This is a genomic window from Alphaproteobacteria bacterium GM7ARS4, assembly GCA_014332745.1.
Lineage (GTDB): Bacteria > Pseudomonadota > Alphaproteobacteria > GM7ARS4 > GM7ARS4 > GM7ARS4.
Genome location: JACONL010000001.1, coordinates 278,953 through 334,924, shown reverse-complemented (window position 1 = coordinate 334,924; position 55,972 = coordinate 278,953). Strand labels below are relative to the sequence as shown.

At 51.9% G+C, this 55,972-nt stretch carries 63 protein-coding genes, 5 tRNA genes and 1 pseudogene (2 of these 69 running past the window's edge); 33 read left to right on the top strand and 36 right to left on the bottom strand.

Annotated features, from left to right (window positions below):
• The 3 genes from GDA54_01640 to GDA54_01630 all read right to left on the bottom strand — a co-directional run.
• Positions 1–56, bottom strand: partial view of a hypothetical protein gene (locus tag GDA54_01640; protein MBC6497012.1) — the start only. 139 nt of this gene lie to the left of the window's left edge; 56 of the gene's 195 nt are visible here — the first part of the coding sequence; its start codon is at positions 54–56; its stop codon lies beyond the left edge, outside the window.
• Positions 57–99: 43 nt separating this feature from the next.
• Entirely contained in the window at positions 100–1,029 is a 930-nt protein-coding gene (locus tag GDA54_01635; GenBank protein ID MBC6497011.1) for a hypothetical protein, read from the bottom strand.
• A 188-nt stretch (positions 1,030–1,217) separates the two neighbouring features.
• On the bottom strand, positions 1,218–1,784 hold the full coding sequence (locus GDA54_01630; GenBank protein ID MBC6497010.1) for a hypothetical protein: 567 nt from the start codon (positions 1,782–1,784) through the stop codon (positions 1,218–1,220).
• A gap of 187 nt (positions 1,785–1,971) precedes the next feature.
• On the opposite strand from GDA54_01630, the gene GDA54_01625 reads away from it, so the two are divergent.
• The gene (locus tag GDA54_01625; protein MBC6497009.1) at positions 1,972–2,598 is read left to right on the top strand and encodes a helix-turn-helix transcriptional regulator; all 627 of its coding nucleotides are present in this window, start codon (positions 1,972–1,974) and stop codon (positions 2,596–2,598) included.
• On the opposite strand, the gene GDA54_01620 is transcribed toward GDA54_01625, so the two are convergent.
• Positions 2,579–3,577, bottom strand: a complete 999-nt coding sequence (locus GDA54_01620) for a thermonuclease family protein (protein MBC6497008.1) — start codon at positions 3,575–3,577, stop codon at positions 2,579–2,581. The two genes, GDA54_01625 and GDA54_01620, sit on opposite strands and share 20 nt — an antisense overlap.
• Complete coding sequence (gene tsaB, locus GDA54_01615) at positions 3,564–4,430, bottom strand: tRNA (adenosine(37)-N6)-threonylcarbamoyltransferase complex dimerization subunit type 1 TsaB (GenBank protein ID MBC6497007.1); 867 nt, start codon at positions 4,428–4,430, stop codon at positions 3,564–3,566. Before tsaB ends, GDA54_01620 begins: the two co-directional genes overlap by 14 nt.
• Before the next feature lie 21 nt (positions 4,431–4,451).
• Between tsaB and ddpX the strand changes: the two genes are divergently transcribed.
• Positions 4,452–5,072 carry a D-alanyl-D-alanine dipeptidase gene (gene ddpX, locus GDA54_01610; GenBank protein ID MBC6497006.1) on the top strand — a complete coding sequence of 207 codons (621 nt, stop codon included), beginning with the start codon at positions 4,452–4,454 and terminating at the stop codon, positions 5,070–5,072.
• Here the strand turns inward: ddpX and GDA54_01605 are convergent.
• Positions 5,033–5,641 (bottom strand): malonic semialdehyde reductase, encoded by a 609-nt coding sequence (locus GDA54_01605; protein MBC6497005.1) that lies wholly within the window; start codon positions 5,639–5,641, stop codon positions 5,033–5,035. The two genes, ddpX and GDA54_01605, sit on opposite strands and share 40 nt — an antisense overlap.
• Before the next feature lie 173 nt (positions 5,642–5,814).
• On the opposite strand from GDA54_01605, the gene GDA54_01600 reads away from it, so the two are divergent.
• From GDA54_01600 to GDA54_01590, 3 genes are all read left to right on the top strand, one after another.
• Positions 5,815–6,072 (top strand): accessory factor UbiK family protein, encoded by a 258-nt coding sequence (locus tag GDA54_01600; GenBank protein ID MBC6497004.1) that lies wholly within the window; start codon positions 5,815–5,817, stop codon positions 6,070–6,072.
• Between the two features lie 259 nt (positions 6,073–6,331).
• On the top strand, positions 6,332–6,787 hold the full coding sequence (locus GDA54_01595) for a YbjN domain-containing protein (protein MBC6497003.1): 456 nt from the start codon (positions 6,332–6,334) through the stop codon (positions 6,785–6,787).
• A gap of 15 nt (positions 6,788–6,802) precedes the next feature.
• The gene (locus tag GDA54_01590) at positions 6,803–7,672 is read left to right on the top strand and encodes a pyrroline-5-carboxylate reductase (GenBank protein MBC6497002.1); all 870 of its coding nucleotides are present in this window, start codon (positions 6,803–6,805) and stop codon (positions 7,670–7,672) included.
• Positions 7,673–7,674: 2 nt separating this feature from the next.
• Here GDA54_01590 and GDA54_01585 read toward each other — a convergent pair whose 3' ends face one another.
• Both GDA54_01585 and GDA54_01580 read right to left on the bottom strand, forming a co-directional pair.
• Positions 7,675–9,111, bottom strand: coding sequence for a HAMP domain-containing histidine kinase (locus GDA54_01585; GenBank protein MBC6497001.1), 1,437 nt, complete (start codon positions 9,109–9,111; stop codon positions 7,675–7,677).
• A gap of 1 nt (position 9,112) precedes the next feature.
• Positions 9,113–9,829: a response regulator transcription factor gene (locus GDA54_01580; GenBank protein ID MBC6497000.1), complete on the bottom strand. Its 717-nt coding sequence runs from the start codon at positions 9,827–9,829 to the stop codon at positions 9,113–9,115.
• A 70-nt stretch (positions 9,830–9,899) separates the two neighbouring features.
• Between GDA54_01580 and GDA54_01575 the strand changes: the two genes are divergently transcribed.
• The gene (locus GDA54_01575) at positions 9,900–10,808 is read left to right on the top strand and encodes a branched-chain amino acid aminotransferase (GenBank protein ID MBC6496999.1); all 909 of its coding nucleotides are present in this window, start codon (positions 9,900–9,902) and stop codon (positions 10,806–10,808) included.
• A 20-nt stretch (positions 10,809–10,828) separates the two neighbouring features.
• On the opposite strand, the gene GDA54_01570 is transcribed toward GDA54_01575, so the two are convergent.
• The 6 genes from GDA54_01570 to uvrC are packed head-to-tail and all read right to left on the bottom strand — an operon-like array spanning position 10,829 to position 15,939.
• Positions 10,829–11,320 (bottom strand): molybdenum cofactor biosynthesis protein MoaE, encoded by a 492-nt coding sequence (locus tag GDA54_01570; protein ID MBC6496998.1) that lies wholly within the window; start codon positions 11,318–11,320, stop codon positions 10,829–10,831.
• 14 nt (positions 11,321–11,334) lie between these two features.
• Complete coding sequence (locus tag GDA54_01565; protein ID MBC6496997.1) at positions 11,335–11,583, bottom strand: MoaD/ThiS family protein; 249 nt, start codon at positions 11,581–11,583, stop codon at positions 11,335–11,337.
• Positions 11,580–12,821: a molybdopterin molybdotransferase MoeA gene (locus GDA54_01560; protein MBC6496996.1), complete on the bottom strand. Its 1,242-nt coding sequence runs from the start codon at positions 12,819–12,821 to the stop codon at positions 11,580–11,582. The genes GDA54_01565 and GDA54_01560 overlap by 4 nt, the downstream gene beginning before the upstream one ends.
• Position 12,822: 1 nt before the next feature.
• Positions 12,823–13,326, bottom strand: coding sequence for a molybdopterin-guanine dinucleotide biosynthesis protein B (gene mobB / locus GDA54_01555; GenBank protein MBC6496995.1), 504 nt, complete (start codon positions 13,324–13,326; stop codon positions 12,823–12,825).
• Complete coding sequence (gene pgsA, locus GDA54_01550; protein MBC6496994.1) at positions 13,323–13,949, bottom strand: CDP-diacylglycerol--glycerol-3-phosphate 3-phosphatidyltransferase; 627 nt, start codon at positions 13,947–13,949, stop codon at positions 13,323–13,325. The genes mobB and pgsA overlap by 4 nt, the downstream gene beginning before the upstream one ends.
• Positions 13,950–14,007: 58 nt before the next feature.
• Positions 14,008–15,939: an excinuclease ABC subunit UvrC gene (gene uvrC / locus GDA54_01545; protein MBC6496993.1), complete on the bottom strand. Its 1,932-nt coding sequence runs from the start codon at positions 15,937–15,939 to the stop codon at positions 14,008–14,010.
• Between the two features lie 301 nt (positions 15,940–16,240).
• Here uvrC and GDA54_01540 point away from each other — a divergent pair.
• The 4 genes from GDA54_01540 to GDA54_01525 all read left to right on the top strand — a co-directional run bounded on the left by GDA54_01540 (position 16,241) and on the right by GDA54_01525 (position 19,322).
• A tRNA-Val gene (locus GDA54_01540) sits at positions 16,241–16,315 on the top strand.
• A 34-nt stretch (positions 16,316–16,349) separates the two neighbouring features.
• Entirely contained in the window at positions 16,350–17,456 is a 1,107-nt protein-coding gene (locus GDA54_01535) for an AI-2E family transporter (GenBank protein ID MBC6496992.1), read from the top strand.
• A complete protein-coding gene (locus GDA54_01530) occupies positions 17,456–18,175 on the top strand; it encodes a hypothetical protein (GenBank protein MBC6496991.1) in 720 nt (239 codons plus the stop codon). Before GDA54_01535 ends, GDA54_01530 begins: the two co-directional genes overlap by 1 nt.
• A 4-nt stretch (positions 18,176–18,179) precedes the next feature.
• Positions 18,180–19,322 carry an anhydro-N-acetylmuramic acid kinase gene (locus GDA54_01525; GenBank protein MBC6496990.1) on the top strand — a complete coding sequence of 381 codons (1,143 nt, stop codon included), beginning with the start codon at positions 18,180–18,182 and terminating at the stop codon, positions 19,320–19,322.
• Positions 19,323–19,400: 78 nt separating this feature from the next.
• Here the strand turns inward: GDA54_01525 and pqqA are convergent, their stop codons facing one another.
• From pqqA to GDA54_01510, 3 genes are all read right to left on the bottom strand, one after another.
• Positions 19,401–19,478 carry a pyrroloquinoline quinone precursor peptide PqqA gene (gene pqqA, locus GDA54_01520; GenBank protein ID MBC6496989.1) on the bottom strand — a complete coding sequence of 26 codons (78 nt, stop codon included), beginning with the start codon at positions 19,476–19,478 and terminating at the stop codon, positions 19,401–19,403.
• Positions 19,479–19,626: 148 nt separating this feature from the next.
• A complete protein-coding gene (locus GDA54_01515) occupies positions 19,627–20,646 on the bottom strand; it encodes a hypothetical protein (GenBank protein ID MBC6496988.1) in 1,020 nt (339 codons plus the stop codon).
• A gap of 114 nt (positions 20,647–20,760) precedes the next feature.
• A tRNA-Glu gene (locus GDA54_01510) sits at positions 20,761–20,833 on the bottom strand.
• Between the two features lie 119 nt (positions 20,834–20,952).
• Here GDA54_01510 and GDA54_01505 point away from each other — a divergent pair.
• Positions 20,953–21,666 (top strand): response regulator transcription factor, encoded by a 714-nt coding sequence (locus tag GDA54_01505; protein MBC6496987.1) that lies wholly within the window; start codon positions 20,953–20,955, stop codon positions 21,664–21,666.
• Between the two features lie 8 nt (positions 21,667–21,674).
• Here GDA54_01505 and GDA54_01500 read toward each other — a convergent pair.
• The 5 genes from GDA54_01500 to GDA54_01480 form a co-directional block, all read right to left on the bottom strand.
• Positions 21,675–21,748 (bottom strand) — tRNA-Arg (locus GDA54_01500).
• 20 nt (positions 21,749–21,768) lie between these two features.
• Entirely contained in the window at positions 21,769–22,065 is a 297-nt protein-coding gene (locus GDA54_01495; GenBank protein MBC6496986.1) for an ETC complex I subunit, read from the bottom strand.
• Positions 22,066–22,132: 67 nt separating this feature from the next.
• Positions 22,133–22,206, bottom strand: a tRNA-Pro gene (locus GDA54_01490).
• Position 22,207: 1 nt separating this feature from the next.
• On the bottom strand, positions 22,208–23,110 hold the full coding sequence (pyrF, locus tag GDA54_01485) for an orotidine-5'-phosphate decarboxylase (protein MBC6496985.1): 903 nt from the start codon (positions 23,108–23,110) through the stop codon (positions 22,208–22,210).
• Positions 23,111–23,169: 59 nt separating this feature from the next.
• Positions 23,170–24,081, bottom strand: a complete 912-nt coding sequence (locus GDA54_01480) for an SDR family NAD(P)-dependent oxidoreductase (GenBank protein ID MBC6496984.1) — start codon at positions 24,079–24,081, stop codon at positions 23,170–23,172.
• A 67-nt stretch (positions 24,082–24,148) separates the two neighbouring features.
• Here GDA54_01480 and GDA54_01475 point away from each other — a divergent pair, with 67 nt between their 5' ends.
• Entirely contained in the window at positions 24,149–24,961 is an 813-nt protein-coding gene (locus GDA54_01475; protein ID MBC6496983.1) for an undecaprenyl-diphosphate phosphatase, read from the top strand.
• Between the two features lie 18 nt (positions 24,962–24,979).
• On the opposite strand, the gene coaD is transcribed toward GDA54_01475, so the two are convergent.
• The gene (gene coaD / locus GDA54_01470; protein ID MBC6496982.1) at positions 24,980–25,516 is read right to left on the bottom strand and encodes a pantetheine-phosphate adenylyltransferase; all 537 of its coding nucleotides are present in this window, start codon (positions 25,514–25,516) and stop codon (positions 24,980–24,982) included.
• A complete protein-coding gene (gene gyrA / locus GDA54_01465) occupies positions 25,516–28,119 on the bottom strand; it encodes a DNA gyrase subunit A (protein ID MBC6496981.1) in 2,604 nt (867 codons plus the stop codon). Before gyrA ends, coaD begins: the two co-directional genes overlap by 1 nt.
• A 178-nt stretch (positions 28,120–28,297) precedes the next feature.
• Here gyrA and GDA54_01460 point away from each other — a divergent pair, with 178 nt between their 5' ends.
• Genes GDA54_01460 through GDA54_01440 form a run of 5 tightly spaced genes read left to right on the top strand, consistent with a single transcriptional unit; the run spans position 28,298 to position 32,506 of the window.
• Entirely contained in the window at positions 28,298–29,389 is a 1,092-nt protein-coding gene (locus GDA54_01460; GenBank protein MBC6496980.1) for an N-acetyl-gamma-glutamyl-phosphate reductase, read from the top strand.
• Positions 29,356–30,429 (top strand): site-specific DNA-methyltransferase, encoded by a 1,074-nt coding sequence (locus tag GDA54_01455; GenBank protein ID MBC6496979.1) that lies wholly within the window; start codon positions 29,356–29,358, stop codon positions 30,427–30,429. The genes GDA54_01460 and GDA54_01455 overlap by 34 nt, the downstream gene beginning before the upstream one ends.
• A gap of 52 nt (positions 30,430–30,481) precedes the next feature.
• Positions 30,482–31,027, top strand: coding sequence for a gamma carbonic anhydrase family protein (locus GDA54_01450; GenBank protein MBC6496978.1), 546 nt, complete (start codon positions 30,482–30,484; stop codon positions 31,025–31,027).
• A gap of 12 nt (positions 31,028–31,039) precedes the next feature.
• Positions 31,040–31,186 carry a hypothetical protein gene (locus GDA54_01445; GenBank protein MBC6496977.1) on the top strand — a complete coding sequence of 49 codons (147 nt, stop codon included), beginning with the start codon at positions 31,040–31,042 and terminating at the stop codon, positions 31,184–31,186.
• Between the two features lie 3 nt (positions 31,187–31,189).
• Positions 31,190–32,506 (top strand): homoserine dehydrogenase, encoded by a 1,317-nt coding sequence (locus GDA54_01440; protein ID MBC6496976.1) that lies wholly within the window; start codon positions 31,190–31,192, stop codon positions 32,504–32,506.
• Here the strand turns inward: GDA54_01440 and GDA54_01435 are convergent.
• A complete protein-coding gene (locus GDA54_01435) occupies positions 32,478–32,852 on the bottom strand; it encodes a hypothetical protein (protein ID MBC6496975.1) in 375 nt (124 codons plus the stop codon). The two genes, GDA54_01440 and GDA54_01435, sit on opposite strands and share 29 nt — an antisense overlap.
• Before the next feature lie 10 nt (positions 32,853–32,862).
• A complete protein-coding gene (locus GDA54_01430; GenBank protein ID MBC6496974.1) occupies positions 32,863–33,720 on the bottom strand; it encodes a diphosphate--fructose-6-phosphate 1-phosphotransferase in 858 nt (285 codons plus the stop codon).
• Between the two features lie 68 nt (positions 33,721–33,788).
• On the opposite strand from GDA54_01430, the gene GDA54_01425 reads away from it, so the two are divergent.
• From GDA54_01425 to GDA54_01390, 8 genes are all read left to right on the top strand, one after another.
• A complete protein-coding gene (locus tag GDA54_01425) occupies positions 33,789–35,141 on the top strand; it encodes a TldD/PmbA family protein (protein MBC6496973.1) in 1,353 nt (450 codons plus the stop codon).
• Position 35,142: 1 nt separating this feature from the next.
• Positions 35,143–35,928 (top strand): 3-deoxy-manno-octulosonate cytidylyltransferase, encoded by a 786-nt coding sequence (gene kdsB, locus GDA54_01420; protein MBC6496972.1) that lies wholly within the window; start codon positions 35,143–35,145, stop codon positions 35,926–35,928.
• The gene (locus GDA54_01415) at positions 35,925–36,818 is read left to right on the top strand and encodes a prephenate dehydratase (protein ID MBC6496971.1); all 894 of its coding nucleotides are present in this window, start codon (positions 35,925–35,927) and stop codon (positions 36,816–36,818) included. Before kdsB ends, GDA54_01415 begins: the two co-directional genes overlap by 4 nt.
• 9 nt (positions 36,819–36,827) lie before the next feature.
• Complete coding sequence (locus GDA54_01410; GenBank protein MBC6496970.1) at positions 36,828–37,073, top strand: hypothetical protein; 246 nt, start codon at positions 36,828–36,830, stop codon at positions 37,071–37,073.
• A 6-nt stretch (positions 37,074–37,079) separates the two neighbouring features.
• On the top strand, positions 37,080–38,429 hold the full coding sequence (locus GDA54_01405; protein ID MBC6496969.1) for a CCA tRNA nucleotidyltransferase: 1,350 nt from the start codon (positions 37,080–37,082) through the stop codon (positions 38,427–38,429).
• A 135-nt stretch (positions 38,430–38,564) separates the two neighbouring features.
• On the top strand, positions 38,565–39,131 hold the full coding sequence (gene petA, locus GDA54_01400) for a ubiquinol-cytochrome c reductase iron-sulfur subunit (GenBank protein MBC6496968.1): 567 nt from the start codon (positions 38,565–38,567) through the stop codon (positions 39,129–39,131).
• Positions 39,128–40,339: a cytochrome b N-terminal domain-containing protein gene (locus tag GDA54_01395; GenBank protein ID MBC6496967.1), complete on the top strand. Its 1,212-nt coding sequence runs from the start codon at positions 39,128–39,130 to the stop codon at positions 40,337–40,339. Before petA ends, GDA54_01395 begins: the two co-directional genes overlap by 4 nt.
• On the top strand, positions 40,336–41,118 hold the full coding sequence (locus GDA54_01390) for a cytochrome c1 (GenBank protein ID MBC6496966.1): 783 nt from the start codon (positions 40,336–40,338) through the stop codon (positions 41,116–41,118). The genes GDA54_01395 and GDA54_01390 overlap by 4 nt, the downstream gene beginning before the upstream one ends.
• 21 nt (positions 41,119–41,139) lie before the next feature.
• Here the strand turns inward: GDA54_01390 and GDA54_01385 are convergent, their stop codons facing one another.
• Positions 41,140–41,808 carry a TlpA family protein disulfide reductase gene (locus GDA54_01385; GenBank protein MBC6496965.1) on the bottom strand — a complete coding sequence of 223 codons (669 nt, stop codon included), beginning with the start codon at positions 41,806–41,808 and terminating at the stop codon, positions 41,140–41,142.
• 65 nt (positions 41,809–41,873) lie between these two features.
• Between GDA54_01385 and argH the strand changes: the two genes are divergently transcribed.
• Both argH and lysA read left to right on the top strand, forming a co-directional pair.
• Positions 41,874–43,304 carry an argininosuccinate lyase gene (argH, locus tag GDA54_01380; GenBank protein ID MBC6496964.1) on the top strand — a complete coding sequence of 477 codons (1,431 nt, stop codon included), beginning with the start codon at positions 41,874–41,876 and terminating at the stop codon, positions 43,302–43,304.
• 182 nt (positions 43,305–43,486) lie between these two features.
• A complete protein-coding gene (gene lysA / locus GDA54_01375) occupies positions 43,487–44,779 on the top strand; it encodes a diaminopimelate decarboxylase (GenBank protein MBC6496963.1) in 1,293 nt (430 codons plus the stop codon).
• On the opposite strand, the gene GDA54_01370 is transcribed toward lysA, so the two are convergent.
• Together GDA54_01370 and GDA54_01365 are read right to left on the bottom strand one after the other, a co-directional pair.
• Positions 44,769–45,716 (bottom strand): hypothetical protein, encoded by a 948-nt coding sequence (locus GDA54_01370; protein MBC6496962.1) that lies wholly within the window; start codon positions 45,714–45,716, stop codon positions 44,769–44,771. The two genes, lysA and GDA54_01370, sit on opposite strands and share 11 nt — an antisense overlap.
• A 9-nt stretch (positions 45,717–45,725) precedes the next feature.
• Positions 45,726–46,703, bottom strand: a complete 978-nt coding sequence (locus GDA54_01365) for a complex I NDUFA9 subunit family protein (protein MBC6496961.1) — start codon at positions 46,701–46,703, stop codon at positions 45,726–45,728.
• Positions 46,704–46,802: 99 nt separating this feature from the next.
• Between GDA54_01365 and GDA54_01360 the strand changes: the two genes are divergently transcribed.
• The 3 genes from GDA54_01360 (at position 46,803) to GDA54_01350 (ending at position 49,045) form a co-directional block, all read left to right on the top strand.
• On the top strand, positions 46,803–47,834 hold the full coding sequence (locus tag GDA54_01360) for a quinoprotein relay system zinc metallohydrolase 2 (protein MBC6496960.1): 1,032 nt from the start codon (positions 46,803–46,805) through the stop codon (positions 47,832–47,834).
• 147 nt (positions 47,835–47,981) lie between these two features.
• Positions 47,982–48,836, top strand: coding sequence for a quinoprotein dehydrogenase-associated SoxYZ-like carrier (locus GDA54_01355; protein MBC6496959.1), 855 nt, complete (start codon positions 47,982–47,984; stop codon positions 48,834–48,836).
• Between the two features lie 137 nt (positions 48,837–48,973).
• Positions 48,974–49,045, top strand: a tRNA-Thr gene (locus tag GDA54_01350).
• Positions 49,046–49,063: 18 nt separating this feature from the next.
• On the opposite strand, the gene GDA54_01345 is transcribed toward GDA54_01350, so the two are convergent.
• The gene (locus GDA54_01345; protein ID MBC6496958.1) at positions 49,064–49,267 is read right to left on the bottom strand and encodes a 30S ribosomal protein S21; all 204 of its coding nucleotides are present in this window, start codon (positions 49,265–49,267) and stop codon (positions 49,064–49,066) included.
• Between the two features lie 127 nt (positions 49,268–49,394).
• On the opposite strand from GDA54_01345, the gene def reads away from it, so the two are divergent.
• Entirely contained in the window at positions 49,395–49,979 is a 585-nt protein-coding gene (gene def / locus GDA54_01340; protein ID MBC6496957.1) for a peptide deformylase, read from the top strand.
• A 51-nt stretch (positions 49,980–50,030) separates the two neighbouring features.
• Positions 50,031–50,627 (top strand): hypothetical protein, encoded by a 597-nt coding sequence (locus GDA54_01335; GenBank protein MBC6496956.1) that lies wholly within the window; start codon positions 50,031–50,033, stop codon positions 50,625–50,627.
• Here the strand turns inward: GDA54_01335 and GDA54_01330 are convergent.
• The 6 genes from GDA54_01330 to GDA54_01305 are packed head-to-tail and all read right to left on the bottom strand — an operon-like array spanning position 50,614 to position 55,011.
• On the bottom strand, positions 50,614–51,699 hold the full coding sequence (locus GDA54_01330) for a 5-(carboxyamino)imidazole ribonucleotide synthase (GenBank protein MBC6496955.1): 1,086 nt from the start codon (positions 51,697–51,699) through the stop codon (positions 50,614–50,616). The genes GDA54_01335 and GDA54_01330 overlap by 14 nt on opposite strands.
• An 18-nt stretch (positions 51,700–51,717) precedes the next feature.
• Complete coding sequence (purE, locus tag GDA54_01325) at positions 51,718–52,209, bottom strand: 5-(carboxyamino)imidazole ribonucleotide mutase (protein ID MBC6496954.1); 492 nt, start codon at positions 52,207–52,209, stop codon at positions 51,718–51,720.
• Positions 52,199–52,894: a DNA polymerase III subunit epsilon gene (dnaQ, locus tag GDA54_01320; protein MBC6496953.1), complete on the bottom strand. Its 696-nt coding sequence runs from the start codon at positions 52,892–52,894 to the stop codon at positions 52,199–52,201. The genes purE and dnaQ overlap by 11 nt, the downstream gene beginning before the upstream one ends.
• Positions 52,887–53,546 carry a dephospho-CoA kinase gene (gene coaE, locus GDA54_01315; protein ID MBC6496952.1) on the bottom strand — a complete coding sequence of 220 codons (660 nt, stop codon included), beginning with the start codon at positions 53,544–53,546 and terminating at the stop codon, positions 52,887–52,889. The genes dnaQ and coaE overlap by 8 nt, the downstream gene beginning before the upstream one ends.
• On the bottom strand, positions 53,543–54,418 hold the full coding sequence (locus GDA54_01310; GenBank protein ID MBC6496951.1) for a shikimate dehydrogenase: 876 nt from the start codon (positions 54,416–54,418) through the stop codon (positions 53,543–53,545). Before GDA54_01310 ends, coaE begins: the two co-directional genes overlap by 4 nt.
• A complete protein-coding gene (locus tag GDA54_01305) occupies positions 54,415–55,011 on the bottom strand; it encodes a Maf-like protein (protein ID MBC6496950.1) in 597 nt (198 codons plus the stop codon). Before GDA54_01305 ends, GDA54_01310 begins: the two co-directional genes overlap by 4 nt.
• Before the next feature lie 514 nt (positions 55,012–55,525).
• On the opposite strand from GDA54_01305, the pseudogene rho reads away from it, so the two are divergent.
• Positions 55,526–55,972 (top strand): annotated as a pseudogene (rho, locus tag GDA54_01300) (transcription termination factor Rho); it runs 796 nt beyond the window's last position.

Genomic DNA, 55,972 nt, shown 5'->3' with positions numbered 1-55,972 from the left:
GACGGAGGCAACAACACCATAGGGTTGTTATCTACCCCCAATATTCTCTTTCTCACAAAACCACCCATGCTTATTCCCTCTCTTTTTATGTTCTCACCCTTAGGCAAAAGCGACAATCAATCCTTTCACCTTGTTGGACATCACCTCGCTAACCTCAAGCGTCAAGACATCGCCCACAGATAATGTCCACCCATGCTCTTCTCCTAAATCAGCTGTGTGGACATAAGGGCCGCCTCGTGTCTTCGTCGGCACGTTGATCTTGAACGTGTGCGTGTAGCGCACAGAATCGTCATGCGCCCTGACAAGCTTGACAGCCAATGTCACATGGTGTGACTCCTCCATAAAACTATGGATAAAACGCATCGATGACGCCCGTACCACCAGCTGCTGCCCCCTACTGCCCTTCGCAAGAACTGTCGCCCCCATGTCATCAAACCCTAAAGCGATCTGCCCCACAGAAGGAACAGCCTCTAAGGCGGATGCCACACGAGACGCATCACGCAACATCGTCTCTAAAGCCTCATGGGTATAGCGACTATTCTCCCAACCTCGATGGTCTTCACGCCCCATCAACAGCTTGCCCGCCTCAGGCAAAGGAAGAGCCCCGTCCGTCGCAAAGGCCTCACTCTCACTCTCTTTGGCATGGAGAGCGCGACTCTTAAAACGCTCAAGAATCTGTAGACGCCCATGGAGCATATCCAATTCCTCATTGAGCAAACGGATAGGGAAAGAACCACTCTCGTAAAACGTCCCCCGACGCCCCTTAAGAGAAAAATCTTGCACAAACAACATGTCCACCCCCGCCTCCAATGGGCTATCGAAAATAACCTCGCCGCCAAAAGAGTCTTTAGAAAAACGCACCGTATACCCGTCTTGAACAGGCTCGCCATCTTTGAACAGCTTGACATCCTCTTCACGATACACCTTAAAATAAAAAACGAACGATGTCTCACCACCTACAGTGCGATAGGTGGCATGCCCATTCTCAAGATGGTCCGCCCCAGTCTCCACATGCTCTGTCACCTTCATACCTCCAACTATGATCTTCCGTTAAGCCCGATGTCCAGAGAGATCGGGCCCGGATATACCGTCGCGATGACTGCCTATGGAGCGCTCAAGAAGAGGATTAGCCCTGTGCCAGCATGTCCTGTGATTCCAGCCGTGCGACACCTCAACCACTGAGCCTCCGCAACATCATCGTTGATAGGTATATATTCCTATTTTCTAGGATTGTCAAGTAAAAACTGATAGAGCTGCCATGGGGTGATAATCCAGCGCCTATGGATACCCAAGACGCGCTTGACAACCTCAACGCAACTGAAAAAAGACAAAGGAGCTTGAGACGCCGAGACCTCGTGAAAGGACACAGGGACATAGCGCACGCCACAACGCTCCAACGCCTTCAAGAAACACTCACGGTCGTCCATCAAACGCCATTCTATGATGAGCTGATGGGAAAGAGGGTCGATAAAAAGAACAACGCCGTCCCGTATGAGAACAATGGCGCAATGGCGAAATCCTTGCTTCAAAAAATGAAGCCACCATAGATGGGTATCATTGCTAAACAGCACATACCCCTCACCCTCCAAGACACCACAAGAGCAGGACTCTGGGGCGCGCCTCTCCAGCGCGCGCCCATCATAGACATGGGAAAGCGCATGCTGTCCTACGAGGGCACTCAAAGAAGACGCTCGACATAGAGGGAGGCTGGGAGGGAGGCTGGGTATCATGCCGACCCCTTCCACCATCTTGCCGATATTTTCCGTATGAGCCCATGAAAACATTTGTGCAAACATTTGCGAAAACATTTGTGAAAACACTTGCTTTTTCCATAACATGTTGTTAATATTCCTATATAGCCTTCTTATATCATCTATGATAGGTATATATTCTTATATTTATGGTTTTCAAGGTATATGTTCTTAACACGCGTGATACAAGAGGCACAACAGAGGGAGGAGCAAAACGCCCATGATGACACATCAAGAAGTCTGGCAAGCCATCGATGATTTGGCGAAGGCGCTCAATCTGTCGCCGTCGGCACTGGCAAAAAAGGCAGGGCTAGACCCAACGATCTTTAACAAAAGTAAACGTATCAACGCCGAAGGGAGACCGCGTTGGCCGAATACAGAGAGTATCGTCCAAATTCTGCGCGCCACAGGGTGTAACTGGCACGACTTAACGGGTTCTAGCACTTTGCCTCACGCTTCTAACCGCTCCATTCCCCTTATTGGGATGGCAAAAGCAGGCATGGAGGGATATTTTGATGACGCCGGCTACCCCATTGGCTATGGTTTAGAGGAAATCGAATTTCCCGATTTCAAAGACCCCAACGCCTATGCTTTAGAAATCAATGGAGATAGCATGGCGCCCGTCTATCGACATGGAGATATTATCCTTGTCTCGCCCAATTCCGATATACGCGCAGGCGATAGGATCGTGCTTAAGAATGCTCAAGGCGAAATTATGGCAAAAGAGTTAAGAAGACAAACGGAAAGGCATGTGTCGCTCCGTTCCCTCAACCCCGCCTATGAAAATATCGACATCCTCAAGAAAGATGTCCTGTGGACGGCGCGTATCATCTGGGCAAGCCAATAGACGCACGACATGGGGATGGCTCAAGGGGGGATGGCTCAAGGGGTGATGGCTCAAGGGGTGATGGCTCAAGGGGTGATGTCTTGGATGAGGGCGTATCAGGAGTCCCTTCGCCAATCCCCCCTGCACCAATCTTATGGTGAGAGAGTGTGCCGTATGCTGAGGCGAGTCTCTCTATCTGTTGGGGATGGCTCACCTCGATGAGAACGCCATTGACACGACGTAGCCAGCCACGGACTCGAATGGCATGCTCTTTCCATGTGAGGGGATAGAGCTTTTCCTTTTGAAAGAGGGCATGGGCTTTTTTGTTGATACGTATGGTGAAATCCGTCCGCCAATCATCGCCAAAATTGAGATAAAGCGTGTCACCCACCAATGCCGTCTCTTTGATGACGCCCTCCACAAGACGAAATGTACCGATAACGTCATCCGTCAGCGTATCAGAAGCCGACAGCACGCCATAGGATGGATACTGCCATACCCCTTTCTTATGGGTGCGCGCTTTCCCTTCTAACGACAACATCGTCTCTATCAAGGGCGGCACATTATCCGCAAAACTATAGACCCAGACGTTACCGCCTTCCAATAAGGCGGCCTCTATCCAGAGATGATCACGGGTGCGACAGACATGGGCAAGCAAACGTCCATGCCTATCCTTCTTACGTTGGTGAAAATGAAGAGAGATAGGCTGTCCTTCCACCAGAGATGTGAGCATGTCGCGGGCAGCACGCGCTCCCTCCATCTCATGGGGATGTAATTCGCTCGCATTAATGCCTAGAAGGCGCACGACCCGCCCATCCGATAACACAAGTGTATCGCCATCGATGACATGATGGACGATGCCTTCCGCTTCTTCTTCCATACCGCCTGCGTCATTGATGTCAGGGGCGTTATGCTGTTCCGCCTCACGATAGCCCCCATGAACAGCGCTATCCCCCCACAGCCAGAGGACAGCAAAGAGCACAACCCTAAGCGGATGCATAATGCCCTCGTCCATAAAAAGGTTCGACCACATGAAAGGCCTGTGGGGATGCGCGTGTGTGCTCTTGCCTCGTGTCCTCACAGAGACCATGACAAAGACAATAACGGAGCGCATGCACAGCGTGAGGCGCAACGCCATAGGCGTGCGTCATTGAGGGAACAGACGCCGCCACACATGACGGAATCACGCTCACGCCTTGTTTTTTGTCCCCTCGAGCATGGCATTCATCGTGTAACGTGCCATGTCGGACCTTGCCATGAGACACAAGGCGAGAGACAACGCCCGCCTCAGACGTATGCATGCGATACTCTTGACCATAGATGGCGTCCCCCACTGCTGGCACTATGACACGCATAGGATACACAGCGTCACCCTCCAACTGAGCGCCATAGGACTCGCCATAAGACCATGCCAACATATCGAATGTCGTGACGCCATGCACAGGACAAGAGGCAGAGAGAGCGCATGCATGCGCCGCACTCAGACACGCACGCACGCCAGTAAATGACCCAGGGCCCCGCACCGCCACGACAGCATCGATGGCATCTGCTGTTATTTTGCAAAACGTAAAACACTCCTCTATAAAGAGGAGAAGCCTCTCAGCGACCCCTCGAGAAGAAAAGACAGCTTTCCCCCACCCACCCTGTTTCCTATCACGGCCCTGGGGTGCCTGGGACGCCTGAGGCGCCTGGAGAGTATGAGAGACATGAGGAACATCAACCACATAAACAACATGGGCAGCACAACGGCTGAAAAGCACATCATCACCCTCCATATAAGCAACAGAACAGCCATTCAAGCAACATTCTAACCCTAAGAGGCGTCTTTTTGTTCTTCGTGCGTTTCTTACCATCTCTCTCCCTTCTCTGCTCCTATGTCTTCTCTTGTCCCCATTCCCGCCAACGATAACGTCGACATAAACCTCGCCTATGCATCGCCAAGTAACGTCACGTCTCACTGCCTCTATGATTCTGACCGCGCCAAAGCCTATCTCCACAAGGACGCCATACCCCTCTTAGACAAAGCCATAGCACTCGCCGCCCAACAAAACTATCGCCTGCGCATTCTCGATGCCTTTCGCCCAACAGAGACGCAATGGGCGTTATGGCATTTTTTTCCAGACGAACGTTTTGTCGCTCACCCCGAACGTGGCTCTCCCCATTCCCGTGGCGTTGCCCTCGATGTCACCCTCGTCGACGGACAGGGAGTCGCCCTCGATATGGGAACAGATTTTGATGATTTCACACCACGTTCTTATCACGGCGCACTCTCCCTCTCACAGCAAGCACAAGCCAACCGCTACTGCTTGCTCGGCATTATGGTATCGGCAGGATGGGATTTCTACATCCATGAATGGTGGCATTATCAACTCTTTAACAGCAAACGCTATCCCCTCCATAGCGACAAGGCCATCGAAGGCGGTATGGTGGCACAGGACGCACGGAAATATGTGCCTCACAAAATGGCGCATGCTTCGTCAAAAGAGAGGCGATAAGCCCTCGCCCGCAGACCTTGCGCCTCCCCATGCCCCATATTGCATAACAAGAAGGAACGCCAAGACGCCCGCGGCGACTCTTGAAAGAACGCCTCATCCACCCGCTGTGCCACAAACCCTCCCATAGGACCGCAATCAAGCCCCATGCCACGGGCAGCAATCATCATATAGGCGGCTTGTAAGTGAGCATTGAAGGATGCTGTTTTCTCTGTCCTCTCCTTATCCTTCCTATGACGAGCCACCATGTCCTCGTAGGACACGTGGGGTGCTAAAACATCCATGCGCTCATAAAACGCCATATCATAGGCAAAAATCGCCGTCACTGGCGCATGGCGCGTCTTCTCCACATTGCCCGGACTCAGACATGGGACAAGCTTCTCCTTGTCCTCCTTCTCACGCACAAACAAAACACGCAAAGGACACACATTCATGCTCGTAGGCCCCATGCGCGCCATGCCATAAATGTCGCGTAAGAGCGTATCATCGACCTTGTCCTGACGCCATGTGCTGTACGTCCGTCCCTCCATAAACACAGAGCGCACATCTAACGACTCCTTCGATACCATCATCATCCTCCCATGCACTATTTTCCTTTCCTCCTTCACGTCAACAACTATATACGTAAAGACAAGGTGTGGATACGAAAATGCATCAGCCATACCCCCCCAGTGCGCCCTCAGCGCGCCCTAAAAGGCTCACGCTCACGACAGACCCATAGACCCCCCATAGACCCCACAGACCCATGGACGACCAACCACGCAAAAAGATTCTAGACGACCTATCCATGCTCGCCCAGGGCGCTCTTCACATCGCTGACTCGGTGTCTGACGACCTACGCATCCTCGTTCATCATACGTGCCAAAAAATCTTGAGCGACATGGCGCTCGCACGTCGAGAAGACCTCGATGCCTTGCGCGCCCAACTGGAAGAAACCCAAAAAAAAGTCGCCCAATTGGAAAATATGCAACAAACGGATAAAAAATCACACAGAAAAGCATGACAGGCGCACGCATGATACTATATATTGACATATTGAGGGTAAAGGACGCTATATATGCTTGTGCCATCGTCTTGTTCCCACGTATTATCATGGCGTGATAGGGCAGGGGTGGTGGACAGGGTAGGAAGGCAAGGGAGGGGTTGTGAGGGAAGGGGGTGTAAGAACAGAGGCTCTCTTACACGTTAGAACGTCAACGGAGCGTTGTATCATGGTGCAGAGAACGAATTTTGACCCTCCCTCATCGTCTCATCTCCTTGACATGGTGGAATCCTATGCCCACCATCATGGGTGGTTCTGTCAGCGTGAGGATGACAGCGCCCTCGTTCTTCAGTGTCAGAAAGAGCATGGCATCTATGGGTTGTATTTGCTGTGGCGAGCAGAGTGTCATACGCTCCAATTTTCATGTGTTCCCGATATTAAAGTCCCCATGCGGGCCCAAGATGCCATCGAGCGTCTTATCTGCCTGTTGAACAATCATCTGTGGATGGGACATATGGGGATTGATAGGGATAGTGGCGTTATCTCTTATCGGCATACGGCTCTTTTCTCGCTTCAGGATATGGATGGCAGTCATCACCATGCTGAGAAAATGATCGAGTCGGCACTGGCACATTGCGAACGTTTCTACCCATCCCTACAGATGGTCATATGGGGCGGTTTAGACCCTCGAAAAGCTCTCGAATCGGCGCTCCTTGACGTGCAAGGACAAGCTTAAACGCGTGCCAGTGCGATGGCACTCTCTTCGTTCGACTCCGTCCTTGTCATAGGCGGCGGCCATATGGGCGGGGCGTTGTTGAGAGGATGGCTCAAGGCACAAAGAGATCCTCGCTCCCTTTACCTGCTGGATACCGACTCTCTATGCCGGACATCATGGGAATCGTGGCTTCCCTCATCCCATATTATCGGACATAGTGACGATATTCCGTTCAACGAGATACATTTCTCTTGTATCGTCTTAGCGGTCAAACCACAACAGATAGCGCATGTCGTCGGAACGCTCTGTCAGCGACTCCCCCCTCTGTCATCTTGTATCGTGTCGGTGGCGGCTGGCATACCTCTCGCCTCTATTGCCCACCATCTAGGCCACAGCGTCATCATCAGGGCTATGCCGAATCTCGCATGCGCCATTGGCAAAGGAATCACAGCCCTGTACAGCGCCCATGCCAAAGACACGCCATGTTGTGCTCATGTCCATAGGCTCTTTGCCTGTCTTGGGATGACATTATGGCTTGAGGAAGAGGAACGTTTTGACATCATCACCGCCTTATGTGGGAGCGGTCCCGCCTACCTCTACTACTTTCTCGAATGTCTCACGAAGGCTGGCGCGCATTATGGGCTCAGTGAGGCAGATGCCCAACAGCTTGCCTTATCGATGGTGGATGGCGCTACCGCCCTCGCCATCGAAAAAAAGGAAGCGCCTCGAACATTACGCGCACGCGTCACAAGCCCACAAGGAACAACAGCAGCCGCCATAGATGTCTTCCAACATCACACCGACACATGGGACGCCATCATCCAACGCGCCATCGAACAGGCCATGAGACGCGCCAAACAATTGGCAGAAGAAACGCCAAAACACACACACGCCCCCTCCCCATAGGCTCACGTCCGTTCTTTAGGAAAAAAGAGTCTGACTCTCAACCCCCCCAAGGGCGACTCCTCTAGCATGATCCGTCCCTGATGCTGACGCATCACCGTATCAGCAATGGCAAGCCCTAAACCAACGCCTTCATGGTTGAGATTACGCGACGTATCCAAACGAGAAAACGGACGCAACGCCTCTTCGCGCATCGAAGGCGCAATGCCAACGCCATCATCATCAACAATGACGGACAGGCCGTCCCGCCCAGCATGGACAGACAATTCGATGGTCTCAGCAAAACGTTCCGCATTATGAAGAATGTTCATCAGGCAACGCTTGAGGTCGCCTCTATGGGCTTTCACCATGAGGCGTTTTGTCTCTTTCTTTGCCCCTTGTTCGCGCCCAACGAGACGTATGCTCTTCCTTAAAGGACGGGGAACATCCTCCAAGAGAGTCTCGAGCATCTCTTCCACATCCACATCCTCGATATCGTCCTGTGGCTTTCGTCCTCCCACCCGTAGAAAATCGATATACTCCTTGACGATGTTCTGTAAGAGCGTCACATCTTGCTCAAGGCCAGCCATGAGCGCCTTGTTATCCGTATCCCCAGAGTCACATGTGCTTTTCATGTCTTTGCCATCAGCGATGGCCAGCTGTAGTTTCATACGGGCGATGACTGTGTTGATGTCGTGAGAGATGGACGTCAAAACCATATATTGTTGCTGCCAATGGCGCTTAATACGCTCTTTCATGCCCTGAAAGACGGCAATGGCTCGTCTCACTTCTCTCGCCCCACGCAACGTCAGAGGCTTATCCTGCTCAGCGCGCCCATCCTCCATATCGCTATCATGTCCCTGCCCGAACGTCTCCATCGCATGGGCAAGGTCGTTCATGGGACGTATCTGATTCCGCATGAAGAGCGCGGCGATACTCACAAAGAATAACGCGCCGAATGTCATGAAGACGACAAACACCGATGTCGTTGAGTTAAACAGGCGATGACGAGGCACAACAGCATGGAGAACACCCTGTGGCTCTTCATCGCGTTCTATCCAAATAAGCGTTTTTCTGAGCCCACGGTCGGTGCGAAATGTCACATGGCGCTGAGGAAATCTCCTCGAGAGAGACTCTTGAAGGAAGCGCCGATAATCAATGTAAAAGTCTTTCTCCTGAACTGACGCAACCGAAGAGTCACGAGGACGTTCTGTGAAGGTGAATTCTATCTCCGTTTTTTCCGCCATCAAAGGAAACAAGAAGGCGCGTTGATGGGGAAAATCCGTCAACAGCTGGTCCGCTAAGGCAATATCACCAACGACATCCTCAGCCAAGCGGCGACTATGGGTGTCCCATAGGCGGTCGAAAAATGCCCATGTCAGCAAAATCCATAGCAACATCATAGGCGCCCACAAGATGAGTTGCGAACGCCCCATCAGTGTCTTAGGGAGGTAACGTTTCACCCTACGAGCCCTTATGCTCTGTTGTCCGCCGACAACGCACAACGTCTAAAGAATAGCCCTTACCCCTGTGGGTGCGGAGAGGAACATCCACCCCGCCAATGATATGAAGTTTTTGCCTGAGACGCTTGATTTGTGTATCGATGACGCGCTCAGAGCCGCACATATCCAGACGTTCCATGAGCTGCTGGCGCGTGATGATACGCCCTTGCCCCTGCGCAAGCTGACGTAAAAGGGCGCGCTCCCCTGATGTCAAACGCACCCGTTCCGCGCCATAACGCAAGAGACCATCCTCTTCATCAAAGGTGAACGCACCAAAAGACCAGAGAGATGAGGCATGCGCCCCATCGCTACGACTGAGAATGGCATGGATACGTAGCAAGAGTTCTCTTGGCTCGAAGGGTTTAGCAAGATAATCATCGACACCACTCTCCAGACCAGCAATACGATCCTGCGGTTGGGCCATCGCCGTCAACATCAAAATAGGGACTCTCTCTTTGCGCTCTCGTAGGCGGGACGCCCATGTTGTGCCATGCTCATGCGGCATCATGACATCGAGGATAATGATATCGAAGAGAATACGCATGCACAGCTGTTCTGCCTCTTGGGTGTCAGACGCCAACGAGACGACACACCCATGTTGCGACAAATAATGCGCCAACAACGTGCGCAAGCGCGCATCATCATCAACAACAAGAATGTGCGTCTGTTTTTTTAACATTATGCTATACTGAGGCTGTGGCGGGGGTTTTAGCGGGACATATCATCCATAAGAATGACAGAGAAACATCATGCTCGAGAGTTTCGATAATCGGACTGGCGTCATCTGGTATAATAATCGCTTTGTGCCGTGGCGTGAAGCGTGCGTCCATGTGCTGAGCCATGGCCTCCATTATGCCAGTGCCGTGTTCGAAGGCGAGCGCGTCTATGATGGGGTTGTTTTTAAGTTGGACGACCATACGCAACGCCTCCATGAGTCTGCCAAGATGATGGGCTTTACGTTGCCCTTCGATAGTGAGACCATAAGCCGAGCGACCTACGAGCTCCTGCATAGGCAAGGCATAAAAAATGGCTATGTGCGCCCCATCGCATGGCGAGGGAGCGAGATGATGGCCATATCCGCCCAACGCAATACCATCCATATGGCCATCGCCGCATGGGAGTGGCCCTCTTACTTTGACCCCGATACCCGCAAAAAAGGCATTCGTCTGGGCTATACGCCATGGCGACGTCCTCCTGCCAATACAGCGCCAGTCCATGCAAAAGCAGCGGGACTCTACATGATATGCACCCTCAGCAAGCACCATGTGGAAAAAAAAGGCTATGACGATGCGTTGATGCTCGACCATCATGGCCATATCGCTGAGTCCACAGGAGCAAACATTTTCTTTGTCATCAACGATGCCTTGCATACGCCCATACCCGATTGTTTTCTCGATGGCATTACGAGACAATGCGTCATCGATATTGCACAGCGCCAAGGTATCGATGTCTGCGAGCGTGTCATAACACCAAAAGATGTAGAGTCAGCGGATGCCGCTTTCCTCACAGGGACGGCCGTTGAGGTCACGCCTATCGCCTCTATCGAGACGGTCAGGTTGAAGGGACATCCATTGGTTGATACCCTCATAGAGGCGTTCCAAGCGTATGTGCGCCAGACATGCCATCACCATAAGACGTGTGAGTCCGTCTCTCTGTAGAGAGACATGCTGTGTGGGCATCATGGCGTGTGTGGCATGGTGCTCTCATGCCACCCGTTCGCCTGTTGTTCGTCCCGATTCTGCGCGGCGACCCAAAATCCCTCGCCGCTGTTCGTCTCTTCATATTTCCAAAAGGGCGCTTTCACCTTGAGCCAATCTATCAAAAAGTGGCAAGCCTCGAGGGCGGGCTGGCGGTGTTCTGCTCCTGTGGCGATGAACACGATGACCTCATGGGGAAGGATTTTCCCATAACGATGGACGATACATATGTCCTCGAGAGTCCAGCGTGCGCATGCGCGGGAAGCGAGCGCATCGAGCTGTCGTTGAGCCATCGCATGATAATGCTCTAGAGTCATAGAGCGTAACGTATAGGCGCGCCCCTGATGATGGCACGAGGCGCGCATACGCCCGACAAACATCGCCACAGCGCCGCTAGACGAGACAGAGTCCGCAAAACGTCCATAAACAGAGCCCACATCAATGGGTGAGGATTGCAACGTGATAGAGACCATGACAGCCGACGCCTTTACCCCCCCGTCACGGGAGGAAAAAAGGCGACTTCCTTGACGCCATGCAATCGATGGTCTTTATCCACATACTGACAATCTGCCGCCACTTGAATGGAAGGACGTGAGAAAGCGCGCCTGTGCGCATCGCTCAACGTGGCAAGCCACGTCATCAAATCACCTATGGTGAGGACATGAGGCGGAGGCGTCATCGCTTCCTCCTCTCGCCCAATTGTCGTTCGAAGGGCCGCAAAATAGACAATCTTCATGATAAAAATGCCGTGTAAGGGGTGAAAAAAACGCTATCGCCTTCATGAATATGGGTGATGTCCTCTGCAATGTCTATGAGTCCGTCCGAACGCACGAGAGATGTCACAAGACCCGCCCCTGTCTTCATAAAGCGCTCAACACCCACAACACCATCACGTTCCACAAGGCGACATCGTATCCATTCGCGTCTCCCGGGCTTCTTGTCCATAGAGAAAAAGGCGGTGACGGGATAGCGAGGAGGCATCGAGACAATGCCACCCCCCCTCTTTTGTAGCAAAAGACGCGCAAAGAGCAAAAACGTTACGGTCACGGCAACAGGATTGCCCGGAAGAGCAAGAATAGGCGTGCCATGAAGTCGCCCAAAGGCAATAGGGCGTCCGGGCTTCATCTTCACGCGCCAAAAATCTAGCGCGCCATAACGGCTGATAATATCGCCAATGGCATCGCTCTCACTCGCTGAGATACTGCCTGAGGTGATGAGAATATCACAACGATAGGATGCCTGTCGCAAGGCATGACTCATGGTCTCTTGATGGTCTGGCAAAATACCGCCATCATCTATAGCCGCGCCCCATGCGGATAACATGCCCCGCACAGCATAGCGGTTGCTATCGTACGTCCCCGCCTGTGGGAGCGATGGCGTGTCAACATCATAGATTTCATTGCCACTGGAGAAAAGGCCAACCCTCACCCTGTCCATGACGTCGACGGTAGGATGTCCCATAGCGGCGAGCATCGCCATATCTTGTGGACGTAGGCGCCAGCCTCGTGGAAGGATATTTTGCCCTTGACGGACGTCTTCCCCTCTCAAACGATAATTCATGCCTCGATGGGCATGGCGTTTATCGATAAAGAGGATGGTCTGAGCGTCCTGCTGTTGGCATGCCTCTTCCATGAGGATGGTGTCGACTCCTTCAATATCTGTCATACATGTCCCTGTGAACAGCTGAACGGCTTGTCTTTTCTTGACGTTGTAGCGCGCGGGCGCGCCAGCCGTTGCGCGCCCCACAAGGCGAAAGGCGGGGCGTTCCTCCTGCAAAAGCTCATCATCCCACATAATGCCATAACCATCAACAGCGGCATTATCATAGGGGGGAACATCACGGGGGGTGATGACATCATGTGCCAAAAGACGCCCATAGGCTTGGTGAAGGGGAATGGCGCACGTTCTGGCAATCGCCGTTGTCTTATGCTCTATGTGCCTCTGGGCATCATCCACCGACAACCATTCCTTCATCTTAAAACGCCTCAGCAGACGGATACCCTATGATAAAAGACGCAAGGGAGGGAATATCATCAAGGGAAAAGGCGGGAAGGGGACATGCCTTGAGAGGCACATCACACGCAAGAGCGATGATATTTTTGTCATGGGGATACAGAAACGCTTTATGATTATCCTGACGATATAATTCGATTTTAGGAATGGGCTCTCTCTTAAAACCTTCCACAAGAAGAATATCGACTCGATGCATTCTGTCAATCAAGCGGCGAAGAACTGGCTCTTTCTCGTCACGTAATTCGTGCATCAACGCCCACCGCCTACGTGACGCCACAAGCACCTCTTTTGCGCCAGCATGGCGATGGCGATAGCTGTCTTTGCCTTCCTTATCGATGTCGAAATCTTGGTGGGCATGCTTAATCGTTGAGACGGAAAAGCCTTGCTTGCCTAAATGCGCTATTAATTTGACGAGCAATGTCGTCTTTCCGCTACCACTCCAGCCGACAATGCCAAAACACTTCATGAACTGCTGGGCGCTATCCTTCTTCCTTTGACGGATAGTTTTGCCTTGCCTTGTGGCTTTTCTTGCGCCCTGTCATAGCGTGCTATGCCACGTATGCCCGTGCGCACATAAGCAAAAGCAGAAATGACGCTGAGAAGAGCCGCAAGCCACAAACCAATGCTCCCTATGAGGAGCGCTGGAATGAACCATGGCGATGCATCGCCAACGATAAGAAACCCTAGCGCGAACATCTGGAGCGCCGTCTTCCATTTTGCCACACCCGTCACATGCATACGCATATTCAAATTAGACAGAAATTCACGTAAAGACGAGACAAGGAATTCACGCAATAAAATCACCAGAGAGGCAATGGTATCAATACCCTCGATACGCCCCGTGACGACAAGCATGAAAATGACGGTGGATACCATGAGCTTATCCGCCACGGGGTCCAGCATTTTTCCTAAAACCGATATTTGCTTGGTGCTACGGGCAAGATACCCATCCACAAAATCGCTCACACAGGCGGCAACATAAAAGAAGAGGGCGAGCCAGCGCATAAAAGGCGTGTCAAACCACAGCATGGTGGCAACAACAGGAACAAGCGCCATTCTTCCTAAACTGATCGTGTTGGGAAGAGTCATCGTCTCTCCCTTCTTATCACATCATCCCACACCATCTCAGCACCTCCCTTTGCTCCTCTCACGTCCCATATCCCTTACGTGTCGACAAATCTACCTCTGTCTCGTGAAAGTAATCATAAATCATATGGGCGATAAAGTCATGGATTCCCTCGACTTTCTTTAAATCTTCTATTCCCGCCACCGACACAGCATGGGCAGAACCAAAGTAGCGGAGCAAGGCGCGTTTACGTATGCTCCCTATCCCTTTGATGTCTTCGAGGGACGATGTTCGCAAGGGACGCTGACGTTTCTTGCGGTGGCTCATCACCGCAAAGCGATGGGCTTCGTCTCGAAGACGCTGAAGATAATGGGAAACAGCGTCATCATCGCGCACCATAAAGCAACGTCCGTCCGACACATGGAATGTTTCCTTTCCCGCCCTCCTTTCCTTTCCCTTTGCCATAGCGAGGATAGGTATGTCATCGACAATGCCAAGTGCTTCGAGGGCTTGCTGCACACTATGGAGTTGTCCTTTCCCGCCATCAATAATAAGGAGGTCTGGCCAAAGATGGTGGTCTCTGTCATGCCCTTGGGCGAGCGCTTTCGAGAAACGGCGGGTGATGACTTCCCGCATCATGGCATGGTCGTCCTCTTGTGTCGATGTCCCCTGATGCTTGCCAATGGTGAATTGACGATAGGCTGTTCTGACAAAATCATAAGCATCCGTCACAATCATGACGCCAACAGCATGAGCGCCACTGGTATGGGAATTGTCGTACGCTTCAATACGCTCAAAGGGCTCTGCGCGGTCAAACAGCTGCTGTAGAAATGATTGCGCTTGCTGTATGTGATGTCCGCGCATGCGGTAGCGCGCCAATGCTTGGCGCGCATTCTCTGCGACATAGTCCATCACCTCACGCTTGCCACCGCGCACAACATCATGCAGAGAGACGCGATGGCCAGCCCGCTCACTGAGTGCCTGTTGTAGGATGTCGCTCTGCTCTGGGCGATGGCTCACATAGAGAGAACGCGGCACAGAACGAGTCGTATAAAATTGCCCTATCACTGCCGATAGGATGGCGGACTCATCCACAGAGGCATCATGACGAGGATAATAGGCGTAGTTACCTAACAAACGCCCATGGCGAAAAAAGAATATCTGGACACAGCTATGACGTTGTTCCTTACAGACGGCCAGCACATCGCAATCACCCATATGCTGATAATCAACGCGCTGATAGGCATGAACAGTCGCCAGCGCCTTGAGTCTGTCACGATAACGCGCCGCTCGTTCATAGTGCTGCGCTTTGCTGGCGTCTTCCATCATCGATGTCAGTTTCTTACGTAACGAGTCACAACGTCCTTGCAAAAATAATGTGGCGTCTCGCACCAATTCTTGATAATCCTCCTTGCTGATACGCCCCACACAAGGAGCAGAACACCGCTTAATTTGATACAAAAGACACGGGCGACGACGCGCCTTGAAAACGGAGTCACGACAGCTACGCAATAAAAAGCCACGCTCTAAAAGATACATCGTCTCACGCGCCGCACTCGATGTGGGAAGAGGACCATAATAGGTTGTGCCCTCCTTCTTCTCGCCACGATGTAAAAAAATTTGAGCAAACTCTTGCGTCTTACGTCCCAGCGCAATGTAGGGGAAACTCTTATCATCCAGTAATAAGATATTGAAAGGGGGACGCCATCTCTTGATGAGATTGCTCTCCAATAAGAGCGCCTCGGCATCGTTGCGCGTCACAATAACCTCCACATGCGCCGTCATAGACATCATACGTTGCACGCGCACCGCATGCCCATGCCGACGACCATAACTGGCGACACGCTTTCTGAGAGAACGCGCCTTGCCCACATACAGGATTTTGCCGTTCTTATCCTCCATGCGATACACGCCAGACGCATCGGGAAGCGTCTTACACATATGGCGTATATACTCTATCCCATATCGCCGCTGCCCATGAAAGGGTTGTTGTTCCTCATGGAGTTCGAGCATGGGTCACTTAGCTCCTTGATACATGAAACGATGGCGTAGCCTGTGGATAACTCTGTGCAAAATAATCCTCTTTTTTGTCATACGATGGGGACTCTGACGATGAAGAGCTCTGTTGTTAATGAAACAAAAACAACTCTTTGTTTTTTCTTATAAAAAAGATAACAATGCGCATTATATGGAAAAAAAGGCGAAAAAACAAGCCTTCCGTCTTCCGTCATCATTGAGGATAACTTTTGTGCTATGGTATAGTGATATGGCTCAACAACACGGGATGTCGCCGATAGAGATTATCATCGACACGGGGTGCGTAGCTCAGCGGGAGAGCGCTCCCCTCACACGGGAGAGGTCACAGGTTCAATCCCTGTCGCACCCACCATGGTCACACACCATCACAAGACAGGAAAAGGGACATGATGTTACAGCCTTCGATGCGTCTTTTTTTGCTCATGCTCTTTTTGCTGTTCCTGCCCTTCTTCTTCATATCGGTTTTTCATGCCATTGCTCTCCCTTTCGTTGTCGGCGCTGTGTTGGCGTATCTTTTAGACCCGCTCGTTGACATGCTAGAGACATGGGGCATGAGCCGAGTCCTGTCAACCTTGCTTGTCATGGCGTGTTTTTTATTATTTTTTGTGCTCGTTGTGTTTTTACTCTTTCCTCCCTTCATAGAACAAGCCATGTCTCTTGCCCACACGCTCCCCCGCGCCCTTACGACATTACATCATCTCTTTCTCGAGTATGGCAAGCGTATGATGACGGCATGGGACGGCTTGAGTCATAACCCATCGGGGTCACCACTAGACAGGATGGGATGGATGGGACAATGGGAAGCATGGTCTGAGACATCGGTGCCACGCCTCTTTTCTTTCTTGACGGATATGCTTGTATCGTTATTCGAAGGCGGGCGCGCTTTTTTTCAAACGCTGATGTTGTTGCTCTTGACACCCCTCACGACATTTTACCTTTTGCGCGACTATCATATTTTCATGGGGCATTTGGCAGGTCTTCTTCCTCGCCGTGATGCCGTGGCATTTCGAAAAGCCATGGAGGAATTGGCGGGGATGTTAGCGGGTGTTGGGCGTGGTGTGCTGATGGTGGTAGGCGCGTTGTCTTTATTTTACGGCGTGAGTCTCACCTTGTTAGGCCTTCCCCATAGTGTTGCTTTGGGGGTTGTTTCTGGCGTTTCTATGATTATTCCCTATCTTGGCTGGTTCATCGCTTTGAGTATCACATGTCTCGTTGGCTGGATAGAAGGGTTTGGCGTTGCGGGCATAGGGTGGATTTTGGCGATTTTTGCTCTTGGCTATGTCGTAGAGAGTTTTTTCTTGACGCCTCGCTTTGTCAGCCACCATGGCGGATTTCATCCTCTTGGCTTGCTGTTTGCGCTCTTAGCGGGGGGGGTCTTTCTTGGCTTCATCGGTGTCTTGCTTGCTCCTTTATGGGCGGTCATTGCGGTCGTGTTGACGCGTCTTGCTGTCGCTGCCTATAAAGAGACGCGTTTTTATACGACAACGGGATAATGCGCCAGTCGGTGCTGACATTTCCTTTCGAGAGCCGTTATCGTCTCGAGAATTTCTTTGTGAGCGATGCGAATGTTCTCGCCTTTGATTGGCTCAAACGTTGGCCCTTCTGGCTGAGCCCCGACAAGAAGGGGGGCGGTCTTATCACCTATGGGCCTCGAGGCTGTGGCAAAACGCACCTTCTCCATGCCTTTTCTTCCATGACAAAAACATTCATCATCCCGCGCGCCTTCTGGCAAGAACAAGAGATGACGCGCCTTCGACAACAAGGCGACATGTACGAGTCGTGGGCGCTCGATGACGTCCAACGCCATATGCGCGATGGGCGGTGCGAGCGAACACTCCTTTATATTCTCCGCCATTGCCATCAACATGGGAAAACACTCCTTATGACAGCACACCATGCTGTCGCTCTGTGGCAACTCGAACTAGCAGACTTATCATCGCGCTTGAGCGCTATGCCGTGCGTTCCCATTAAACATCCCGATGATGCCTTGCTCCATGCCGTCATCAAGAAAATCTGTCAAGATAGGCGGTGTGCCATCGACGACCATGTCATAGGCTTTGTCCTCTCGCGCATGGAAAGACGTTTCGATATGGTCTTACGCCTTGTCTCCGCCTTAGATGAAGAATCGACACGCCAGAAACAAAAAATCACCATTCCTATGGCAAAGAAAATCCTCACAATGCATGCCACGGACTCCCTGTCAGCGCCATGACATCATGACATCTTTCTCACCAATCCATAGCATTGGCCTCATGAGCGGAACGTCAGCCGATGGCATCGATGTGGCGCTCCTCGAAACAGATGGGGAAGACCAGATAAAGAGCAAAGGGTCGACGCATATCCCCTATGAACCCCATATCACCTCCGCCCTGTTGCGTGAAGCATCCAAAGGCTATGCCAAAAAAGATGATGGTCTCCATGCCCTCGAGGAACATCTCACGACCCTCCATAGCACAGCTGTTATGGCGTTATTGCAAGAGACAGGTCTCACAAAGAAAGATATTGCCGTGGTCGGCATGCATGGCCATAGCATAAGCCATAGGCCCGCCCAACGCCTCAGTTGGCAATTGGGAAACGGGCGAGCGCTGGCACAGAGCGTGGATATTGATGTCGTCTGCGATTTTAGACAAGAAGATCTACGCCATGGCGGTGAAGGCGCGCCCTTTGCCCCGCTCTTTCACCATGCCTTGCTGACACGCCAACGCACAGCCCCTACCGATAGGCATGACGATGTGGCATGGCGCGACCCCGTGGCCATTGTCAATATCGGCGGCGTCGCCAATGTGACGGTGCTCGACAAGGGGAAGATTGTCCATGCCTTTGACACAGGGCCCGGGTGCGCTCTAGTGGATGATTGGATACGCCACTGCGGCGTCCTTGCGGGAATGGATAAGGATGGCGCTTATGGACATAAAGGCCATGTCCATGACACAATTATATCATCCATGATAGCCCATCCCTATTTTGCCAGACGTCCCCCTAAGTCTCTCGACAGATATGATTTTGGTATCGATGGCGTGCGTCATCTCTCCATAGAAGATGGGGCGGCGACATTGACGGCTTTCACAGCCAAAGCACTCGCCAAAGGACAAGAATGGGGAAACAGCCCATGGCGTTCTCTGGTCATCACGGGCGGTGGGCGACACAACCATGCCTTATTACAAAAGATAGAAGAGCATATGGGAACGTGTGCCATAAGGGTGGCGGAAGATATAGGCTGGCATGGCGATGTTTTAGAGGCACAAGCGTTTGCGTGGCTTGCTGTGCGTCACCTTCGCCAGTTACCCTTGTCCCTTCCTTGCACGACTGGCGTCTCCCATGCCATGCGTGGCGGCGTGTTGCATCGAGCATCAGCTTAAAAGAGAAAACCCCCCTCACGCAAAACGGAGCGGGGTTTTCCTCATGCTGGCGTCACGCCATAAAAGTCGCTGAGACTTTTAGACCTCGGCGCAAGCATAGCTGTTGATCTCCAGACCAACAGACACTTCGGTGATTTCAGGTGTCATCCAAGCCATCATAAAACGCCTCCTAAAGCGTATGAAAGTGAGTTTCTTGTGTCACACGAGAGACAACGCCATGATACAGACCATAAGCCCCGTCTCGCTACGCCCTCCTCACGTTGCCCCCTCACGCTATATGAGATGGATGATGAATGTGAACACTCTATGAACAATCATCTTTTTTGTCACTTTTTATGACATGTTTTTTATGGAATGGGGGCGACAGAGCTTGCACCCCTTGCTCACCCCACTCCGTCATCATCTTTCTGGCAAGGGTATAATCTAACCGCCTTCGATACTGGCCATCGCGCCTTATGCCCTTAAATGTCGTCATGAAAACATCATAGGTTTTTTCCCTAAAATGCGCCAGCTGGTCGTTCAACCTGTCAATAAGGCGCTGTGTCACATGCGTCATCCCCATATCGATACGTGTGATGGAACGCGATGAATGCCTCACCGCATAAGGGTCGACATCATCCCCCCAACAAAAACGTATGGACGGCTCAACGCTGTTATCAATGGCCATCAAGCCTAAGGCCCCATGGCGCACATTGAACGTGATGTCCTTGCGACTTTGCGTGGGAAGGAATGCCCGCAAAGCCGATAATGTCCCTATAGGCTTGTCATCCACGAAAATATCCGTCTCTGTCACCGCCTCCCTACAGAACAGAGCGAGACAGACGGGATTTTCTGTATCACGAAATAAGCGTTTTTGCACCATAATGACGCTATCAAGACGCCTCAAAAAATGGTGGCTATTGAGAAAAGATGCAGGGACAAGAGCCGCCACATAAGGGCAATGGTCAAGGCATAGTTGGAGACAATGCTTATAGAGGTCATCCCATGGCGTATCGGGATAGGTGAGGTTGAGCCTTTTTGCTCGACTCTTGTAGAGCCATGGGGGGTTGGTGATACAGACATGATAATGGCGCGGAAAATCCTTGAGCGTGTCGCGCATCGACACGGAACGCCCCTGTGGATTAATATCAAAGGAGGCATAGCGGCGACACACATCCACCTCTTGAAGCATGGCGATGATATGGTTTGCGCCAGCGAAAGGCTCGAGGATTGTCGTCTCTCGCGCCCCCGCCTCTAAAGCCCAACGGATAAAACGCCCATGACTGAAAGGATTGTCGCCAGTGGTGTAAAACACCCCATTCTGTTGTTTGAGAGCAGACGTCATGAGACAGGGCTTTATGGGAAAGGCTTTGTCCTGTCATATCCCTTTCAGGTCCTTTCAGGGCGGCCTTTCTACGTGATGTGACAGAGTCATCCCAGCGTGTGCGTTTTTTCTGTGCGTCCCTTAGGGGATTCGAACCCCTGTTGCCGCCGTGAGAGGGCGGTGTCCTAGGCCTCTAGACGAAAGGGACAAAATCCTTTACGCTCAGTCGTTGTCCATCGCTGTTCCCATGCCTATACAATACCCTGAGTATAGCATGCTATGGCTTTCAACATGCCTTTATCCTCTCATGCCTCTCGTGCGATGTCCATGCGTAGAAGAACAGACCATCGTATTATCGCCCTCATCGATGATGACCGCAATATCCTTGCGTCCCTGTCCCTCACGCTCGAGAATGAAGGCTATGGCGTGAAAATGTGGCATGACGGACAAACAGCCCTCCATGCCCTCTTAAAAGAGCCCGTGGATCTCGTTGTCCTCGACATCAAAATGCCGTCTATGGATGGTATCACGTGCTTGCGTGAATTGAGACGCCATTCCTCAGTCCCTGTGATTTTCCTCACATCGAAGGATGGCGAAGAGAGCGAAATTGAGGGGCTCGAGCAAGGCGCTGATGACTATATACGCAAACCCTTCTCACAATCTTTGCTCCTGAAACGTATCGAGGCGCTGCTGAGACGAAGCCTCTTACATCAGCAAGAAACACGTAAAGAGGCACAAAAGAAGGCAACGCCCCTGCATATAGACACAGAACGCCACCTCTGCACATGGAAGGGCCTGCATGTCGCCCTCACCGTGACCGAATTTCTCATCGTCCAAACCCTTGCGCGCACACCCAATGCCGTTATCAGTCGCGACCAGCTCCTCGATGCGGCTTATGGCTATGCCTCTTATGTAGAGGGACGTCTCATCGACCATCACATAAAGCGCATACGCAAAAAATTTCGTGATAAAGACCCTCAATTCAACGCCATCGATACGCTCTATGGCCTTGGCTACCGCTATAAAGACCACAAGGCGTAGAAAATGGGCGACCCCGGCACGACTCGAACGTGCGACCGACGGATTAGAAGTCCGTTGCTCTATCCATCTGAGCTACGGGGCCCTCACGGCATGCGCCATGTGTCAGCGATAACGCATGAGGAAGTTATCGGCATAACGTTTGCGCTTAGGTTGGGATGTGTCGCGCACATCCTTCTCCACAACATAGTCGAGACCTTCGCGGGACGCGTACGCAATGGCCTCTTCACGGCTCGCAAAAGAGAGGGATACCTGCTCTGTCATGGACTCACTTCCCGTCCATCCCGTCAATGGATCATGGTAGATTTTCGCGTCGGGAATATGCACAAGAAGCCAACGTTTCATGTTGCCTCGCCCCGATTGCATGGCTGACCGACATGGCTTGTAGATACGCACAGGCATGATATAAGACGTCCTCTGTTACCCTTGTCGAGCGCGCCACCGCCCTCGCCTCATGTCGAACCTCATGTCGGGGAGACTGGATTTGAACCAGCGACCCTCTGCTCCCAAAGCAGATGCGCTACCAGACTGCGCTACTCCCCGCCTACGATACATTGTCACCATACGAGTCTCCTGTCATCTTGTCCATAGGGGGATAGGGCGCATGCTGTGTGTCCGTCTTCGCCTCTCTCTCCTCTAGAGCACTTTTTATATCACGGATAATATCCCTGACAAAACCGACACGTCTCTCAGGCAGACATCGGGCAATGGAACGCCCCATGACGATATAGTCCGCGCCTTGCTTGATGGCTTCATAGGGGGTGAGGGCGCGCTTATGGTCATCCCGAGACTCGTCCGCCATTCTCACCCCCGGCGCCACAATCAAAAAGGGGCGCGTCTTTTTTTGTTGCGCTAACGCCCTTTTCGCTAACGCCCTTTTCGCTAACGCCCTTTTCGCTAACACATGACGAATCATCCCAATATGGTCGCCAGAGGCAATGACGCCATCAGCGCCAGCATCATAGGCGGACAAGGCGCGCTCAATGACAAAATCTGTCAGTGAGCATTGCGCACCCGCAAGGCACTGAAAGTCCTTCTCATCCATCGACGAAAGCCACGTCAAGGATAAGAGGGCAGGCGTTTTGTTGCTCCCACGTCCCTCACAAGCCGCACGCATGGTATCGCCATTGCCATAGAGGGTCATCAACGCCACAGAGGAAGGGACATGGTGCAAGGCAAGACGCACCGTCGCGTCAATATCGTGGATTTTTAGGTCGAGAAAGAGGCGCTTATGGCCACGTATTATCTCATGGACGACATCCCACCCCCCTTGCAAAAAACAACGCCACCCTATTTTGTAAAAGACGACATCCTCCCCCAAAGACGCCACCAAAGCGCGCGCCTCGTCCAATGTGCCATCCAAGGCGACAATGAGACGTTCACGGGGGGTGAGCGATGGGCGTTCATGAGGGGCATGGTGAGACCCTGTGCCATTGATATTTTTCATGGGATGTTTTTCATGGGATATTTTTCATGGTTTCCGCCTTCTGTTCCGTGATATGCCCATTATGCCATAGGCGTCAGCCTATTTCTATAGTGATAGGCATAGAGAGCATGTAAGCCTGCGCGATAGTGGGGATAGCGTAGGGAAAAATTCATCTCCTCTTTGAGACGCCTGTTCGAGACACGGCGACATCCCTGATAAAATTGTGCCGTGAGGGGATGAAGCGTTCCCTCTTTCTCTGCCCTCTCGACATGCTCTGGCGGTGGGACGGGAACGCCCGCCAAACGACAGGCGTAGCGAAGGACGTGGGACGACTCGCTGGGTTCATCATCGCAAAGATTATAGATAATCTGCCTTCTCTCACCATGCATCAGCACAAGAATACCCCGCGCCGCATCCTCCACATGGATACGAGAAAACACATGGCCCTCTTTCACAAGATGGCGAAGAGTCCCGTTTATCATCCTATCGAAGAGACATCGCCCTATGCCATAGATACCGGGTAAACGTATGATGGACACATGGCACGACATCTCTGCTAAGGCTTGCCATGCTTTTTCCGCTATGATACGCCGTCGTCCTCGCGTTTGCGTTGTGAGAAGAGGCGACTCTTCATCCACCCACGCCCCACCATAGTCGCCATACACACCTACCGTTGAGAGATACCCATACCAACAATGGGAACAATAGGCTGAGAAAGATGCGCCATAACGCCTCAACACAGCATCACCCGACTCAGAAGGAGGCACAGAACTCAAGATATGTGTCGCGCAAGGGAAAATGCTGTCTGGCACAGAGGAAAAAGGGTAGAACGTCACATGCTTGCCCGCAATAAGCCTGTCCTCCTTGTGCTGGATATGGCGACTCGTGGCCACAAAGCGCCCATCGCCTGCCATCTGACTTAGAAGAGCGCGGGCGGTATAGCCTAACCCAAAAAAGACATAAAGAGGGCGTCGTGTTCTCGTCTTTCCCATCGATTCCTCCCCATCAATTCCTCTAAGACCCTCCCGCATATTCCTGCCCGCATATTTTTGTATGGCGATGACATCCTCCCCCCTCGATATATCCCTGTTTTACCTTATGGCGCTTGCCCTTTTACAAGGAATAACGGAATTCCTGCCTGTATCATCCTCCGCCCATCTTTTTCTATGGGGGATTATCAGTGGCAAGGAACAGAGCATCGATATCGACATCGCCCTTCACTTTGGCTCTTTTTTCGCTGTCGCCCTTTTCTGTCGCCATGATATTAAGGCGCTCCTCCATGCTGTTCTTGCTCGTCTCAGAGGACAATCCCATCCCCATGACCCTCTGTTGCGCTTCGTTCTGTATGGGACGATTCCCTTGTTCTGCTTTGGCGCTCTGTTGCGCTATGGTTTTGCCATCGATAGCTGGCGAAGTCTCCAATATGTTGCCATTGCCAACATCGTTTTTGCTCTTTTCTTATGGTGCGCCGACCGTTATGGCGGGACCACGCGCAACATCGCCTCTCTCTCCAGAAAGCATGCGCTCATGGTTGGGCTCTGTCAATCCCTTGCCTTGTTGCCGGGGGTGAGCCGTTCGGGCGCTGTTATCACCGCATCGCGTCTCCTCCATATGTCGCGCGCCCATGCCCTCCATGGGTCGTTCCTGCTGAGTATGCCTGCTCTTCTTGGCGCCATGAGTCTCGTCTTCATCGACATGGCGCATGACCCGCGCGCCCTCTCTCTGTCGGTTCTTATCACCAGCACGGCCTTCAGTTTTATCACCGCCTTCGCCAGCCTCCATCTCCTCACAAGATGGGTGCGGACGTTTTCCTTCACGCCCTTCGTTCTCTATCGCCTTGTCCTTGGCGCGACGCTGTTATACCTTGCGTGACGAAGAAGGGACGTGATGTTATGGGCTCTCTGCCGCCATTTTTTTCTGCAAGCACATCGCCACATGGGAGGACACGAAAGGAAGCACATCCCCTTGCAACGCCGCTATTTCCCTGACAAGACGGGACGAGGTGAAATGCTGTTCCTCACATGCCATAAGAAACAAGGTGTCGATATGGCTATTCAAGCGCGCATTCGCTGACGCCATCGTCAATTCATACTCGAAGTCCGATATGGCGCGTAGCCCGCGAACAATCGTATGCGTGCCTTGCTGTTTGGCAAAATCAACCAATAAACCATCAAAAGAGACAACGGTGACACAGCGCCCTTCGTCTATCATGCCGCCATGCGTGAGAGTCTCGATCTCGTGACGCACCATAGAGACGCGTTCCACGTCAGAAAATAACGTCTTTTTCTTAAAACCACGGGCAACAGCAAAAATCACTTCATCGAAAAGACGACACGCCCGCATGGCAATATCCACATGCCCCTTCGTCACGGGGTCAAAAGTGCCGGGGTAAATGGCTTTGCGCCTTCCTTCTTTGGTGGTCGACATCACAGACCCGCTTCTTGAGAAGAGGAGGAAGGCGCGTCATTGTACGCCATCACCGCCGCCGAGACAATACGCTCATCTTGTGCCATTTTTAACAGACGCACACCACGGGTGGCGCGTCCCGCAATACGAACATCTTTCATACTCATGCGTAAACATGTCCCTTGTTCGCCCATAAGAATAATGTCGTCATCCTTCGAGACAACATAAGACGCCACGACACATGCCGTGTCCTTGTCCTCTAAGGCGATATTGATAATCCCTTTTCCTCCTCTGTTTGCCTCCCGATAGTCACGGGAAGAAGAGCATTTCCCAAGTCCTGTATCGGTCATGGTTAAAATCAATTCCTCATGGCTATCCGTGTCACCGCCATGCCGTAACATCGAGAGAGAGACAACACCATCGCCTTGTCCTAACTTCATGCCCGATACGCCAGAGGACATGCGCCCAGTAAAAACGCGAATGCGCGACACCGCAAAACGTATACATTGGCCCTTTTTTGTCGCCAGAAAAACATCTTGGGAATTATCACAGAGAGAAACACCAACGAGCGAGTCACCCTCTCGCAATTTCATGGCGATCTTGCCCCGCGCCATGAGATGAGAAAAATCAGACATATGATTACGCCGCACCATCCCTTGAGCCGTGGCAAAGAAAATATCTTTGTCGTTCCATTGTTTTTCGTCCTCTGGCAAGACCATCAGGGAGGTGATACGTTCACCTTGGGCTAAGGGAAGAACATTCATGAGCGAACGTCCCTTGCTTTGAGGCGTCCCTTCAGGCAATTGATGTGCCTCCAGCTGATAGACCATGCCCTTATTCGAGAAAAACAGCACATTCATACGGGTATTGGCATCCCATACGTTGACGACGGTATCTTCTTCACCAACTTTCATCCCCGAACGTCCCTTGCCACCGCGCTTCTGAGCGCGGAAAGACGCGCGCGGCACACGTTTGATATAATTCTTATGGCTCAAGGTGATGACAATGTCTTCACTCTGCACAAGGTCTTTTTCCTCAAGGGGTTCGACATGGCCGCTGATACGGGTGATGCGCTCATGGCCAAAGCGTTCCTTCACACTCTCCATTTCTTGACGCACAACATTATCCAAACGATTCTTATCGTTAAGGATGAGGAGATACATGTCGATATCGTCAGCCGCCTTCTCTAGGTCGTCTTTAATCTTGTGGCGTTCGAGAGCCGTCAAACGATGAAGACGCAACTCGAGAATGGCCTTCGCTTGGCGGGACGATAAATGATAGGTCGTGCCATCTTTGTCGAGGCGTTCACCTTCGCCCACCCTTTCCAGCAAGCCTCGTAGCATAGACGACGTTGTCCATGCCTTCTTGCATAAGGCATGGTGTGCTTCTTCCGTATTTTGAGCGTTGCGAATCATGCCTATCACATCATCGATGGACTCCAACGCCACGTGGAAACCGATGAGAGCATGGGCAGTCGCCCGCCTTTTTCCCAATAAAAAGGCCGTGCGGCGTGTGACGACATGGCGACGAAAGGCTAAAAATGCCCGAAAATGCTCCAGCAACGGCATCATCTGAGGACGCCCTTCTCTCAAGACAAGCATATTCATGCCAAAAGACATCTGGAGCGCTGTCTTTTGGTATAATTGGTTGAGGACGATGGTGGCATTGCTATCACGTTTGATGTCAATGACGACACGCACGCCATCCCTATCGGATTCATCACGCAAATCAGAAATGCCATGAATGTGCTTCTGGCGGGCAAGGGTGGCGATATGCTCTATGAGGCGCGCCTTATTGACTTGATAGGGAATCTGTTTGACGATAATGCTCGACGTTGGCCGCCCCCCGCGCTTTGTTTTATCATGCGTCTCGATATGGCAGAGGGCGCGCACGGTAATAGCCCCTTTGCCTGTTTCGTAGGCTGTCACAATGGGTTCTGTGCCGACAATGATGCCCCCCGTGGGGAAGTCTGGCCCCTTGAGCGTGCCCATGACCTCCTCAAGGGAGACCGCATCATTGTCTAAGACCAGACAGCACGCATCGATCACTTCGTTCAGGTTATGTGGCGGGATATTTGTCGCCATGCCTACAGCGATACCCCCAGCGCCATTGACGAGCAAATGGGGAAATTGGGCGGGTAACACCTCTGGCTCTTTATGCGTCCCATCATAATTGTCTTTAAAATCCACCGTGTCATGGTCAATATCGTCAAGGAGAGCCGATGCCGATGAGGCAAGGCGCGCCTCCGTATAACGCATCGCAGCAGCGGCATCACCATCCATAGAGCCAAAATTACCCTGCCCGTCAACCAAAGGAAGACGCATGGAAAAATCTTGCGCCATACGCACCATAGACTCGTAAATGGCATCGCCACTATGGGGATGATATTTTCCCATGACATCGCCAACGATACGCGCTGACTTTCTCGGGGGCTTGCCTTGCGTGTATCCAGCCTCCGCCATAGCATACAGAATGCGCCTCTGACCGGGCTTCAAGCCATCGCGACAATCAGGCAAAGCACGCGCCACGATGACACTCATAGCATAGTCGAGATAGGAGCGTTCCATCTCCTCCTTGATATCGACCGACGTTATTTGGTCTCCCCCCCCTTCGCCCTTCTCCATGGGATTATCGATAAGGTCGCTCACCTGTCTTTATGCTCCTACGCTACATTGTGCCATGCGTCCCCTTACCCTATACACCATGTTTACCTTGCCCAAGCAAGAATGTCACGCCACTATAGCAAGCACACCGCCATTCATGGATGGCGCGCCTAAGATGTCCCACACACCATAAAAGACCATGCCTGCCGTCAGTCCCCCCATCAAACATGTCGCCTTGCTCGGCGCCACAGGCTATACAGGCATAGAGATGGCGCGCTTGCTGGACGCCCATCCATTCTTTCATATCGATGCTCTCTCGAGCCAACAGCACGCCAACAGACCGCTCCATAGCCTATGGCATGGCGCACCAGACACGCTCCCCACGCTCCAGACTTATGAAGCGCTACAAGACGCCATCGAACAAGGACGCTATGATGTCGTCTTCGCATGTCTCCCTCACCAAACCAGCCATCATATCCTTAAGTCTGTGAGTCACAAGAGCCTCATCATCGACTTATCTGCCGATTTTCGCCTGAATTCAGCGGTTCTCTACGAGACATGGTACAAAAACAAACATTCTGCTCCAGCCATGCTCTCCGACTTCGTCTATGGGCTGACAGAAATCTATCGCCCACAGATACAAAAGACGCGTTTATTGGCAAATCCCGGCTGTTACCCCACAGCCGCCTTACTGCCTCTGCTTCCTTTACTCCTTGAGGGGTTGGTCGAGCCTTCCCCCATCATCATCGATGCCAAGTCGGGAGCGTCAGGGGCGGGACGGCAAGCATCAACAGCCTTCTCCTTCTGTGAAGTGAGCGAAGACATCCGCCCCTATGCTCTCGAAGGACACCGCCATAGCGCTGAAATAAAAGAACATATCGAACGCGCCAGCGCCTCAACCCCCAAAGGACATCACAAGGAGACACCCTTGCATATCCTCTTTACGCCACAAGTTGTCGCATGCCGTCGCGGGATTCTGGCAACCATCTATTGTCACGCCAAACGAGACATCACGCCTCAACATATCACCCATGCGCTCGCCCAATACTTCCATGACGAACCCTTCGTCCATGTGACGACACAACAACGTATCCCCTCCATGCGTGAGGCGCGTCATAGCAATCGATGCGTTATCGGCGTCAGCCCGAAGAGTGATGGACCATGGATCACCCTTGTCTCTGTCATCGATAATCTCCTAAAAGGCGCATGCGGACAAGCCTTGCAAAATGCCAACCTCATGTGTGGCTATGACGAGACATGCGGTCTCCCCATGACACCCCCCGCTCTCTAGGAAGAGAGGCCAAAATCATTGTCTGTTCTTGTCATTTATCATACAATCACCCCATACACCCCATACACCCCATAAACCTCATAGGAAAACAGCTGTTCGGTGATGACGTGCCACAAAGAAAAGACAAAACCATGCCCGTCAAAGACCATGGCATGACGGCTGTTGCCAAGCATAAGACACAAGAGGGTGTTTATGAAGGCCCGGGCTACAGATTCTATCACCAATCCGCTCTGACAATGGCGCATTGCGCCGACGACTCTATTGCACTCACAATAACATCGCCACCTTACTGGAATGCCATCGATTATGACGTGCATACATCGAGAGGGGCGGACGCATGGCATAGGAATAGGACATATGCCCGTTTCGGTCAGTCATTGGACGACTATATGGAGAACATCGACGCCGTGTTCAGGCGTGTTTTGCGCATCACCATCAAGGGCGGTTTTTGTGCCATCGTTGTGGGAACGATTTTGCATAAAGGCAAACATTTCCCCATTCCCATGCATATCACGCAACGCATGATGGAGAGTGGCTGGGAATTTCACCAAGACATCATTTGGAACAAAGTCACGGGCGGTGTGAAGCGCGCCGGCTGTTTTATTCAAAAGCCAAATTTCGGTTACTATTACCCAAATATCATGACCGAATATATCCTGATTTTTAGGAAGGCGGGCGCGCCCCGAAGGGGCGCGAAAAAAGCCCTCGACATCGACACGTTGTTTACGCGTGATATTGCCAATAATATCTGGCATATCGCCCCCATTCCTCCAAAGACAATCCCGCATCCATGTCCTTACCCCCAAGAAATTGTCAGGCGCTTGCTCCTACTCTATTCCCAAGAAGGCGATGACATCCTTGACCCGTTTATCGGCAGTGGCCAAACAGCATTGGTCGCCCGCAAGCATGGGCGATTTTGTATAGGCTACGATATTGAAGAGACATACCTGCAATTGTCGATGCAAAGGCTTGCATCACCGCCAAAAGAACGCCCTTACAACCTTCTGCCCAAAGTCGACAAGCTCGCGGTGACGGCATAAGGGCTTTGCGCCGCTGACTCGACATCAAAAGACGACCATCCCCGACCTTCCTATGATGACTCCCTCTATTCTTCCCTATAAAACATATCACCCGTCTCTTTCAGCCACATGCTTTGTCGCGCCTAGCGCCGTCGTCATTGGCAATGTGCGGGTCGAAGCAGAGGCAAGCATATGGTTTCATTGCACGATACGTGGCGATATGGAACGTATCACTATCGGTGAGGAGTCCAATATCCAAGACAATAGCGTCATTCATATCGCATCGAAGGGATTATCCACGACGATTGGCGCTCGTGTCACGGTCGGGCATGGCGCTATTCTCCATGCATGCGTCTTAGAGGATGATAGTTTCATTGGCATGGGCGCTGTGGTGTTAGATGGCGCTGTCATTGAGAGTGGCGCGTTTGTCGCCGCAGGAAGCCTTGTCGCCCCAAGAACAAAAGCCGTCTCAGGCTATCTGTGGGCTGGAAACCCCGCCAAAGCGCGCCGACCCCTCAAAGAAGAAGAGGAAAAATTGATTGCATCAACGCCAAAAATCTATAAGGCTCTTGCACAAGACTATGCCCTCGCCACACAGACACGCCACCCACAAACATAAAGACGCCACACCATGCGCTCTCTCTTTGCCAACGCCTTACTCTTTGTCATCATGCTCTCGTCATGTACGTTACGCTATCCAGATCTCAATGACGTGCCAGCGCCTCCAGAAGAGGGCATGCGCGAACAATTGTTGCAACAAATCAAAGAACAAGAATAGTCCATGCCTCCCTTACGCGTGGCCATCGCTGGATTGGGGACGGTGGGGTGTGGCGTTGTGGCGCTTTTACAGAAAAATCATGGGCTGATACAGGCGCGTATCGGACGCGCCTTGACGCTCTGTGGCGTCTCATCGGCAACGAAAAACAAAAAACGCCCTGTCCCCGTCGATGCCATTCCATGGTATGACGACCCATGTCGCATGGTCGATGATAGCGCGTGTGATATTGTCGTGGAATTGATAGGGGGCGCCGATGGTATCGCCTTGCACCTGGCAACCCATGCCCTCAATAAAGGATGTGGTGTCGTCACCGCCAATAAAGCCTTGCTGGCCCATCATGGCAACACCCTCATGGCCTTGGCGTCCAAGAACAAGGTCGCCCTCGCCTTCGAAGCCGCCGTCGCCGGCGGTATCCCCATCATCAAAACGCTCACAGAGAGCATGGCGGGAAACCATATCGCCCGTATCACAGCCATCCTCAACGGGACGTGCAACTATATCTTGTCCTCTATGACAAGCCAAAAACGCTCTTTCGAGGACGTCTTACAAGAAGCACAAGCCTTAGGCTATGCCGAAGCAGACCCCCGATTCGATATCGATGGCATCGATGCCGCCCATAAATTAGCCATCCTATCGTCTCTCGCATGGGGAACAAACATTGCATTGGAACAGCTCTCGATCCAAGGCATAGGCTCAGTCACCCCTGAAGACATCTCCCTGAGCAGTGATATGGGCTATACCATCAAACATCTTGCCCGCGCCTATCCCACAAAAGACAACGTCATTCATCAATCAGTCTGCTTATGTCTCGTCCCCAAAGTGAGCGCCCTTGCCTCTGTGGATGGCGTCTTCAATGCCGTTGTCCTCACAAGTGATTTTTGTGGGACGCTCACCCTCGTTGGCCAAGGCGCCGGCGGTGATGCCACGGCATCCTCCGTCGTCAGCGATATGATCGCCATCGCCCGCACAACGCCACCTCCCGCCCATACAGGCTATAGCCAAATTATCACCCCTGTATCACCCACACCAGACCTTGACACCCAAGCCTATTATCTGCACCTCAAAGCAAAGGATTCGCCCGGCGTGCTGGCGGATATTGCTTCCATCCTCGGCAAAGAACATATCTCTATCGAGTCGGCTCTACAAAAAGCGGCCGAAGACCATCGCCTACAATCATCATGTCCCGTTGACCTCCTTATCACAACCCATCGCTCGCCATCCCATGCCATCAGTAAGGCGCTACGCCACTTAGAGACGCTCCCGACAATCCTCGCACCGCCACGCTTTTTCCCTATTCACTCGGAGGCGTCAACAATCTAAGAGCCCGTGGCGGCGGGACAATATCGTCGCCAATGAGACGTCTGCCCCATGTGATGAATCGCTCACGCACATCAAAATTCTGTGAGTCGCGATAGTCTGACGGCATATAGCGCGTCTTGCCCCCAATGTCCTCCAACGCCTCCAGACGATAGTGACTGACACCACCATCATCCATCAGGATGGCAACAGAGCCTTTTTTGTGATGGAGAGCCTGCTCCATAGCAAAAAAAGCGACATCCCGCGCCTCACGGACGTCCCGCGGCGCCACGCAATGGGGAAAAGAACGTTGCATGTAGCCTAATGTATCAGCGCGCACACGCTTAATGGCAAGGTCGCGTGTTATCATCAACGCTAAGTCATCGCCTAACGCGCCACGCCCCGAAAGCTGCACATTGCCATGAGGATCTATGAGGATCTTTATGAGGATCTTTATGAGGGTCTTGCTGAGAAGAGGCGGCAAGAGAATGAACGAGAGGAACAGCTTTGTCATCCTCCACACCTTCAGCACACGCAATCAAACAACGGCCATAGCGTTCATAACACGCCTTCACAGCTGTCAAGAAACGCTCCCTATGCCATGCCTCCTCAGGCAGACACAGAATATGAGGGCCATCGCCTTGATGAAAACGCGCCAACGCCGCTGACGCCGTGAGAAAGCCCGCATGACGCCCCATCACGATACCGATATGCACCCCCGGCAGAGACTTCTGGTCAGCATTCAAACCCGCAAAGGCTAAAGCCACAAAACGCGCCGCCGACGGAAAGCCCGGCGTATGGTCACTCAACACAAGGTCATTATCAATGGTCTTTGGGACATGAAAACAACGCAAATCATAGCCCGTTGTCAACGCATAGTCCGACAGCAAGAGCATCGTGTTTGCCGTGTCGTTACCGCCAATATAAAAAAAGGCATCCACATGGTGACGCTGACACAAGGCAACAACCTCACGACAATAGGCGTCATCTGGCTTGTCCCGTGTCGAGCCCAAGACAGCCCCCGTTTGTCTCGCCAGAGACGCCAACGTCTCACCCGTCACATGGGATAAGTCGTAAAATTGCGACTCGATAATCCCGCGAATGCCAAAGGCAGAACCCCATATAGTCGACACGCCATGGGCGCGCCCAGCCTCCACAAGCCCAACAAGGGTGTGATTGATGACAGCCGTAGGACCACCGCCCTGAGCAATGACAATTTTACGCAGACAACCCTTCATCTATCGCCTCTATCTGTGGTATGTTTCTCGTTATGCCTTTCATACACAGAGTTGAGAGTCGATTCAACATGTCCGAACACGCCTCGCCATCCCTCGAATCGCTGGACTTATGGGTTGAGGACGCCTTGAAACAAGGCGCTCGCCACGCCGACGTCTTTTGCGTGCGCACGCACAGACGTAGCGTCACCGTGCGCTTAAGTGCTATTGACGCCATCGAACACGCATCCTTGTGCCCGCTCGGCTTGCGCGTGTTCATGGACGGAGGACGTCAAGGCTTCGTCTCGACAACAGACGCACGCGCCTCTCAACGCAAAGACATAGTCGCCCACGCCATCGCCATGGCAACCCACGCCCCTGAAGAGCCATGCCATGGGTTGATACCATCATCAGCGCTCCCCCGCTATGATGACGAGTCCCTCGACATGATGGACTCTGTCGAGCCCAACGACATAGCCCTAGAACACAAGGCGCGCTCTATGGAAGAAGGCGCACTGAGCGTGAAAGGCATCACCAACTCGGAAGGCTGTCAAGCTCAATGGGCATGCCATGACACGATGGTCGTTGCCTCCAATGGCCTTCGGGCCCGCTATCGCCATAGTGTGCACGGAATCATGCTCTCCGTGCTGGCAGGGACGGGAACGCATAGGGAAAGAGATTATGACTATCAACAATGTCTCCATGGCGACGAACTAGGCGACCTCCATGCGAGAGGACAAGAAACAGCCCATCGCGCCATCGCCCGACTCAACCCGCGCAAAATAGAGAGCGCTCCCATGCCCGTCGTCTATGACCCACGTATCGCCTCGACTCTGCTCCAGCATATAGCCGACGCCCTCAATGGCGACATGCTGGCGCGAGGAACGTCTTTCCTCAAAGAAAGCAAGGGAAAGACCATCATGCCTGAGACCATCGATATTATCGATGACCCCCTCAGACCAAGAGGACTCTTCTCCCGCCCATGGGACGCCGAAGGGACAAAAAGTCAGACGACCCACCTTGTGAAAAAAGGGCGCGTCCACTCCTATATCCTCGACCGTCGCGCCGCATGCCTTATGCAAGAGACAAGCACAGGACACGCCTACCGCACGCCAGACTCCCTCCCAACACCTCGCACAAGCAACCTCTTCATGGCGAACGGGACCCACACACCGCAAGAGCTTTTATCGGGAATCAAACGCGGATTTTATGCCACAGAATTGCTTGGGCTGAGCCTCAATATCAACACAGGCGACTATAGTCGAGGCGCTGCCGGCTTCATGATCGAAGACGGAGAGCGCACCTACCCCGTCTCCGAAGTCACCATCGCCGGCAATCTCAACCACATGTATCAACAGCTCACCCCCGCCAATGACCTCACCTTCTTTTATGGTATCGATGCCCCCACATGCCTCATAGACCATATGATGGTAGGAGGAAAATAGCATGGCGCACTCGTCCCTTATCGTCATCCCCGCCCGCCTCGACTCCACACGCCTCAAACACAAAATTATGCAAGACATCAACGGCGCGCCCATGCTCGCCCACGTCATCCGCCATGCCCAAAAGGCACAGATCGCCGACGTCATCGTCGCATGCGACCATCATGACACCGCTCAACTCTGCCAAACATGCCACGTCAACGCCATCATGACCGACTCGTCTCTCCCCAGTGGAAGCGACAGAATCGCCCAAGCCCTCACACTCTTCGATAAAGAAAAAACATACCAATGGATCATCAACGTCCAAGGCGACATGCCATCCCTCACAACCCAAGCCCTCAGCGCGCTCAACGCCATGCGACCGAAAAAAACAGAAACCCCCACAAAAGAACATATGTCCATCGCCACCCTTGTCGCCCCCATCCATGACACAGAAGAATGCCACAATCCCCATGTCGTCAAAGCCATCGTCAGCTGGGACCATCAACAAGAACAACGCGCCTTGCCCCGCGGTAGAGCGCACTATTTCACCAGACGCCCCGTGATGTCCAGTGATGGCATCGTCTATCACCATATTGGGCTCTATGCCTACAGCAGAGAGACCCTCGAAGCATTCCAAAAAATGCCCCCAAGCCCTTTGGAATCTATCGAAAAACTCGAACAGCTCCGCGCCATAGAAGCCGACATTCCTATCTATGTCTCCTGCCTCAAAGAAGCCTTGCGCGGTATCGATACCCAAGAAGATTTAGACGCCATGCGCCAACAAGAGACACAGCACGCAATGCCATGATGGCCATAGACACGCCTGCCATCGATAAAGTCGCCTTTCAAGGATTACGCGGCGCCTATTCTCACATGGCATGCATCGAAGCCTATCCCCAATTGACCCACATCCCATGCGATTTTTTCTATGACGTCTTTCATATGGTGACACAAGACCCACACTGCATTGGCCTCATTCCTGTGGAAAATTCTATCGCTGGACGCGTCAGTGAAATCCATCAACTCCTCGCCCATAGCACGCTCCATATCATTGCCGAACATTACCAACCCATTAGCCATTGCCTCCTCGCCCTCCCCACATGCTCCATCGAGGATATTCGCACCATCAAAAGCCATAGCCAAGCCCTCATGCAATGCCAAGACATCATCCATCACCATCGCTGGCAACAAGTTGCCGTCACCGATACAGCACAAGCTGCCCTCGATGTGTCCCGCGGCACCCATATCCATGACGCCGCTATTGCCTCCTCCCTCGCCGCCAAACTCTACAATCTTACCATCCTCAAAACACATATTGCCGACACAGAGCATAACACGACACGCTTTATTGCCGTGCATGCGCACCCGCCCGCACCCCACGCACCAAACACGCCCTCCATGGCAAGCCTCGTCTTACGCATCGGTAATACACCATCGTCCCTCTATACCATTCTGGGCTATTTCGCACAGCATGCCATCAACCTCACAAGGCTCGAAGGCATCATTGCCGATGATCGTTTCACCCAAGCGCAATTCTATATCGATGTGGAAGGCAACGCCTACCACCCGCCCCTGAAACACGTCCTCGCCCAACTGCAAAAAGAAAGCCTCGAATTTCGCCTCTTAGGATGTTATCCCGCCTCGAATTTTCGCAAGACGCCCCTCTTAAAGACACCCTCCCCCATCGACACCATGTGAGACCATACCATGCGCGCCTTCATTATCCCTCTCCTCCTTATCCTGCTCCCAACCCTTATCTATGGTATCGTCATGCACTACCATAAGAAAAAGCCTCTCCCTCGAAGCCTCACCTATATCTTTGTCCTCTTGTTGCTCCTGTTCGCCATGCTCGTCTTGCATGAGGCGTTCTACCGAGAAACAATCGCCCCCCACACGCCTTATGTCGCCCCACGTCTAGACGGCGATACCATCGCCCCCGCCACCACACGCTAGCCACTCATGGCCACACCCTATCATCCATCCCTCGCACACGCCCACACCATCCCATGCACACTCCCAACAGCCCTCACCAATGACACATGTCGCACAATCTTTCGCGCCCTCGAAGAAGAAGGCTTTCACGCCCTCTTTGTGGGAGGATGTGTGCGCGATAGCCTGCTCAAACGCCCCATCTATGACATAGACATCGCCACAACGGCAAAACCCGCACAAACCATCGAAAGCCTCAAAAAATACGCCATCGCCACATACCCAACAGGAATCGACCATGGCACCATCACGGCACGCCTGAATAACCAATCCTTCGAAATTACGAGCCTACGTATCGATACAAAGCATTTCGGACGCCATGCCCACGTCTCCTTCAGCCAAGATTGGCAACAAGACGCCCAAAGGCGCGATTTCACCATGAACGCCCTCTACGCCCATATAGACGGCACGCTCTATGATTTTTTCCATGGTATCACAGACCTACAACAACGCCATATACGATTCATTGGCGACCCCCTTCAACGTATCAGGGAAGATTATCTCCGTATTTTGCGCTATTTTCGATTCACAGCGACCTACGGACAGCATGCCAAGAGACATCAACAGCCACAAGAACGGCGTGACGCCTTAAACGCATGCGCAACCCTCGCCCCACACCTACGAAGCCTCTCACCCCAACGTATATGGAAAGAAATACGTATCCTCCTCAGGACAAAGAACCCCTATCCCACCCTTCGTCTCATGGCGACATGCCATATTTTTTCCCATCTCCCAACGCCCATTCCACCACACAATATCGCCGCCATCGGCAGACTCATCGCCCTCGACAAACACCATGGCGGCAACCGCCCCCTCAGACGCGCCGCATGCATGCTCTACCGACCGCCCCACCAGCATGGCAAGACATCCCGCCCATTGACCCATGCATGGCGTCTATCCCATAAGGAACAGAAACACATAGAACGACTCTTTCGCTCTATTGAGCAACGCGAAGAGCGCTATCAACATCCTCTCGCCCATTGGCGCACCATACGCTACAAAGACGGCCTCCATGGCGTGCGCGACTGCCTCCTGCTCCATTATAGCCACCATCGTCATGTCCATCACCATGTCCTCCCACTATGGCGCGCATGCCTCTACACCCTCACCATAGGCATCATCATACGCAAAGCTGCCATGTGGAAAGCCCCCTCCTTTCCGCTCAAAGGCCAAGATATTCTCCATATGGGTATCCCGCCCGGCCCCCGTGTCGGCGCGCTCCTCGCCCGCACCGAACGATGGTGGCTCAACAAGCACTGCCGACCCAATGCTAACCAATGCAAACAATACGCACAGACAATCCATCGCACCATGCCATGAAAATATCCTTGACAATAGGCAAGACGAAAACACACATGTTGACACACAGAGTCAATTTCAGTTTATTGACAAAAAGCACAAGAGGAATGTTCAATCCCCCGTCCCATTTCTGTCCCATCTCTTGAGAGACCATTCATGAGCCCTGATGATACCCCCCCTCCTTCTGGTATGCATGCAGACCTAGAGAGGCGCGACTTCCTCTATATCGCCACGGGCTCTGTGGCATGTGTCGGGACAGCCCTCGCCAGCTGGCCCTTCATCGATAGTATGAATCCGTCCCGTGATGTGCTGAACCTCGCCAATATCGATGTGGATATATCACGCATTCCCGCTGGACAAGGAATCACCGTGCGCTGGCGCGGTAAACCCGTCTTCATACGCCACCGCGACCCCGGCGAAGTCAATGCGGCGCGCAATGTCAATATCGCCTCCCTGCCAGATCCACAAGACGATACCGAACGCGTCCAAAAGCCTGAATGGCTTATCGCCATAGGCGTCTGCACACACTTGGGATGTATCCCCCTTGGCAATAACATAGGCGAGCCCCGTGGCGATTGGGATGGATGGTTCTGTGTCTGCCATGGCTCCCAATATGATACATCGGGACGCATACGCAAAGGACCCGCCCCCACCAATCTCGCCATCCCACCTTACACGTTCTTAGACGACCACACCGTGCGTATCGGGACGCGAACGCTATGACGCAAAAAACATCCTTCCTCCAGTGGCTCGATGCACGACTTCCCGTCGTCACATTCGTGCGCAATCATCTCATCAACTATCCAACGCCCCGCAATCTCAACATCATGTGGAATTTCGGGTCCCTCGCCGGCATCATGCTCCTCATCATGATCATTACGGGATGGTTTCTTGCCGCCCATTACACAGCAGACGCAGAAAAAGCCTTCTCAAGCGTCCAACATATCATGCGGGATGTCAATTACGGGTGGCTCATACGCTATATGCACATGAATGGCTCGTCCTTCTTCTTTATTATCCTCTATCTTCACCTCTTGCGCGGCTTATATTACGGCTCTTACAAAGCGCCACGAGAACTCCTCTGGATCACTGGCGTCATCCTCCTTATCCTTATTATGGTCACGGCCTTTGTCGGCTATGTCCTGCCATGGGGACAAATGAGCTATTGGGGCGCCACAGTGATTACAAACCTCTTCTCCGCCATCCCTTTCATCGGCGAGGATATTGTCATCCTTATCCTTGGTGGCTTTAGCGTTGATAATCCCACCTTGACGAGATTTTTCGCCCTCCATTTCCTTATCCCCTTTATCATCCTCTTCTTTGCTATCATCCATCTCATCGCCCTCCATCAGTCAAAATCCAATAATCCGCTGGGCGTCGAGGTGAAAAGCGAGAAAGACACCCTCCCCTTTCATCCTTATTTCACAGCAAAAGATTTTGCGGGACTGGCTGTCTTCCTCCTTATTTATGCCATCATTGTCTTTTTCTTCCCCTATTTCTTCTCCGAGCCAGAGAACGCTATCCCCGCCAACCCCCTTGTGACGCCAGCACATATCGTCCCTGAATGGTATTTTCTCCCCTATTACGCTATTTTGCGCGCTGTCCCCGATAAATTGCTTGGCGTTATTCTTATGTTTGGCGCTGTCTTCGTCCTGTTCTTTGTCCCATGGCTTGATAAGAATCCTATCAAAAGCGCCAATTTCCGCCCCCTCTATCGGCAATTTTATTGGATTTTTCTCCTCAATGTCATCGTCCTTGGCTGGTGCGGCGCCAATCCGCCTCAAGGCGTCTATATCACCATCGCCAGATTGGCGAGCGTCTACTATTTTGCCTTTTTCCTCGTCATCATGCCTATCCTCTCGCGCTTCGAAAAAGGACAGAAACCTCCCCAATCCATCTATGCCTATATCAATAGAGGCGTTGACGCATGACCCAAAAAAACCATCGCACATCCGCCCTTATCACCATAGCACTCTCCTTGTTCTTCTGTGCGAGCCATCCCGTCTATGCTGTCGATGATGACGCTCTCCACATCCCACAGATTCAATGGCCATCAGATGGACCTTTGGGACGATTCGACCGCGCCGCCCTCCAACGCGGATTTCAAGTCTATCTAGAAGTCTGCTCCGCATGCCATTCCCTGAGGTATCTTCGCTATCAAGACCTAGAGGATATAGGCTATAGCAAAGAGGATGTGGCACAGATCGCGGGAGAGTTCTCTGTCCAAGACGGACCCGATGATGAAGGGCAAATGTATCAACGCAAAGCAAGAGGATTAGATTTCTTTGTCGAACCCTTCGCCAACGAACAGGCTGCCCGCGCCGCCAATGGGGGCGCTTATCCGCCAGACCTCTCCCTTATCACGCTCTCAAGACGCAACGCCGATAACTATATGGTGGCCCTCCTGAAGGGATACAGAGAACCCCCACCTGGCTTCTCAATGGTCGAAGGAAAATACTATAACGTCCACTATCCAGGACGACAGATCGGCATGCCACCGCCCCTCTACAACGATATTGTCACCTATGAAGATGGTAGCCTCGCCTCCATCGACCAAATGTCAGAAGACGTCACCCAATTCCTCATCTGGGCAGCCGACCCCTCTATGGAAGAACGCAAGCGCTTAGGCATTCAAGTCTTTATCTTCCTCCTCTTCCTCAGCATCCTCATGGTCGCCGCGAAAAAACGCATATGGAGTGATAAGACCTAAAGCGCGCCTTGCCCGCAAGGACTAAGGAAGCGCACGCAAAAATGACACAACATCCTCGCCATCCCATGCGCATGCCCCCTCATGACGCCACACCTCCCGCCCTTTCCTGTCCATGATAAGAGTCGTTGGCATCGAGCCGATACGCCATACACCACTCAACGAAAGGTCTTTGTCATGGTGACTCCGTAGAGCCTCTAGCCCATGGCGCGCAAGAAACGAGTCGATGGCCTCCCGCTCAGCAAAGTCCGCCGCCACCAAAATAACAATCACATCCTCCCCCGACATCGTCTGCTGAAGAGCCAACAAAGAGGGAAGCTCCTCTATGCATGGCGGACACCATGTCGCCCAAAAATTCATCACAATCACGCGCCCACGTAGAGAGGACAATAAGACAATGTCGCCATCTAAAAATGACAGCGCCATATCATCGCCCTTCACAGGGTTGCCCGCATGGCGCACCCTGTCTTCTGCGCCATCGAACGCACAATGCCTTAGCGCCGCCCCGCCGCCCTTGCCCCCTAGCCCCCCATCGAGAGACAGAGTCCATCCCCATAAAATCCCTAACAATGACACGCCCACAAGCCCTATCCCAAGCAAAAGACCTCTATAGCGCCACGCCTTCATCATCCCTCTCATCCCATACAGATTGAAAAACCACCCGCCCACCCTATAATAAACATTCCTCACCATAGACGCTCTTGTCGTCCTTTTCATCCTCCCATACATACCCCATCAACAGCCCCCATAGAACACCCATGCCACAAAAAGACGATACAAGCCCCATATGGGGAGGACGCTTCCAAGAAGGCAACGACCCGCTTCTGCAAGAGATGAATGCCAGCATCGACGTCGATATCAGGCTCGCCCATTATGATATTCGCGCATCAAAAGCCCACTGCCATATGCTCATGGACGCCCATATTATCAGCAAAAAAGACGGACAGAAAATTCTCACAGGACTCGATAACGTCCAACAAGATATTGATGGCGGGCATATGCCCCTTCGAAAAGAATTGGAAGATATTCATATGCATGTCGAAGACGCCCTCAAAGGCTATATCGGCGACGCCGCCGAACGCCTCCATACAGCACGCTCCAGAAACGACCAAGTGGCAACCGATTTTCGCCTATGGATACGAGACGCATCCCTTGTCATCGACCATGCCCTCGCCACCCTCCAAGAAACCCTGTGCGCCCATGCCGAAGACCACACCGATACCCTCATGCCGGGCTTGACCCATCTGCAAAACGCACAAATCATTAGCTTCAGCCACCATATGATGGCGTACGTCTTTATGTTTGGGCGCGACCGACAAAGACTCGACCATGCCCGCCAACGCCTCAATGAATGTCCCCTAGGCGCATGCGCCCTCGCTGGCACATCCTTTCCCATCGACAGACATCAAACGGCGCACGCTCTCGCCTTCGACGCCCCCATGGACAACGCTATGGATGCGGTGTCAGACCGCGATTTTGTCCTCGATTTCCTCAATAATGCCACCATCAGTAGCATACACCTGTCGCGTCTTGCCGAAGAGCTCGTCCTCTGGAGTAGCCCCGCCTTTGGCTTTATCACCCTGCCAGACGCATGGACCACTGGCAGCTCCATCATGCCACAAAAACGCAACCCTGATGCAGCTGAGCTGGTACGCGCCTCATGCGCCCATGCCATCGCCGCCCTCCATAGTCTCCTCGTGACGTTGAAAGCCTTGCCCCTCGCCTACAGCAAGGATATGCAAAATGATAAGGCCCCATGCTTCCAAGCTTACGACCAATGGCATATGGCGCTCCACGCCACCAACGCCATGCTCTCATCACTCACCATCCACAAGGACGCCATGGAACGCCATGCCACCACAGGATATACCAATGCCACAGATATTGCCGATTGGCTCGTCCGACATCACCATGTCCCCTTCAGGCAAGCACATCACATCGCTGGACGTATCGTCCTCCTTGCTGAAGAGCAACAATGCGCCCTCCATCAATTACCCCTTGCAGAGATGCGCCGTATCGACCAACGTATTGACGAACGACTCCTCCATGCGCTCCAACCCATCATCAGCATGAAGAGCCGAAACTCCCTAGGGGGAACAGCGCCAGAACAGATACGCCACGCCATCGCTCATGCGCGCACACGCTACATATTGCCACCAACGCCACCAACGCTCACCCACAAACCCTAACGCCCGCCCCCCTAAAGCCCCATGCCTCGTCTTATGCCCTGTCGTCCTTGTCTCATCCTCCTCGCCATCATCGCCCTCAGTCTCGCCCTGAGCCATTGCGGACGCAAGGCAAACCCTGTCCCGCCCATCGATAGCCCGCCTCCCTATGAATACCCGCCAAAAACATAAAGGCGTGACACCCCATGCCACCCCCATTCTTCCCCTACAAAGAAGGTCTCTTGCATTGCGACCATGTCCCCATATCCCACATCCTCTCCCTTTACCCCACGCCACTCTATTGTTATGCGCAACAAGCCCTCGTCCATAATGCCACCCTCTTCCAACAAGCCATCAGCGCCCTGCCACAAAAAAGCCTCGTCTGTTATGCCGTGAAGGCAAACGGACATATCGCCCTCCTCCATATCCTCAAGCGCATGGGGTGGGGCGCTGACATTGTCTCCTATGGCGAAATGCAAAGAGCCCTCAAGGCTGGTATAGCCCCTGAGCATATCGTTTTCTCGGGAGTCGGCAAAACATATGACGAACTCGCTCACGCCGCCCGACATGGCATACGCCAAATCAATATCGAATCCCAAGAAGAATTGGACGATATCGAAAATGTCGTCCGCCACCACCCGCCACCACACAGCATACGATGCGCCTTACGCGTCAATCCCGATATTCAAGCACCCACCCACGCCAAAATATCCACCGGCAATAAACATGATAAATTCGGAATCCAACCCGACCTCATCCCGACCCTCGCCCAACGTATCCACACCCACCCCGCCCTCACATTCACAGGACTCGCCATCCATATAGGCTCGCAAATTCGAGACGCCCGCGCCTTCGAACCAGCCTTTCAATGCCTCAAAACCCTCGCCACCGCCTTACAACAAAACGCTATCCCCGTGCCAAGCCTCGACCTCGGCGGCGGACTCGATATATGCCCCCCCCATAACGATACCAAACGCCATTTCCAAACCTATGCCCAGAGTGTCCATAACATCCTCAAAACATATCAGGGAACGCTCATCTTCGAACCCGGACGCTCTATTATCGGCAATACCGCCATCCTTATCGCACGCGTCATACGCCACAAACGACAAAAGCACCGCAATATCCTCATTATCGACGCCGCCATGAATGACCTCATACGCCCCGCCCTCTACCACAGCGAACATCCCCTCCTCCTCGCACAAGAAAAGCATGACGAACAACCCATCCTCACCGATGTCGTCGGCCCCATCTGTGAGTCGTCCGATATGTTTAACAAAAATCTCATGCTCCCGCCCCTCAAAGCCCAAGACGCCGTCGCTATCGCCCATGCTGGCGCCTATGGAGCAGCTATGGCAAGCAGCTATAACGCACGCCCCCTATGCCAAGAAATCCTCGTGGATGGCACGCATATACACACCATCTCACAGCCCTATACAGCAGAAGACGCCATGAGGCGCGAAACGACACCGCCCTCACACAATAACGTCATTCAATAACACGTCTCGAAAGGCTATTCCTCATGTTCTTAAATGCCAAGAGCAACGCATGATGCCATGCCCTCCCCTTAAATTTGAGGAAACGCCAGAATTTTGACATACGCACGCGCAGAGGAGATGTATGCCCATCATAGGAACGACCCAGAAAATGCTCCTTGTAACGGGCAAGACACATATCCAAAAGACCCACAGATGACACGACCCTCACCTTGTGGACATATAACAAATGGTGCATCAGCGTTCTCTCGTTCGAATAACGCTTGTCATCACAGAGAAGGGGCAGATAATCCTCCACATGGGGATACAGGGAACACAGGATACCCATGTGCTTGTTGTCGCCAAAGGCAAAAATATCGGATATATGACGCACCCTCCTCTCAAAAAGAGGAAGAGCATGCACTAATTCTTGCACGTTGATACAGCCTAAGTCGTATCTCTCCAAGAGAATGGGCTTCCTAAAATAAAGGTCTGTTCGAAGGCGCATCACGCAATCATAGGACGTGGCGCGCTTCTCCTCGTAGGCTGTCTTCAAAAGATATGCTTGATGCAGACTATAGCATTGCGATAGCCCATTGCTGACAATAGACGCCACATCCGACAGCAGAAAACCCTCACGACGCGTGAGCTGTTCAGACTGCCACACATCGTCCAACAGACGTTCATCCTTAAGGGTAAAACGCCGTGGCTTCTCAAGGATAAGTCCCTTTGCTCGCCAATGCTCCCTTATAAACGGAACGATGTCACGGTCGTTAGCAAATCCACATGGATTATGGACCTTGTCTTGGGTGAGATTCTCACCCTCGTCATGCCAGATATGCGCAAAAATATCCATATCCCACTGAGGATTGGCATCGATAACCATCTTTTTATGGTTGGGATAGCATGCCTTTAAATCACGCGGCTGACCCGAATATAACAACGCACATCTCTTCTTCATGGCTTGTTCCTACCTTTTTCTTTTATGGAAACGCTCTAATAAACGCGGTAATTCGGCCTCTAGACGGCGGGGCTTAATCCCCAAGACAGCAAACAGATTCTGTTTGTCCCCTTTCGATACATGTGTCGATACATTATCTCGGAGTAAAAGAAACCCTTGGTCCCACGTAAGAAGGCGGGGAGGAATCATATTGCTAACCCATGCGATAGGTAAAATCAACCATGGTGGCACAGGACATAAAAAACGCCTCCTGCCAATAGACCTCAATAAGACACGCATCAAACCGCCAAAACCATAGACATCCTCACCCACGACATCCCATCGTGTGCCGTGCATGTCCTGCCTCCCTATCATACGGCTTAGCGCACATGCCACATCATCCACATAGACAGGCTGCATACGCACGCCCCATCTGTCCTCCCGCCCCCAAAAACCATGAGCGCCAAACACAGGAAGACAAGGCAACCAACATGCCATACGAGCAAACATGGTGAAAAACATATCCTCATAGCCAAAAACAACACTGGGACGCAGAATCACCGCACCCTTATGGGCCTTACGAACAGCCTCCTCACCCGCATATTTCGAACGGGCATAGGCGGACGCCTTGTTACGCTCTACGCCTAAGGCTGACACATGGACGACATAGTCTACGCCAGCGCGCCACGAACACTCAGCGATACGCCTCGCCACATCCTCATGAATCGCCCGAAAAAGACGACCGCGCACACTCCAAAAAGGCTCTTTCAATATGCCCACAAGGTTAATAACACCATAGGCATCAGAAACCAAACGCTCCACCGAACGCACCGAACGCACATCACCATACACTGGTGAGACTTGACCCACATCCCCCGCCACACGCAACGCACCTAATCTATCAGGATAACGGGACACAACGCGCACCATATAGCCCCGCCTCGCTAAATGACGCACCACATAACGACCTATGAACCCGCCACCGCCAAAAACAACAACACGCTCCATCGTTTCTTTCTCCTTCCACAGACCTCCCCCATGGTGATAAGATGGACTCCTACACCAACATCCCAACACCTGCCTATCCCCTCTCCCTCTCCTTATGTCATGAGACAACGTATCACCACGCCGCCCAACGCCACAAAAAAAGCGCCCTCCCTCTCCAGACGCGGATTCCTCAACGCCCTCGTCTTCCTCCTCTCTTACCCCATGCTCGCACAGAAAACGCTCGCACGGCAGAGGAACAAAACCATACCCCATGATGACGACCCCTTGCGCATCACTTTACACAAAGTCAGCGAAGGACTCTATACCCATGTGGGAAAACTTCAAGAACCCTCACCAGATAATGGCGGGAATATGGCCAATATGCATGTGGTTATCGGCTCGGACTCCATTGCCGTCTTCGATACGGGATACTCGCATACATTAGGACAAAACCTCAGACGCGCCATACGCACCCTATCAGACAAGCCCATCTCCCACGTTATCTTGTCCCATGTCCATCCCGACCATATCTTCGGCGCCAGCGCCTTCCTTGAGGATAACCCCATCTTTATAGGCCACAAAAACCTGCCGCGCGCACTCGCCCAAGTAGGCAACTATTATCTCGAAGGATTGAGTGATACGCTCGGCGCGCACAACGCCAAAAAAACACGCATTGTCGCACCAACACACACCGTTGATATTGACAAGCCTCTCACCATATCCCTCGGCGACCGAGAGCTCCGCATCGAGGCATGGAAGCCCGCCCACACCCATACCGATATAACAGCGCTAGAGAGCATGAGCCAATGCCTCCTCACAGGCGACCTCGTCTTTGTAGACCATATACCGACCTTCGATGGAAACACATTAGGCTGGCTCGACATCCTCAACAAGATAGAAAACACACCTCACAAAACCATCTTGCCCGGCCATGGCGACCCGCCTCTCGCCCAATGGAAACACGCCATCCACGCTATGGACCATTACCTGCAGGATGTCGTCCGTGACGTGCGGAAACTCATCAAAGACCATGTCGCCATACAGGACGCCATCTCCATGGCCGCACAGAACCAAAAAGACCAGTGGCAACTCTTCGAACGATACCATCCCGCCAATGTCACATTCGCCTTCGCTGAACTAGAATGGGAATAAAGAAATTGTTGACCTCGCTAAAAACATGAGCCATATCTATCATGATAATTATCACAATGTTCAAGGGTCATCACAATGAACAGACATCAGGAATACACAAGAGGGGAATACAGAAAGACAAACGCCACGAAGAGAGCAGAACGCGCCGTGGTGAGACGTACGCTGACAGCGGTGATGACTGTCGGGCTTATGCATCTTACCCTCACAAGCCACCATGCGCATGCGGGCGGTAAGCTAGGCGACCACAGCATATGGCTCGAACTCAAGGAACAAATTTTCCCAGGCGAAACGCTCCAGGATGGCGCTCACCTCATGACCATGCAATCGCCCATGCGCGCCCTCGATGCCGCCATTGTCCCTATCAGCATTCGCTTCAAAAATCCAGAGACCATTAAAAATCTCTCCCTCGTCATCGACCATAATCCAGCCCCTTTCGCTATGAAACTCTATAGCGACTCAACCCATGAGAGCCCCAATGTGGATGTGCGCATACGAATCGACAGCTATACATACTTGCGCGCCGTTGCCGAAACAAAAACGGGAGAATTCTTTGAGATCGCGAATTTTATCAAAGCAGCCGGCGGATGTTCCGCACCCTCTCTCTCAGGGATGGCGGAAGCCGAAAAACACATGGGCGAGATGAAAATGAAATTCATCGAACAAGACACCAATGGCATGGTGAAAGCGCAATTCCTTATACGACACCCTAATTATTCCGGATTCCAATTCGACCAAATCAGCCGTTCTGAAATACCCGCCCACTATATCGACTCCGTCATCATCACATCCAACGGAAAGACCCTCTTTAGAGTCGAACCCAGTGTCTCTATGAGCGAAAACCCCCATTTCACATTTTTCTACAAGGGTGACGATATAGGGAAGACCATCGACGTGCTCGCCACCGATAGCGAAGGAAAAATCTATCAACGTCACTGGGATGTCCCGCCGTCCCTCCCCGAAGTCGTCGTCAAGCCCTTCACCATAAAGGGCCAATCCATCTGAAGCATAGAGAGATTGCCCCCCTCCCTTGTGCTGACACAAGGTGACAAGGGGATAACACAAAACACAACGCCCGCAAGACAGCATGACCTATCCCTTGCACGAAGAGAGGCAAGAGCGTAAAACGACTATACATGCCCGCCGCCGTAGCTCAGGGGTAGAGCGCACCCTTGGTAAGGGTGAGGCCGGTGGTTCAATTCCACCCGGCGGCACCCCGCCCATCGTCTTTTCTAGTATCCTTCGCGCTCTCTACGCTTGCGTAGAAACTTAAGGTGACGACGGCGCATATCCCCCTGCACACGCACGCGCCTCTCTGACGGCTTCTCGTAGGCGCGCAAACGCCTTATCTCGCGAAAAAGACCTTCGCGCTGCATACGCCTCTTCAATAAACGTAACGCCTGATCCACATCATTATTGCGAACGTTAATCTCTATGATGGTAACTCTCCTCTCTATACAATAAGCACGCAACAAAACGCATATCTACACACTATAATAGACGTCCGTCCAGCATGCAATATCTTTGACCTCCATCCCATCAACGCACACCCCCGCGACACGCATGACCATATGCCCCATCCTTAAACTTGGCGATACACGACTCCTCGACACAAGCCCCCATGTCGGCGACATCAACGCGCGCCAAACCCAAAACATCATCCAAGACCTCCTCGATACCCTCAAAAATACCCCCGCTGGCGCCGGACTCGCCGCACCGCAAATCGGGCACATGCAACGCATTATTCTCTACCACATCCCCAGAGAACGTATCACCCAAGAAAAAAACGCACAAACCATCCCCTATACCATCCTCATCAATCCCCTCTATATGCCGAAAAAAGCAGAAACAACCCTTGGCTTAGAGGGATGTCTCTCCCTTCCCAACATACGCGCCGTCGTCCCACGCTATGAACATATTCTCTATACCGCACAAACACCCACAGGAGAAACCATACAGGGTGAAGCATCGGGATTCCACGCACGAGTCATACAGCATGAATGCGACCATCTCGATGGTATCCTCATCCTCAAACGCATAGACTCCCTACGCCATATCGGATTCACACAGGAAATGCACAAGCGATACGACTCAACAAAAGAGCATGCCATACGCACAGATACGGCAGGGTCTATCCACGAGACATAGAAACAACGCTTCATCCCATCCAAAAGCCCGTCCAAAAGCCCATCCAGAAGCATGTCCAAAACCCAAACACAACAGACACACCGCACGCACAACGAACGCGCCCTATGGCTCAAAGAGCATATTCTCCCCATCATTCCCCGCCATGGGTGGCATATGGACGCCATCACCCAACAGCTGACAACACAACAGCAAGAGGCGCTATACCGATATTTCCCCTTCGACATAGAGGATATGCTCCATTGCCTCAACGACAGCTATGACGAACAAACCTTATGCGCCATACGGGAAAAACAGAACAATAACACCATCAAGGGAACGACCCAAACCCTCAGCCACGCCCTCCACGTGAAAATTACATTGCTCTGCCAAGATGTCCCATGCGCACGCAAAACCGCCAGTCTCCTCGCCAGACACCCTACCATCGCCCACGATATGCATAGAAAAACAATCCCTCGATTGTGGAGTCTCGCCCAACAGACCATCTCATATGGTGATAGCCGCTATGTCTCGCTCAATTACATCTACACAACGGCTCTCCTCTACGCACAGACAGCGCCCTCGCCAAGCGCCCTCGACGCATTCATCATACGACGCCTCAATGATGTCACAAAAGCCGCCTCCCTCTTCCGTCAATTCACATCGTCCTAACATCACTAGAAAGGATATTCACATGGCCCATTTTGCGACCCGCACGCACACACTTCTTGCCGTAAAGATGCACACGCTCCCGTGATGACGACCTCTTGCCTTCATACCGATGGACGTCATCCCCCAAGAGATTATACATCTCGACCTTGTGCGTACGACTAATATCGCCAGAGTCGCCACCACTGATCATCCTCACCCATTGGGCAAATTGGGACGTCTTGCTCCCATCCATCGTCCAATGTCCCGAATTATGTGCCCGTGGCGCGACCTCGTTGATGATAATCTCCCCATCAGAGGTTAAGAAAAATTCGACCGCTAAAAGCCCCACCACATCCAAACGCTCTATCAAATGCACCGCCATGTGTTCCGCCCTCTGCCTCACCTCGTCAGGAAAAAGAGAACAAGATCCTACGGGAACAATGCTCCTGTGTAAAATCCCGCCCTTATGTTCGTTACGCGCCACATCATAACAACACACAACACCAGAAAGGCTACGACAGGCAATGATGGAAAACTCCATGACATACGCTATCTTCTTCTCCACGATGTCATCGCCAGACAAAGAAGAAGAGACATCCTTCACATCATCCATCGTCCGCAACATCCTCTGTCCCCTGCCGTCATAACCCAAAGCGCATGTCTTAAGAAGACAAGGAAGACCCACATGCCGTATCGCCTCCATGATACCCGAACCACACCTCACCTCGCACCAAGGCGCAACAGGCAAAGAATGGGAGTCGATGAAACGCTTCTCCCTCGCCCTATGTTGAGCAATGAAAAACACATGCGAGGACGGACGCAAACAACCATAACGCTCTATATGGCGAAGGGACGCGATGGGAATATGCTCAAATTCGCACGTCACCACCGAGCAAAAACGAGCAAACGCCATCAACGCCTCCCCATCTCCATAATCGGCAATCCTATAACGGTCAGCATGGGACAAAGCTGGCGCATCCTGGTCATCACAAAAAAGATATACGCGATACCCCGCCTTACGGGCTTCCACTGCTAACATCATCCCCAACTGCCCACCACCCACAATCCCTATCCACGAACCCTGTGCCAACATCGCGTAATCGTCTTCCCCTCACGAAGGCGGACACTCTGGCACCGACTCCGTCTGATGATGACGCCACGCCCGCAGACGCTCACGTAACGCTCTATCCTCCAACGATAAAATAGAAACCGCCAATAAAGCGCCATTCACCGCACCCTTATCACCCACCGCCATCGTCGCCACACCAACACCAGCAGGCATATTGACGATCGACAGCAAACTATCAACGCCATCTTGAAAAGAACTCACCATCGGCACGCCAATAATAGGAAGAAGACTATAAGAGGCAAGCATCCCCGGTAAATGGGCAGAGCCACCAGCGCCCGCTATCACAACCTTAATCCCCCTCGCCTCTACCCCCAAACCATAATCACGCAAGCGCTCAGGTGTCCTGTGCGCCGAAATAATACGAACCTCATGGGACACAGAAACGTCATCCAACAACCGCGACGCCTTCCGCAAACAATCCCAATCCGATACGCTCCCCATAACGACACCCACAAGAGGCCCTTTAGCGACCATTGACGAACTCCTTCCATAAAGAACCCTCGAGTCCCTTCACCATGAACGCATGGGCGTCCCTCTCTTCTTGACAAGGATGCTTCAAAATAAACCCCTTGCCTTGAATATCCTCACCGCAGGGTAAAGAATCCACAGAAAACGACCCCTCCTCAACATCAAGAAGCAGGCGACGCTGGTCCCTTAAAAGAAGAGAAAGATAGACACGAGCCAAAAGGCGCGCATCGATAAGACCCCCATGACCCTGACGGCGCGAAGAAAGATCTATGTGAAAACGCTGACATAAATCATCCAAACTGACACGACTATTGGGAAATGCCGAACGCGCTAATTCCAATGTGTCTATGACCTGATGCCTCTTTAACGAAGGACCCCCCGCCTCCCTCAACGCATGCTCCAAAAATGCCATGTCAAAAGCCGCATGATGAATGACAAGGGGCGAGTCCCCTATAAACGCTAAAAAAGACCCCATAATAGAGGAAAAAAATGGCTTATCACGCAAAAAATCATCGCTCAAGCCATGAATATCAAAGGAACTCCCCACAGGCTTCCCCGGATTGATATACCACTGCTTCTCCTCCCCCGTGAGCTTCCTATCCTGCAAAACAACACACGCAATCTCTACGATACGCTCGCCCTTCTCCACATCCAAACCCGTCGTCTCCGTATCTAGCACAATCTCACGCATAAAGCCTCTCCCTCTTTAATCGCCTCTCACCATCAAGATACGCCCTCAAAGGCTTACGCGACCCACCGCATAACCCATGACGCACATACCATACAACAGAACGCCACGCATGGTCGTAGCCTAAACCTGTCTTGATAATATAATCGGCAGCGCGACATTTCTGTCTATCACTCCATTGTAATGCCATAAAACGCTCCATGTCCCCCCAACTTAAGCCACGCCGACGCAAACGAGCCCTCTGCACAAAAAAAGGAGCAGAAACAACAACGACATGATCACAACGACGCCATCCACCCTTCTCAAAAAGTAAAGGCACATCCAGAACAACACCACGACATCTATTTATCCATGCCTTCCGCAAAAAGCTGACTAAAAGAGATGATAATCGAGGATGGATTAGCCTCTCCAATTGGCGCAAATTCTCCTCACTCCCTAAAACACAACGGCGCAAATAATCCCTGTTCACACAACCAGAAGGAAGCAAACAACCCTTGCCAAAAATAGCTCTTATCTTCGATATCACATCGTCATCGTCCAAGAGCTGACGCGCCTCCCTATCCGCATCATAAACCCAAAAACCTAAACGCTTAAACATGGAACTAACGACAGATTTTCCCATCCCTATCTGTCCCGTCACACCAATAATCATCATAGAGAGGCCCTGCCACAGAGAATATCAGAAAGCACATGACGGCGCACATCCTCGTCCACAATAGGCTCAACGCCAAACCACGACACACACGCTGGCACAGCTTGATACAACAGCATCCACAAACCATCCACGCAAGGCAAACCGCTCTCTCGAGCAGAACGCAATAAAGATGTCTCTAAAGGAACATAAACCGTATCGTAAACAATACAACGATGGGCAACCTCAGAAAAAATTAACCCCCAATCGACCGTCGTCTCTTCCCACATAGTCCCGCCATCCATGCCAAGAGATGTCCCATTAATCACAAGAGCCGCTCCCTCACATGCGCATCTATGGTCATCCCAATCATAGAAACGCCCAGCGCCAAGAAAATGAATAAGCGCGCGACCTCGCCGACAATCACGATTGACGATACGCAACTGACAATCCCCTCCCACATACGCTAACAATGACACGCTCACAGCCCGCGCCACACCACCCGCTCCCATAACAACGATAGGCTTTCCTTTTATGTGTGAACGAACGCCAACACAGCACCTCTCTAAGGCACGAATGAATCCCTCACCATCGGTATTCCTGCCGTAAATCCTACCATCATCACCAAATGTGACCATGTTCACAGCGCCTATCCTCTTCGCCACCATATCCATATCATCCATAAGAGAACATATGCTTTCCTTATGGGGTAATGTTACGTTGATGCCTCGATATCCCTTCCTTTGTAAATCAAAGACAGAGCGACGCAAATCTCTGGCAACGACACGCAATGTTTCATAGCGGCCTTCGATGCTGTGGCGTTCTAACCAATAATTAAAAATGCATCTCGAACGCGAATGGGAAACAGGATCGCCTATGACAGCCGCATACGTCATCGTCCTAACATGTTATGCATACGTAAAGCATCCAACAAAGGAAGAAGGGGAAGACCTAAAATAGAAAAATAGTCGCCTTCATAAGAGTCTAAGAGTTGCGCGCCCATCCCATCCAATAAACAGGCGCCAGGACTAGAGAGAATGACATCACCGCCTTTCTTTATGTACGCTGTGAGAAAATCATCGCTAAAAAAACGCATCTTCATCACAGAACAGGCATGATAGTCCCATAACAGCTTATTGTTTTTTTTTATACAGACAGATGTCCATAAGCGATAATGTTGGCCACGTAAATGGCGCAATTGAAGAAGGGCTTCATCCGCATGGGCTGGTTTGTCAAACCATGAACCTTCATACTCCAAGATCTGGTCAGCACCAATAATATAGGCATGTCCATTCTTAATGGCGGATGCTTTCACCACAGCTAAATGCATGGACATTTTCCTTGCATCCCATTTTTTCTTTCTCCCTTCGTCTTTGATTGTCGCCTCTTCGACACCCGAAAAGCATACATCGAATTCTAATCCAGCAGACTCTAGCATGGCGCGCCTTGAAGGACTCCTTGAGGCCAAAATGAGCTGTGGATTATTCATTCTATCAATGTCTTAAAAGCTTTGGATAACAACAGAGATATGAAGTGATATACACCTTAGTGAGGAAAACAGCCCTTTTTTACACATCTTCACAACAAAACATCCCCTGAGGAGCTCCAGAGAATCTTCTGATATGCACAACGCCTGAGAGAACAGAAAAAATATATCCCCATAATTCACATCACTCTACCAGCCTGTTCTTATGCCATAAAAATCTGTTATCAACAAACATGGCATATCTTCCCTATATGTAGGAAAAAACAGGAGGATGCTGTTCTAAAATATCTTTCCACGATATTCACACCTGTAACAGTAACAACAATTCTTTTAATACTATATTCTATTGTTGCATACATGTGTCTTTTCGAAGTATAAAGGGCTGGGCGGTGTGGGATATCTCTCCTTATTCATCATACATCCTGAGATGTCGTCATAGGACATGAGGAGGATATGTCCTTCTCGTTGTTTCTTTCCTCCTACACGTATCATTTTTGTGAAAGGGTCAGGTCTCGTTATGCATATGCAAGAATTAAAAGCAAAGTCATCTTCTGAATTATTATCTTACGCGGAAAGTCTCAATATAGAGAATGCTTCCAATTTGAGACGTCAGGATATGATGTTCAATATCCTTAAGAAACTCTCGGAAGAAGAAAAAGCAATCTCCATCGAAGGAACATTAGAGGTGCTACAGGATGATTTCGGTTTTTTACGCTCTTCCGACTCTAACTATCTTCCCGGTCCAGATGATATTTACATCTCTCCTCGCAATATCAAGGAATACAATCTGAGAAATGGCGATATTGTTGAGGGCCATGTGAAGCCGCCTCAAGACGGAGAGCGCTATTTCTGTCTAGAGACACCCTTGAAAGTGAATTTTTCTGAACCTGAAAAGAGTCGCCATCGTGTTAATTTTGATGATCTTACGGCACTCTATCCAAATGAACGTTTTGTCTTAGAAACA

Excerpts from the sequence above, each read along its gene's own strand:
- GDA54_01635 (MBC6497011.1), bottom strand. The coding sequence starts at position 1,029 with ATGAAGGTGACAGAGCATGTGGAGACTGGGGCGGACCATCTTGAGAAT.
- GDA54_01630 (MBC6497010.1), bottom strand. The coding sequence starts at position 1,784 with ATGTTTTCATGGGCTCATACGGAAAATATCGGCAAGATGGTGGAAGGG.
- GDA54_01625 (MBC6497009.1), top strand. The coding sequence starts at position 1,972 with ATGATGACACATCAAGAAGTCTGGCAAGCCATCGATGATTTGGCGAAG.
- GDA54_01620 (MBC6497008.1), bottom strand. The coding sequence starts at position 3,577 with ATGCATCCGCTTAGGGTTGTGCTCTTTGCTGTCCTCTGGCTGTGGGGG.
- tsaB (MBC6497007.1), bottom strand. The coding sequence starts at position 4,430 with ATGGTAAGAAACGCACGAAGAACAAAAAGACGCCTCTTAGGGTTAGAA.
- ddpX (MBC6497006.1), top strand. The coding sequence starts at position 4,452 with ATGTCTTCTCTTGTCCCCATTCCCGCCAACGATAACGTCGACATAAAC.
- GDA54_01605 (MBC6497005.1), bottom strand. The coding sequence starts at position 5,641 with ATGATGGTATCGAAGGAGTCGTTAGATGTGCGCTCTGTGTTTATGGAG.
- GDA54_01600 (MBC6497004.1), top strand. The coding sequence starts at position 5,815 with ATGGACGACCAACCACGCAAAAAGATTCTAGACGACCTATCCATGCTC.
- GDA54_01595 (MBC6497003.1), top strand. The coding sequence starts at position 6,332 with ATGGTGGAATCCTATGCCCACCATCATGGGTGGTTCTGTCAGCGTGAG.
- GDA54_01590 (MBC6497002.1), top strand. The coding sequence starts at position 6,803 with ATGGCACTCTCTTCGTTCGACTCCGTCCTTGTCATAGGCGGCGGCCAT.
- GDA54_01580 (MBC6497000.1), bottom strand. The coding sequence starts at position 9,829 with ATGTTAAAAAAACAGACGCACATTCTTGTTGTTGATGATGATGCGCGC.
- GDA54_01575 (MBC6496999.1), top strand. The coding sequence starts at position 9,900 with ATGCTCGAGAGTTTCGATAATCGGACTGGCGTCATCTGGTATAATAAT.
- GDA54_01570 (MBC6496998.1), bottom strand. The coding sequence starts at position 11,320 with ATGGTCTCTATCACGTTGCAATCCTCACCCATTGATGTGGGCTCTGTT.
- GDA54_01565 (MBC6496997.1), bottom strand. The coding sequence starts at position 11,583 with ATGAAGATTGTCTATTTTGCGGCCCTTCGAACGACAATTGGGCGAGAG.
- GDA54_01560 (MBC6496996.1), bottom strand. The coding sequence starts at position 12,821 with ATGAAGGAATGGTTGTCGGTGGATGATGCCCAGAGGCACATAGAGCAT.
- mobB (MBC6496995.1), bottom strand. The coding sequence starts at position 13,326 with ATGAAGTGTTTTGGCATTGTCGGCTGGAGTGGTAGCGGAAAGACGACA.
- pgsA (MBC6496994.1), bottom strand. The coding sequence starts at position 13,949 with ATGACTCTTCCCAACACGATCAGTTTAGGAAGAATGGCGCTTGTTCCT.
- uvrC (MBC6496993.1), bottom strand. The coding sequence starts at position 15,939 with ATGCTCGAACTCCATGAGGAACAACAACCCTTTCATGGGCAGCGGCGA.
- GDA54_01535 (MBC6496992.1), top strand. The coding sequence starts at position 16,350 with ATGATGTTACAGCCTTCGATGCGTCTTTTTTTGCTCATGCTCTTTTTG.
- GDA54_01530 (MBC6496991.1), top strand. The coding sequence starts at position 17,456 with ATGCGCCAGTCGGTGCTGACATTTCCTTTCGAGAGCCGTTATCGTCTC.
- GDA54_01525 (MBC6496990.1), top strand. The coding sequence starts at position 18,180 with ATGACATCTTTCTCACCAATCCATAGCATTGGCCTCATGAGCGGAACG.
- pqqA (MBC6496989.1), bottom strand. The coding sequence starts at position 19,478 with ATGGCTTGGATGACACCTGAAATCACCGAAGTGTCTGTTGGTCTGGAG.
- GDA54_01515 (MBC6496988.1), bottom strand. The coding sequence starts at position 20,646 with ATGACGTCTGCTCTCAAACAACAGAATGGGGTGTTTTACACCACTGGC.
- GDA54_01505 (MBC6496987.1), top strand. The coding sequence starts at position 20,953 with ATGCGTAGAAGAACAGACCATCGTATTATCGCCCTCATCGATGATGAC.
- GDA54_01495 (MBC6496986.1), bottom strand. The coding sequence starts at position 22,065 with ATGCCTGTGCGTATCTACAAGCCATGTCGGTCAGCCATGCAATCGGGG.
- pyrF (MBC6496985.1), bottom strand. The coding sequence starts at position 23,110 with ATGAAAAATATCAATGGCACAGGGTCTCACCATGCCCCTCATGAACGC.
- GDA54_01480 (MBC6496984.1), bottom strand. The coding sequence starts at position 24,081 with ATGGGAAAGACGAGAACACGACGCCCTCTTTATGTCTTTTTTGGGTTA.
- GDA54_01475 (MBC6496983.1), top strand. The coding sequence starts at position 24,149 with ATGACATCCTCCCCCCTCGATATATCCCTGTTTTACCTTATGGCGCTT.
- coaD (MBC6496982.1), bottom strand. The coding sequence starts at position 25,516 with ATGTCGACCACCAAAGAAGGAAGGCGCAAAGCCATTTACCCCGGCACT.
- gyrA (MBC6496981.1), bottom strand. The coding sequence starts at position 28,119 with ATGGAGAAGGGCGAAGGGGGGGGAGACCAAATAACGTCGGTCGATATC.
- GDA54_01460 (MBC6496980.1), top strand. The coding sequence starts at position 28,298 with ATGCCTGCCGTCAGTCCCCCCATCAAACATGTCGCCTTGCTCGGCGCC.
- GDA54_01455 (MBC6496979.1), top strand. The coding sequence starts at position 29,356 with ATGCGGTCTCCCCATGACACCCCCCGCTCTCTAGGAAGAGAGGCCAAA.
- GDA54_01450 (MBC6496978.1), top strand. The coding sequence starts at position 30,482 with ATGATGACTCCCTCTATTCTTCCCTATAAAACATATCACCCGTCTCTT.
- GDA54_01445 (MBC6496977.1), top strand. The coding sequence starts at position 31,040 with ATGCGCTCTCTCTTTGCCAACGCCTTACTCTTTGTCATCATGCTCTCG.
- GDA54_01440 (MBC6496976.1), top strand. The coding sequence starts at position 31,190 with ATGCCTCCCTTACGCGTGGCCATCGCTGGATTGGGGACGGTGGGGTGT.
- GDA54_01435 (MBC6496975.1), bottom strand. The coding sequence starts at position 32,852 with ATGATAACACGCGACCTTGCCATTAAGCGTGTGCGCGCTGATACATTA.
- GDA54_01430 (MBC6496974.1), bottom strand. The coding sequence starts at position 33,720 with ATGAAGGGTTGTCTGCGTAAAATTGTCATTGCTCAGGGCGGTGGTCCT.
- GDA54_01425 (MBC6496973.1), top strand. The coding sequence starts at position 33,789 with ATGTCCGAACACGCCTCGCCATCCCTCGAATCGCTGGACTTATGGGTT.
- kdsB (MBC6496972.1), top strand. The coding sequence starts at position 35,143 with ATGGCGCACTCGTCCCTTATCGTCATCCCCGCCCGCCTCGACTCCACA.
- GDA54_01415 (MBC6496971.1), top strand. The coding sequence starts at position 35,925 with ATGATGGCCATAGACACGCCTGCCATCGATAAAGTCGCCTTTCAAGGA.
- GDA54_01410 (MBC6496970.1), top strand. The coding sequence starts at position 36,828 with ATGCGCGCCTTCATTATCCCTCTCCTCCTTATCCTGCTCCCAACCCTT.
- GDA54_01405 (MBC6496969.1), top strand. The coding sequence starts at position 37,080 with ATGGCCACACCCTATCATCCATCCCTCGCACACGCCCACACCATCCCA.
- petA (MBC6496968.1), top strand. The coding sequence starts at position 38,565 with ATGAGCCCTGATGATACCCCCCCTCCTTCTGGTATGCATGCAGACCTA.
- GDA54_01395 (MBC6496967.1), top strand. The coding sequence starts at position 39,128 with ATGACGCAAAAAACATCCTTCCTCCAGTGGCTCGATGCACGACTTCCC.
- GDA54_01390 (MBC6496966.1), top strand. The coding sequence starts at position 40,336 with ATGACCCAAAAAAACCATCGCACATCCGCCCTTATCACCATAGCACTC.
- GDA54_01385 (MBC6496965.1), bottom strand. The coding sequence starts at position 41,808 with ATGGTGAGGAATGTTTATTATAGGGTGGGCGGGTGGTTTTTCAATCTG.
- argH (MBC6496964.1), top strand. The coding sequence starts at position 41,874 with ATGCCACAAAAAGACGATACAAGCCCCATATGGGGAGGACGCTTCCAA.
- lysA (MBC6496963.1), top strand. The coding sequence starts at position 43,487 with ATGCCACCCCCATTCTTCCCCTACAAAGAAGGTCTCTTGCATTGCGAC.
- GDA54_01370 (MBC6496962.1), bottom strand. The coding sequence starts at position 45,716 with ATGAAGAAGAGATGTGCGTTGTTATATTCGGGTCAGCCGCGTGATTTA.
- GDA54_01365 (MBC6496961.1), bottom strand. The coding sequence starts at position 46,703 with ATGGAGCGTGTTGTTGTTTTTGGCGGTGGCGGGTTCATAGGTCGTTAT.
- GDA54_01360 (MBC6496960.1), top strand. The coding sequence starts at position 46,803 with ATGAGACAACGTATCACCACGCCGCCCAACGCCACAAAAAAAGCGCCC.
- def (MBC6496957.1), top strand. The coding sequence starts at position 49,395 with ATGACCATATGCCCCATCCTTAAACTTGGCGATACACGACTCCTCGAC.
- GDA54_01335 (MBC6496956.1), top strand. The coding sequence starts at position 50,031 with ATGTCCAAAACCCAAACACAACAGACACACCGCACGCACAACGAACGC.
- GDA54_01330 (MBC6496955.1), bottom strand. The coding sequence starts at position 51,699 with ATGTTGGCACAGGGTTCGTGGATAGGGATTGTGGGTGGTGGGCAGTTG.
- purE (MBC6496954.1), bottom strand. The coding sequence starts at position 52,209 with ATGGTCGCTAAAGGGCCTCTTGTGGGTGTCGTTATGGGGAGCGTATCG.
- dnaQ (MBC6496953.1), bottom strand. The coding sequence starts at position 52,894 with ATGCGTGAGATTGTGCTAGATACGGAGACGACGGGTTTGGATGTGGAG.
- coaE (MBC6496952.1), bottom strand. The coding sequence starts at position 53,546 with ATGATGATTATTGGTGTGACGGGACAGATAGGGATGGGAAAATCTGTC.
- GDA54_01310 (MBC6496951.1), bottom strand. The coding sequence starts at position 54,418 with ATGACGTATGCGGCTGTCATAGGCGATCCTGTTTCCCATTCGCGTTCG.
- GDA54_01305 (MBC6496950.1), bottom strand. The coding sequence starts at position 55,011 with ATGAATAATCCACAGCTCATTTTGGCCTCAAGGAGTCCTTCAAGGCGC.